49 protein-coding genes and 4 tRNA genes are annotated in these 57,671 nt (G+C 47.6%); 6 read left to right on the plus strand and 47 right to left on the minus strand.

What is annotated here, in order from left to right; all coding sequences use genetic code 11:
* Positions 1–42: 42 nt before the first annotated feature.
* The 17 genes from ACKX2L_RS00550 to ACKX2L_RS00630 form a co-directional block, all read right to left on the minus strand.
* On the minus strand, positions 43–1,446 hold the full coding sequence (locus ACKX2L_RS00550; RefSeq protein WP_497551212.1) for a Sapep family Mn(2+)-dependent dipeptidase: 1,404 nt from the start codon (positions 1,444–1,446) through the stop codon (positions 43–45).
* 145 nt (positions 1,447–1,591) lie between these two features.
* On the minus strand, positions 1,592–2,980 hold the full coding sequence (locus tag ACKX2L_RS00555) for a class I SAM-dependent rRNA methyltransferase (protein WP_497551211.1): 1,389 nt from the start codon (positions 2,978–2,980) through the stop codon (positions 1,592–1,594).
* Positions 2,981–3,156: 176 nt separating this feature from the next.
* Positions 3,157–4,554, minus strand: a complete 1,398-nt coding sequence (locus ACKX2L_RS00560) for a glycine--tRNA ligase (RefSeq protein WP_497551210.1) — start codon at positions 4,552–4,554, stop codon at positions 3,157–3,159.
* 64 nt (positions 4,555–4,618) lie between these two features.
* A complete protein-coding gene (locus ACKX2L_RS00565) occupies positions 4,619–5,344 on the minus strand; it encodes a hypothetical protein (protein ID WP_497551209.1) in 726 nt (241 codons plus the stop codon).
* Between the two features lie 150 nt (positions 5,345–5,494).
* Positions 5,495–6,229: a DNA repair protein RecO gene (gene recO, locus ACKX2L_RS00570; protein WP_497552411.1), complete on the minus strand. Its 735-nt coding sequence runs from the start codon at positions 6,227–6,229 to the stop codon at positions 5,495–5,497.
* A gap of 54 nt (positions 6,230–6,283) precedes the next feature.
* A complete protein-coding gene (era, locus tag ACKX2L_RS00575) occupies positions 6,284–7,195 on the minus strand; it encodes a GTPase Era (RefSeq protein ID WP_497552538.1) in 912 nt (303 codons plus the stop codon).
* A gap of 16 nt (positions 7,196–7,211) precedes the next feature.
* Positions 7,212–10,250, minus strand: a complete 3,039-nt coding sequence (locus ACKX2L_RS00580; RefSeq protein ID WP_497552412.1) for an insulinase family protein — start codon at positions 10,248–10,250, stop codon at positions 7,212–7,214.
* Between the two features lie 61 nt (positions 10,251–10,311).
* The gene (locus ACKX2L_RS00585; RefSeq protein ID WP_497552413.1) at positions 10,312–11,274 is read right to left on the minus strand and encodes a mechanosensitive ion channel family protein; all 963 of its coding nucleotides are present in this window, start codon (positions 11,272–11,274) and stop codon (positions 10,312–10,314) included.
* A 2-nt stretch (positions 11,275–11,276) separates the two neighbouring features.
* The gene (locus ACKX2L_RS00590; RefSeq protein WP_497552414.1) at positions 11,277–12,596 is read right to left on the minus strand and encodes a DUF1015 domain-containing protein; all 1,320 of its coding nucleotides are present in this window, start codon (positions 12,594–12,596) and stop codon (positions 11,277–11,279) included.
* A gap of 82 nt (positions 12,597–12,678) precedes the next feature.
* Positions 12,679–14,292, minus strand: a complete 1,614-nt coding sequence (locus ACKX2L_RS00595) for a diguanylate cyclase domain-containing protein (RefSeq protein WP_497552415.1) — start codon at positions 14,290–14,292, stop codon at positions 12,679–12,681.
* A 242-nt stretch (positions 14,293–14,534) separates the two neighbouring features.
* Positions 14,535–15,698 carry a 3-phosphoglycerate dehydrogenase family protein gene (locus ACKX2L_RS00600; protein WP_497551203.1) on the minus strand — a complete coding sequence of 388 codons (1,164 nt, stop codon included), beginning with the start codon at positions 15,696–15,698 and terminating at the stop codon, positions 14,535–14,537.
* Between the two features lie 57 nt (positions 15,699–15,755).
* Positions 15,756–16,844 carry a 3-phosphoserine/phosphohydroxythreonine transaminase gene (serC, locus tag ACKX2L_RS00605; protein WP_497552416.1) on the minus strand — a complete coding sequence of 363 codons (1,089 nt, stop codon included), beginning with the start codon at positions 16,842–16,844 and terminating at the stop codon, positions 15,756–15,758.
* Between the two features lie 51 nt (positions 16,845–16,895).
* Positions 16,896–18,575: a biosynthetic-type acetolactate synthase large subunit gene (ilvB, locus tag ACKX2L_RS00610; RefSeq protein WP_497552417.1), complete on the minus strand. Its 1,680-nt coding sequence runs from the start codon at positions 18,573–18,575 to the stop codon at positions 16,896–16,898.
* Between the two features lie 97 nt (positions 18,576–18,672).
* Complete coding sequence (gene ilvD / locus ACKX2L_RS00615) at positions 18,673–20,346, minus strand: dihydroxy-acid dehydratase (protein WP_497551200.1); 1,674 nt, start codon at positions 20,344–20,346, stop codon at positions 18,673–18,675.
* A 274-nt stretch (positions 20,347–20,620) separates the two neighbouring features.
* Positions 20,621–20,911 (minus strand): hypothetical protein, encoded by a 291-nt coding sequence (locus ACKX2L_RS00620; protein ID WP_497552418.1) that lies wholly within the window; start codon positions 20,909–20,911, stop codon positions 20,621–20,623.
* 99 nt (positions 20,912–21,010) lie between these two features.
* A complete protein-coding gene (locus ACKX2L_RS00625) occupies positions 21,011–21,823 on the minus strand; it encodes a hypothetical protein (RefSeq protein WP_497552419.1) in 813 nt (270 codons plus the stop codon).
* Between the two features lie 39 nt (positions 21,824–21,862).
* Positions 21,863–22,591: an adaptor protein MecA gene (locus ACKX2L_RS00630; RefSeq protein ID WP_497552420.1), complete on the minus strand. Its 729-nt coding sequence runs from the start codon at positions 22,589–22,591 to the stop codon at positions 21,863–21,865.
* A gap of 121 nt (positions 22,592–22,712) precedes the next feature.
* Here ACKX2L_RS00630 and ACKX2L_RS00635 point away from each other — a divergent pair.
* Positions 22,713–22,795: transfer RNA gene (locus ACKX2L_RS00635), tRNA-Leu, on the plus strand.
* A 173-nt stretch (positions 22,796–22,968) separates the two neighbouring features.
* Here the strand turns inward: ACKX2L_RS00635 and ACKX2L_RS00640 are convergent.
* The 10 genes from ACKX2L_RS00640 to ACKX2L_RS00685 form a co-directional block, all read right to left on the minus strand.
* Positions 22,969–24,921: an SPL family radical SAM protein gene (locus ACKX2L_RS00640; protein ID WP_497552421.1), complete on the minus strand. Its 1,953-nt coding sequence runs from the start codon at positions 24,919–24,921 to the stop codon at positions 22,969–22,971.
* A 16-nt stretch (positions 24,922–24,937) separates the two neighbouring features.
* On the minus strand, positions 24,938–25,564 hold the full coding sequence (locus ACKX2L_RS00645) for a manganese efflux pump MntP (RefSeq protein ID WP_497552422.1): 627 nt from the start codon (positions 25,562–25,564) through the stop codon (positions 24,938–24,940).
* Positions 25,565–25,597: 33 nt separating this feature from the next.
* Positions 25,598–26,329, minus strand: coding sequence for an SDR family NAD(P)-dependent oxidoreductase (locus ACKX2L_RS00650; protein WP_497552423.1), 732 nt, complete (start codon positions 26,327–26,329; stop codon positions 25,598–25,600).
* 319 nt (positions 26,330–26,648) lie between these two features.
* Positions 26,649–27,263: a hypothetical protein gene (locus ACKX2L_RS00655; protein WP_497552424.1), complete on the minus strand. Its 615-nt coding sequence runs from the start codon at positions 27,261–27,263 to the stop codon at positions 26,649–26,651.
* Positions 27,260–27,742, minus strand: coding sequence for a hypothetical protein (locus ACKX2L_RS00660; protein WP_497552425.1), 483 nt, complete (start codon positions 27,740–27,742; stop codon positions 27,260–27,262). The genes ACKX2L_RS00655 and ACKX2L_RS00660 overlap by 4 nt, the downstream gene beginning before the upstream one ends.
* A gap of 52 nt (positions 27,743–27,794) precedes the next feature.
* Positions 27,795–27,929 carry a hypothetical protein gene (locus ACKX2L_RS00665; protein ID WP_497551191.1) on the minus strand — a complete coding sequence of 45 codons (135 nt, stop codon included), beginning with the start codon at positions 27,927–27,929 and terminating at the stop codon, positions 27,795–27,797.
* Positions 27,930–28,060: 131 nt separating this feature from the next.
* Entirely contained in the window at positions 28,061–28,396 is a 336-nt protein-coding gene (locus tag ACKX2L_RS00670; protein ID WP_497552426.1) for a hypothetical protein, read from the minus strand.
* 13 nt (positions 28,397–28,409) lie between these two features.
* Positions 28,410–29,780, minus strand: a complete 1,371-nt coding sequence (locus ACKX2L_RS00675) for a hypothetical protein (RefSeq protein ID WP_497552427.1) — start codon at positions 29,778–29,780, stop codon at positions 28,410–28,412.
* Entirely contained in the window at positions 29,728–31,185 is a 1,458-nt protein-coding gene (locus ACKX2L_RS00680) for an ATPase, T2SS/T4P/T4SS family (RefSeq protein WP_497551188.1), read from the minus strand. The genes ACKX2L_RS00675 and ACKX2L_RS00680 overlap by 53 nt, the downstream gene beginning before the upstream one ends.
* A 19-nt stretch (positions 31,186–31,204) precedes the next feature.
* Positions 31,205–31,429 (minus strand): hypothetical protein, encoded by a 225-nt coding sequence (locus ACKX2L_RS00685; RefSeq protein ID WP_497551187.1) that lies wholly within the window; start codon positions 31,427–31,429, stop codon positions 31,205–31,207.
* Positions 31,430–31,683: 254 nt separating this feature from the next.
* Between ACKX2L_RS00685 and ACKX2L_RS00690 the strand changes: the two genes are divergently transcribed.
* Positions 31,684–32,208: a peptidylprolyl isomerase gene (locus tag ACKX2L_RS00690; RefSeq protein ID WP_497551186.1), complete on the plus strand. Its 525-nt coding sequence runs from the start codon at positions 31,684–31,686 to the stop codon at positions 32,206–32,208.
* Positions 32,209–32,327: 119 nt separating this feature from the next.
* Here ACKX2L_RS00690 and ACKX2L_RS00695 read toward each other — a convergent pair whose 3' ends face one another.
* The 10 genes from ACKX2L_RS00695 to ACKX2L_RS00740 form a co-directional block, all read right to left on the minus strand.
* Entirely contained in the window at positions 32,328–33,206 is an 879-nt protein-coding gene (locus ACKX2L_RS00695; RefSeq protein WP_497552428.1) for a P-loop NTPase, read from the minus strand.
* A 25-nt stretch (positions 33,207–33,231) separates the two neighbouring features.
* Positions 33,232–34,023: a type III pantothenate kinase gene (locus tag ACKX2L_RS00700; RefSeq protein WP_497552429.1), complete on the minus strand. Its 792-nt coding sequence runs from the start codon at positions 34,021–34,023 to the stop codon at positions 33,232–33,234.
* 36 nt (positions 34,024–34,059) lie between these two features.
* Positions 34,060–34,659, minus strand: coding sequence for an ECF transporter S component (locus ACKX2L_RS00705; protein ID WP_497552430.1), 600 nt, complete (start codon positions 34,657–34,659; stop codon positions 34,060–34,062).
* Between the two features lie 288 nt (positions 34,660–34,947).
* Entirely contained in the window at positions 34,948–36,048 is a 1,101-nt protein-coding gene (locus tag ACKX2L_RS00710) for a DUF5692 family protein (protein WP_497552431.1), read from the minus strand.
* 559 nt (positions 36,049–36,607) lie between these two features.
* Positions 36,608–37,663 (minus strand): electron transfer flavoprotein subunit alpha/FixB family protein, encoded by a 1,056-nt coding sequence (locus ACKX2L_RS00715; protein WP_497552432.1) that lies wholly within the window; start codon positions 37,661–37,663, stop codon positions 36,608–36,610.
* A gap of 17 nt (positions 37,664–37,680) precedes the next feature.
* On the minus strand, positions 37,681–38,475 hold the full coding sequence (locus ACKX2L_RS00720; protein ID WP_497551180.1) for an electron transfer flavoprotein subunit beta: 795 nt from the start codon (positions 38,473–38,475) through the stop codon (positions 37,681–37,683).
* Positions 38,476–38,491: 16 nt separating this feature from the next.
* On the minus strand, positions 38,492–39,667 hold the full coding sequence (locus ACKX2L_RS00725) for an acyl-CoA dehydrogenase family protein (protein WP_497551179.1): 1,176 nt from the start codon (positions 39,665–39,667) through the stop codon (positions 38,492–38,494).
* A gap of 105 nt (positions 39,668–39,772) precedes the next feature.
* On the minus strand, positions 39,773–40,648 hold the full coding sequence (locus ACKX2L_RS00730; RefSeq protein ID WP_497551178.1) for a 3-hydroxyacyl-CoA dehydrogenase family protein: 876 nt from the start codon (positions 40,646–40,648) through the stop codon (positions 39,773–39,775).
* A gap of 19 nt (positions 40,649–40,667) precedes the next feature.
* Positions 40,668–41,858: an acetyl-CoA C-acetyltransferase gene (locus tag ACKX2L_RS00735; protein ID WP_497552433.1), complete on the minus strand. Its 1,191-nt coding sequence runs from the start codon at positions 41,856–41,858 to the stop codon at positions 40,668–40,670.
* A gap of 178 nt (positions 41,859–42,036) precedes the next feature.
* Positions 42,037–43,383 carry a butyryl-CoA:acetate CoA-transferase gene (locus tag ACKX2L_RS00740; RefSeq protein WP_497552434.1) on the minus strand — a complete coding sequence of 449 codons (1,347 nt, stop codon included), beginning with the start codon at positions 43,381–43,383 and terminating at the stop codon, positions 42,037–42,039.
* 951 nt (positions 43,384–44,334) lie between these two features.
* Here ACKX2L_RS00740 and ACKX2L_RS00745 point away from each other — a divergent pair.
* Positions 44,335–45,045: a GTP pyrophosphokinase gene (locus ACKX2L_RS00745; protein ID WP_497551175.1), complete on the plus strand. Its 711-nt coding sequence runs from the start codon at positions 44,335–44,337 to the stop codon at positions 45,043–45,045.
* A 151-nt stretch (positions 45,046–45,196) separates the two neighbouring features.
* On the opposite strand, the gene ACKX2L_RS00750 is transcribed toward ACKX2L_RS00745, so the two are convergent.
* The 6 genes from ACKX2L_RS00750 to rlmH form a co-directional block, all read right to left on the minus strand.
* The gene (locus ACKX2L_RS00750; RefSeq protein WP_497552435.1) at positions 45,197–46,789 is read right to left on the minus strand and encodes a cell wall hydrolase; all 1,593 of its coding nucleotides are present in this window, start codon (positions 46,787–46,789) and stop codon (positions 45,197–45,199) included.
* 26 nt (positions 46,790–46,815) lie between these two features.
* A complete protein-coding gene (gene ilvN / locus ACKX2L_RS00755; RefSeq protein ID WP_497551259.1) occupies positions 46,816–47,328 on the minus strand; it encodes an acetolactate synthase small subunit in 513 nt (170 codons plus the stop codon).
* A gap of 77 nt (positions 47,329–47,405) precedes the next feature.
* Positions 47,406–49,121, minus strand: a complete 1,716-nt coding sequence (ilvB, locus tag ACKX2L_RS00760; RefSeq protein WP_497552436.1) for a biosynthetic-type acetolactate synthase large subunit — start codon at positions 49,119–49,121, stop codon at positions 47,406–47,408.
* A gap of 29 nt (positions 49,122–49,150) precedes the next feature.
* Positions 49,151–49,675 carry a dihydrofolate reductase gene (locus ACKX2L_RS00765; protein ID WP_497552437.1) on the minus strand — a complete coding sequence of 175 codons (525 nt, stop codon included), beginning with the start codon at positions 49,673–49,675 and terminating at the stop codon, positions 49,151–49,153.
* Positions 49,676–49,803: 128 nt separating this feature from the next.
* Positions 49,804–50,736 (minus strand): thymidylate synthase, encoded by a 933-nt coding sequence (thyA, locus tag ACKX2L_RS00770; RefSeq protein ID WP_497552438.1) that lies wholly within the window; start codon positions 50,734–50,736, stop codon positions 49,804–49,806.
* A gap of 167 nt (positions 50,737–50,903) precedes the next feature.
* Entirely contained in the window at positions 50,904–51,383 is a 480-nt protein-coding gene (rlmH, locus tag ACKX2L_RS00775; protein WP_497552439.1) for a 23S rRNA (pseudouridine(1915)-N(3))-methyltransferase RlmH, read from the minus strand.
* 151 nt (positions 51,384–51,534) lie between these two features.
* On the opposite strand from rlmH, the gene ACKX2L_RS00780 reads away from it, so the two are divergent.
* A complete protein-coding gene (locus ACKX2L_RS00780; protein WP_497552440.1) occupies positions 51,535–52,893 on the plus strand; it encodes an ArsB/NhaD family transporter in 1,359 nt (452 codons plus the stop codon).
* Positions 52,894–52,920: 27 nt separating this feature from the next.
* Complete coding sequence (locus ACKX2L_RS00785; RefSeq protein ID WP_497552441.1) at positions 52,921–53,544, plus strand: cytidylate kinase-like family protein; 624 nt, start codon at positions 52,921–52,923, stop codon at positions 53,542–53,544.
* 65 nt (positions 53,545–53,609) lie between these two features.
* Here the strand turns inward: ACKX2L_RS00785 and ACKX2L_RS00790 are convergent, their stop codons facing one another.
* Positions 53,610–55,391 (minus strand): alpha-amylase family glycosyl hydrolase, encoded by a 1,782-nt coding sequence (locus ACKX2L_RS00790; protein ID WP_497552442.1) that lies wholly within the window; start codon positions 55,389–55,391, stop codon positions 53,610–53,612.
* 139 nt (positions 55,392–55,530) lie between these two features.
* Here ACKX2L_RS00790 and ACKX2L_RS00795 point away from each other — a divergent pair, with 139 nt between their 5' ends.
* Positions 55,531–56,841, plus strand: coding sequence for a patatin-like phospholipase family protein (locus ACKX2L_RS00795; protein ID WP_497552443.1), 1,311 nt, complete (start codon positions 55,531–55,533; stop codon positions 56,839–56,841).
* Between the two features lie 448 nt (positions 56,842–57,289).
* On the opposite strand, the gene ACKX2L_RS00800 is transcribed toward ACKX2L_RS00795, so the two are convergent.
* The 3 genes from ACKX2L_RS00800 to ACKX2L_RS00810 all read right to left on the minus strand — a co-directional run bounded on the left by ACKX2L_RS00800 (position 57,290) and on the right by ACKX2L_RS00810 (position 57,569).
* A tRNA-Lys gene (locus tag ACKX2L_RS00800) sits at positions 57,290–57,362 on the minus strand.
* Between the two features lie 32 nt (positions 57,363–57,394).
* Positions 57,395–57,467: transfer RNA gene (locus ACKX2L_RS00805), tRNA-Gly, on the minus strand.
* Positions 57,468–57,496: 29 nt separating this feature from the next.
* A tRNA-Gly gene (locus ACKX2L_RS00810) sits at positions 57,497–57,569 on the minus strand.
* Between the last annotated feature and the right edge of the window lie 102 nt (positions 57,570–57,671).

Consider the following 57,671-nt stretch of genomic DNA (forward strand, 5'->3'; position numbering starts at 1 on the left):
ACCAAACGCAAAATACCAATACAAATGTTCTCTGTCATATTCTTACTTACAGAGCTGTTCAATCGCTTCTGCAAAGACCTTCGTTGCGATCACAAGATTCTCAATATCCATAAATTCATCTGCCCCATGCATATGGGTATCAACATCCGGAAGAACGGCTCCGAAAGCGACACCGTTTTTCAGATCATGAACATAGGTGCCACCACCGATGGCAAGGGCTTTCCCTTCCAGACCGGTCACATCGCTATATGCCTTGAGAAGGGTCTGCACGAAGGGGCTGTCAGCGCTTACGGCATGCGGCAGGACCATTCCCGGTGTCGACCAGTCGAAACCGGCCTTTTCAGCCATAGCCTCTGCCACTTTGACACAATTCTCTTCTCCGGCGCACAGAGGGGTCCGGGCATCAAAGGAGAATGACATCTCGTCTCTTGTGACATGATAGAGATCCAGAGTGCAGGTCACTGCGCCGGATGCTTCATCCGACATGGCAATGCCGATTCCAGAGCCATCCGTCACTCCATAAGGGAAGAGAACTTCTACCTCTTTCAAAAGCTTTGTCTCTTCACAACTTGCAAGCGGAAGACGGTTTGCCAGAAGGACTCCGGCAAGACCTGCATTTTTCCCGAGTTCCGGCGTCGATGCGTGGGCGGATTCTCCGATGATGGTGATGGTCTCTGTTTTGGCATCCACTTCACAGGAAACCTGGCAATCCTTCTCTACGGAAGCAATGGCCGCCTTGACCTCTTCTGCATCAAAATCGAGGCCCGAAAAGACAAGCTTTGCCTTCTGGGGAACAGCATTCAGAGCGATTCCGGCATCCAGAGAAACCAGGGCCGGCTTGGCAAGCGATCCGTCAAGCTTCTTAGAAAGTGTCCCGCGGAACTGGCCCTTTTCGATATTAATCAGAGGGAACTCAGCATCCGGAGAGAAGGTCATGGGAGCTTCCTTCTCGACTGCATAATACTTTGTGATATCGATGGATCCGGTTTCCTCATCGGAACCCATGATCAGGCGGACACCCTTTGTCAGCGGGGTCTTCGTTTCCTTCAGGGCACGCATGGCATAGAGGGCGCAGAGAAGGGGTCCCTTGTCATCGGAGGTTCCGCGTCCGTAAAGGCGGCCGTCCTTTTCAATCACATGGAAGGGTTCGGTGACGGTCCAGCCCTCTCCTGCCGGAACGACATCGGTGTGGCCCAGCATGTCCAGGGTGTGGGGCAGGCTGGGATCCAGATCGGCCGTGCCGACATAGTTGTCGTAATTCTTGGTTGCAAAGCCGTAGCCGGCTGCCATGTCGATGGCTGTATTCAGAGCCTTCTTGCACTCAGGTCCGAAGGGGGCGTCGCCTTCGGCATCTGCAAGAACCGAGGGGATGGAGCAGAGCTTCTTTACATCAGTAACGAGTTCGTCCTTATGACTGTCAATCCATTCTGTAACTTTCTGATTCATCTGATTTCTCCTTTTCCTACAGGCCGGATTCTTCGATTCCGGCCTGGTATTTTATTGATAAACCTTTGCTTCTCATTTTATGCTACCGGTGAAATTGAATCAACAAGACCGGCTTCTCTTTTCAAAGATTTTCACCGACTGATTCCTATTTCTCCTCCACGCAGCGGAAGATGAAAAATTTGAGATAATAGGAATTTTCATCTCCATTCAGAAGAATGGGATGGTCGGGGCCCTGGGTCCGGAATTCCACCTGTTGCAGTCTCTTGTGGGCGGACCGGGCAGCTTCGCGGATCATCTTTTCGAAGAGTTCCTGGGTCATGAAATGGGAGCAGGAACAGGTGCAGAGATAGCCTCCGTTCTTCACCAGCTTCAGGCCCCGGATGTTGATTTCCCGGTAACCGTTGATGGCATGCTTTGTCGCTTCCCTGGACTTGGTAAAGGCAGGCGGATCCAGAATGACGATATCGTACTGCTTTCCCTCCTCCTGAAGCTTGGGAAGGGCATCGAAGACATCGGCTGCTTTGAAATAGACCCGGTCGGAAAGGCCGTTTCTTCTGGCATTTTCACTGGCCTGCTCGACAGCAAATTCCGAGATGTCCAGGCCGGTCACCTGGTCTGCACCGGCAAATCCCGCATTCAAGGCAAAGGTCCCCATATGGGTAAAACAGTCGAGGACCCTGAGTTTATTTTTTTTTTCAGCCGAGTCAGAAGCTGTCTCTGGCTCCTTACTTCTGTCCCTGTCTGAGGCAGACACCTTTGACGGATTTCCCTTCAGCCGGCGGACCAGGTGCTGGAGAGCCATACGGTTTTCCTTCTGATCCAGGAAGAAGCCGGTCTTCTGGCCATCTCTCACATCGACATCATAATGGATGCCGTTTTCCGTAATGATCACATGATCATCCCTGGGATCCTCTGAGGTAAAGGAAGCCAGGCCATCCTCTCTCTCAAGAGGGTACCAGCCCTTTTTCGGAAAGAGGCCTTCCTTTTTCCTGACAGCCGCATCGGACCGCTCGAAGATGCCGCGGATCCGGATGCCATCCGCTTTCATGGCATCGACCAGACCGTTTAAAATGTCATCCTTCAGGGCATCGATGCCCAGGGCCAGAGACTGGAAGACTAAAAGGTCCTCATACTTGTCCACAACCAGGCCCGGGAGGAAATCGGCTTCTCCGAAAATCACCCGGCAGGATGAGGTATCGATCACAGCCTTGCGGTAGTCCCAGGCATCCCCTGCCCGTTCCTTCATGAAGTCCGCATCGATGGGATCCTTCCGGAAACGGGAAAGCATGCGGACGCGGATCTTGGACTTTTCATTATAGAAGCCGTAGCCCATAAAATAACCGTCGAAATCCAGAACCCGGACGATGCCGCCGTTCCGGAAAGAAGCCTCATCCGCTTTCTGTAATTCTCCGACCTCATTGTCATAGATCCAGGCACCGCCGGATTTAATGGTACGGCCCTCTCCTTTTTTTAAGATCAGGTCTCCCTGGATCTGATATCGGTCTTCGCTCTCTATCTTCTGATTTTCTTCCATGAATTCAAACTCCTGATTTCTTTAGCCTTTCGGATGAATCTGATTTGTGCTCTTCTGCCCAGGTCTATATTTCCACACCGAATTCTATGCCCCGGTCTGCATTCTGTCTTAGGAAAAATTCTCCAGAGAAAAAGAACCGGCTCGGGTTTCCCCGGGCCGGTATCCCTGATCAATCCTTAGAAGGTAAACTTGTCTGCAAAGTAAGCATCCAGCTCATCGATTGCGATCCGCTCCTGCTCCATGCTATCACGGTCACGAACGGTTACGCAGTGGTCATTCTCAGAATCAAAGTCATAGGTGATGCAGAAAGGTGTTCCAATCTCATCCTGACGACGATAGCGCTTACCGATATTTCCCCGGTCATCGTATTCGCAGTTGTATTTCTTGGCCAGCTTCTGGTAGATCTCTGTTGCCGGTTCTGCCAGCTTCTTCGACAGAGGCAGAATACCGATCTTGACCGGTGCAAGAGCCGGATGGAAATGAAGGACGGTGCGGATGTCCGGCTTCTCCTCGCTTCCGATATTCTCTTCGTCATAGGCTTCGCAAAGGAAGGCCAAAACCACACGGTCCGCTCCCAGTGACGGTTCAATGACATAAGGGAGATACTTCTCGTTCGTTGTCTCATCGAAATAGGTCAGATCCTGACCGGAAACTTCCTGGTGGCGGCCAAGATCGTAATCGGTACGATCTGCAATGCCCCAGAGCTCGCCCCAGCCGAAGGGGAAGGTATATTCGATATCAGTCGTTCCCTTGGAATAGAAAGCCAGCTCTTCCGGATCATGGTCACGGAGACGGATGTGGTCTTCCTTGATGCCGAGAGACAGAAGCCAATCACGGCAGAAGCCTCTCCAGTACTGGAACCATTCCAGATCTGTGCCGGGTTTACAGAAGAATTCCAGCTCCATCTGCTCGAATTCACGGGTACGGAAGGTGAAGTTACCCGGAGTGATCTCATTTCGGAAAGACTTACCGATCTGTCCGATTCCGAAAGGGATCTTCTTTCTGGAAGTCCTCTGTACATTCTTAAAGTTTACGAAAATACCCTGTGCCGTTTCCGGACGAAGATAGACCGTGTTCTTAGCATCCTCGGTTACGCCCTGGAAAGTCTTGAACATCAGGTTAAACTGACGGATGTCTGTAAAATTATGCTTGCCGCAGGAAGGACAGGGAACCTGGTGTTCTTCGATCCACTGCTCCATCTCTTCATTAGACCAGCCGTCTACGGAAGACTTGAGCTCGATACCGTTTTCGGAAGCGAAGTCTTCGATCAGCTTATCTGCCCGGAAACGCTCGTGGCATTCCTTACAATCCATCAAAGGATCGGAGAAACCACCGATATGACCGGATGCGACCCAGGTCTGGGAATTCATGAGGATGGCACAATCGACACCGACATTGTGAGGGCTTTCCTGAACAAATTTCTGCCACCAGGCCTTCTTCACATTATTCTTCAGCTCCACACCCAGATTTCCATAGTCCCAGGTATTGGCCAGACCGCCGTAGATCTCAGAGCCCGGATAGACAAATCCTCTGGACTTAGCAAGCGCTACGATCTTATCCATGGTTTTTTCCATTGTTTTTTCCTCTCCTATTTATAAAACTTGTTATTTGAAACAAATCGGTAAACAAAATTTGTGATTATTGATAGATGATACAGGTCAGAATATCCGAATCCGGTTCCTTATTTTCCGGAGAAATATCGACCGTATCTTCACTGACCAGATGAGTCGCCCGGTCACTCAGATAGCGAATTTTGCCCGGCAGCCTGACCCGAATATTTTCCTGAATCACGAGAACCTTATCACCTTTTTCTTCTGCCTTCTTCAAAGCCTCCTGACTTTTGAGCAGGGATCCTCTCTTGGTAACAGTTTCTACTTTTCGAAAATTATCTTCCAGAGGGAAACCCTTTTTCTCCACAGACCTTGCAGATCCCTGATAGAGAGAATAACCGCTATAGGTCTGATAGAACTTGATCGTCTTGAAGCAAGTCTCGACGTAGAGCTTTCCGTCCACATGAGAAAAACGTCTGACCCTTGCCGAACCGAAACCATGCTCCTTAAAGAAGGAATAGATACTGCTCCGGACGCCCTGCTTTACCTCAGTTTCACTTACTCCACGATTCTTCAGATCAACGACCTCTTCGAGACGGACACTTCCATCCCTTTGAATGGTCAAAGTAGAAACCGGGGATTTTGGACTGATCCGGATCACAGCGATCCGGATGAGAATGATCAAAAGAACGATGATAAGAGCCAGTCCTAAAAGCCAGTTTCGCCGCCGTCTTCTAAGCATCTGCATACGCACCTTGCTGACCGGCCGGCCCTTTCTCTTATTCACTTGTCTTACAGACTTATTTCCGGTCATGGTATTGTTCTATCGTTCCTGGCTCATTCTCTGGTTCACTCATTAAGTGAAAATTATACACTTTGCAGAGTTGGAATTCAATTATCTTCTGGCAAATGCAAATGATCTAAGGAGCCCTGCTAATAGAGCCAAGTCCAAATTGTGCTGAATTCAAGTTAAAAAGGCTTCGGAATGATAGGTCCTCTCCTTGTAGCGGTTCCGATAACGGCGAAGAAAGTCGCAGAAGACTTCTTCCGCTTCGGGTTTCAAGCGGAAGGCATAGAGTCTTGTGATCGGTGCTGTCGTCACATAACGCAGGGCATAGAGTACCGAATCGGAAACCGGTTCACAATCTCTCACATTCTGCCGCATTTCATCGGAAATGGCTCCCCTTTTGGAGATGGAGATGGAATGCAGATCTTCTGTAGAGCCCGAGATCACGCAGTGAAAGAAATCCGGATATTCACCATTGATCACTAGTGTTCGAAGTTCGTAGATCCGTCGGATCATGTCAAATGACATGGCTTTTTTCTCCAGCGCCTTCAGTGTAACAAATAAGAGGTTCACCCGGTCAGATTCATCATTTCCCTCTTGCCCGTAGAACTCGGCGATTTCTGCGAAATAAGAGCCGTAATAAATATTATCTACGGAAGTCAGCATGTCTGTGAAATAGCTCTGCACGTCACAGGCTGTCACAGTCCAGCTGTTCCGCCCCCGGTAAGCTTCAAACGCCCCGAAGGTAAAGGGGCTGCTTGCCGCCCCCAATGGATTGTTCTGTCTCCTGGCTCCCCTGGCAAAGGCAGAAATACAGCCCTCCTCCCGGGTCAGAAGTACGATCCGTCGGTCATTTTCTCCCATCGGCATAGAGGAGAGGACACAACCATGTAATATTGTACGATCGGACATTCTGTCCCTTCCTCCTGCCTTTCTTTATATAGTCAAAGCCAATCGCTTCGTTTCCTAGTCATCCTCTTCTTCGCTGTAGCCGAAATTCTTCAGCTGAGCCGGATTGTCCCTCCAGTTTTTCCGGACCTTGACCCAGAGCTTTAAGTCTACTTTCATATCCAGCATCTTCTCCAGCTCATAACGTGCATCGCTTCCGATCCGTTTCAGCATAGCGCCCTTTTTTCCGATAATGATTCCTTTATGGGATTCCCTCTCGCAGTAGATCGTAGCCTCGATATCCATGAGATGCCGGCCCTTCCTGGGGTGCATCTTCTCGATCGTAACGGCGATCCCATGAGGGATCTCATCCTGAAGGGCATAAAGGGACTTCTCCCGGATGATTTCCGCCGCGATCTCCCGCTCGGTCTGATCTGTGACAGTATCTGCATCATAGAAGGCAGGTCCGTAAGGAAGATAATGGAAGATCGTATCCAGAAGATCCTTGCAGCCCTGACCGCGGAAGGCAGAGATCGGGACGATCTCTGCGAAATTTCCGATCTTCCGATAAGCCTCAATAACCGGAAGAAGGGCCTCATGAGGCACCATATCGGCCTTGTTAATAACAAGGATCAGGGGCTTTTCTACTTTCGCCAGAGCCTCTGCAATTTTCTTATCCTCTTCCGGCACTTTGCTTTTCGGCTCTACCAGCCAGAGAATCAGATCGACATCCCCTAAGGTCTCCTTGACCTGTTTCATCATGTATTCGCCCAGGCGGTTTTTGGCTTTATGGATGCCCGGCGTATCAACGAAAACGATTTGGCCCTTTTCTTCATCGGTATAGACCGTCTTGATCCGGTTTCTGGTGGTCTGGGGCTTATTCGACGTAATGGCGATCTTCTGTCCGGTCAGCCGGTTCAGAAGGGTTGACTTTCCGACATTAGGCCGGCCGATCATGGTCACAAAACCGGATCGAAAGCTTGGATTTATCTCCATATGTTTCTCCTTATTCCGTCAGCCTGCGCAAGGTAGTAAAAAGTTCCCGGTCCTTGTCCAGCTTGCCTTCATTTCCGATCACACAGAGGACTCCTTGATCCAGTGCTGCAGCAACCGGCTCTGCCAGAGCACGGATATCCTCCGGTTTTGCTGTGAGGACCTGGTTTCGGATGGTCTGTATTTCCTCCAAAGGCACTTCCTCGATGTACATGCGCAGATCGCGTAAGCCCAGCATGGAAGGAGGCAGTGGGGTATCCATGGAAGAGATGGTACCGATCACATACTTTGTCATATCCCTCTCATCGGCATCGAAGGACCTGAGATAGTCCGGTGTCTCATCGAAGACCTGAATGGATTCCTTCAAATTCGGATCCCGGTAGGTCACAAAGGTCATGGATCCGTCTCGCTTCATATCGGACATACAGCCGTAGGCACCGCCCTTGACACGGATATTGACCCAGAAATAATCATAGCCCAGGATGACTTTCAAAATGTTCATGGCTCCCTGATAGGAGAAGCCGGCCTTCTGAAAGTCGCCGGCCCGGCAGACATACTGAATCTTGGCCGGGGTCTTGATCCCTTCGTTTAAAAGCTTTCCCTGATAAAGGTCAAAAGATGCTCCCTTGCCGGACGGAGCCTTTAATGTATGGAGCTTTTGGAAGAGCAGGTTGGGGTCCGCCTGTGACAGGTCCCTGACACCGGCAAGTTCCAGTGCCTTCTGGCTGATGGAGTAATCCCCTGCTGCCATAGCCGCTTTCCAGACAGGGATACAGCCTTCTGCTTCCTTTTTTAGATCTTCTCTTCCACTGACATGGCAGAAGAGATTTTCCGGCCGGAAGATCATTAAGATCAATTCCAAAGATTTCCTGCAGAAATCCTCATAATAAGAATCAAAATCCTTCTCAAAAGTCTTCAGATAATCATAATAGGTCAGTCCGTTCTGCGCATCGGCAAGGGCTGCTGCATCATTAAAGTAAGACTTGGCCCGAACAGCGGCTGCCAGATGTCCCTTACTCTGAATCAAAGTTTCGACCGAGGAGATTTCCTGCAGGAGGATCTCCCGAATCCGTTTCTTGTCCTCGAAATGAGAAGCAAAGATCATCTGATCGATCAGGTCCAGGAAATAGCGGGTATTGCCCTGACCGGCAATCATTTTGGCACCGACTTCTACCGTAAGTTCTGCCGACTGATCCTTTTCCTTTCTCCGATAGATGTTGGTACCGATATTCAGTCCGCCCAGATGCAGATTGATCTCATTCGACAGATCCTGATAGCTGTACTTGTCCGTATCTACCAGTCCCATGACCTTGGTCAAAAAGGACAGAACCGGCACATCCTTGGCATGCAGTCTGACATTCCGATAGACAAAGGTGAGATAAAGAATGCCATTCGTTTCAATATCACTGTGGAGAAGATCCGTAGCATCTGCCCGGCTCAGCTTGTAATAAAATGGTCTGGCTTCCTTTTTAAGATCCGACCGTTTCAAAAGGGGAATGGACTTTAATCCCTCTTCGCTTTCCGCTTCTGACTGATATTCCTTCAGATGACGGGTCTTTTGAATGATCGTATCGATCTCTTCCTTCGACAGGGAAGCCTTATATTGATTCAGCTCTTCCTGGAGCTTTTTATCTTCACGAACGGTAAGTCCGGCTTCCGGATCGACGACAACGAAGGAAGCATGCGGATTCGAAAGGAGATACTTTTGGATCAGCTCTTCGAAATAACCGCTTCCGATCTTTTTTCGAACGTCCTGATAAACCTTCAGACTGTGAAGGACTGTGAATGGCTGGTCATCGTCATAGAGCCAGGTATCGAACAGGTTCAAGCCGTAGATCAGGCCCTTGGGAAAACCGCCGAAATCAGCTTCGCGGAAACGGAATTCCGAATTATTAAGAGAAGCTTCCAGAGACTTTGGATCCACGCCGTTTTTCACCTGATCTTCCAGGACCTTCTTTACAATGGTCAAAAACTGAGCCTTTTTGTCCGGATCCGATCCCTTGACCGTAATGGAAAAAGTCGGCTGGAGGGTCCCGCTGTCAAAACCTCCGGTTACATCCTTGCCGATGCCATTGGCGAGAAGTTCCTTCTGCAGAGGCGCACCGGGAGCAGACAAAAGGGCATATTCCAGGGCATCGAAAGCTGTGATCAATTCCTGATCCAGAGCATTTCCGATCACATAATTTAAAGAGAGATAGGTCTGACCGGACAGATCCTGACCCTCGGAAACCGGATAGTGCATCGTGAGTTCATGAATCTTGTCAAAGGGCTTCTGCAGATCAATATGGGAATCCACATCAATTCTGTCATAGTGAGAGAGATACTCCCGATCCAGATAGTTCAGTCTCTCTTCGAAATCCATGTCTCCATAGAGATAGATATAAGAATTGACCGGATGATAGAAACGCCTGTGGAAATCCAGATAGGCCTCCCTTGTCAGTGTCGGAATGACCTTTGGATCTCCGCCGGACTCGATACCGTAAGTCGTATCCGGGAAGAGAGAATTCATGATCTGCCGTTCCAGGACATCATCCGGATTGGAAAAAGCGCCCTTCATTTCATTATAAACAACACCATTCAGTTTCAAATCGCCGTCCGGCTGATCCAGTTCGTAATGCCAGCCCTCTTGAGCGAAAATCTCCGGCTTGTCATAGATATTGGGATGAAACACGGCATCCATATAAACATCCATCAGATTGGCAAAATCCTGATCATTGGTGGATGCCACCGGATAGACCGTCTTGTCCGGATAAGTCATAGCATTGAGAAAGGTATTGAGAGAACCCTTCACCAGTTCCACAAAAGGATCCTTTAAGGGATACTTCTCGGAGCCGCATAGGACCGTATGCTCGATGATATGAGCGACACCGGTCGAATCCTTGGGCGGTGTCCGAAAGCCGATATAGAAGACCTTATTCTCGTCTTCGTTAGCAATCAGAGCCAGTCTTGCGCCGGATTTTTTATGGCGTAAGACATAGCCTTTCGAGTGAATATCCGAGAGATCCTCCTCCCGAATGCATTCATAAGTATCTGGAATGTTAAATGACTTCATAAAATTTCCTGTTCCTTTTTCTTACTTGATACAAACTGTCCTTCGCAGAAAAGCTTAGGACTCATTCTGCCCGACTATGCACATCCAGCTGAGGATAAGGGATCGAGATCCCGGCCTCATCCAGAGCATATTTCATATTCTCCAGCATACGGAAGCGGACCTCCCAGTAGTCTTCGGTCTTTGTTTGGAAACGTAGACCAAGCACAACACTGGATTCTCCCAGTTCTTTGACAAAGACAGAAGGGGTCGAATCCGGCAGCCGTTTCTTCTCTTTCATGGCCAGGGTAAAAAGGACATCCTTTGCTGTCCGGATGTCGTCATCATAAGAGATGCCAACCTCCAGATCCAGGAGTCTCGACATGGCATGCGTCACATTTGTCAGAGAGGCATTGGCCAGAACGCCGTTCGGGATCACAATCGTCTTATTGTCCAGGGAATGAAGCTTGGTATAAAAGATTGAGATTTCCGCCACCGTCCCCTCATTCTTATGGGTATCCTCCACAATATAATCGCCAACCACAAAGGGCTTTAAGAGAAGGATCAGTACACCGCCGGCAAAATTCGACAGGGCTCCCTGGAGAGCCAGGCCGGCCGTCACACCCATGGATGCAACGACTGCCGCAAGCGATGTGGCTTCGATTCCAAAGACACGAAGGATCAAAGCGATCAGAGCCAGATAACAGATGACCTTGACGCAGGCATCCACAAACTGACGAATGCCTGTCTCGATCTGATGCCGTTCCAGGGCCTTTCGAACCAGTTTTCGGATGAATTTTGTCACCTTCATTCCGATAAACCAGACCAGAAGAGCCAGAAGAACCAGAGTGGCAAAGGAAATCACATGGGGAATCTGGTCCTCCAGCCACTGCTGGAAAACTCCCGTCGAGAGAGAACTGCTTGTCTTCTCTGCCTGCCTGGCCAGATCTGTGACCTGCTTGGTGGAATCCTTGGCAGTAAGACTTGTATCCTTTCCTTTGGATAAAAACAAGCCTGCCGCCTTGGAGAGAAGAAACTGTGTATTCATGATCAATCCTCCAGAGAATGAATGAAGAGACCACTTAAGAGCTTTGGTTCAAACCAGGTGGACTTGGGCGGCATCCTTCTGCCAAGGTCTGCAACCTGCATCAGTTCCGAAAGGCTGGTCGGATACATGGCGATGGCCGCGAGACAGTCCTTTTCGCAGCGATTCTCCAGTTCTTCCAGACCATGAATGCCTCCGACATAATCAATCTTCGGATCGGTCCTCGGATTCTCGATGCCCAGGATCTCCCGGCAGACATATTTCTGAAGGAGAGCTACATCCAGGCCTTCCACCGGATCATTCGACCGGACGTCCTCATGGAACTTGCAGAGATACCAGCGGCCGCCGACATAAAGAGAAAAGCTGCCCTTCTCCTTGGGACGGACGGTATTTTCCAGGAACTCATGGTGTTTCTGATCCATGGCGGCCTTAGGATCCGAAGCCTCCATCTGCTTCATACCGCCGAGTTCCAGGACCGGCTGGATATCGCAATGAAAGAGAAGGCTGGCTAAGAATTCATCCCTGTCCAGGTCGTTTAAGGACCGGAAAACCCGATTATAGTCCAGAGATTTGACCTCATCCTCCGAGAAAATAACGGAGAGGAAGTAGTTGAATTCTTCATTCCCGGTATAATGCGGGTTATATTTCCTTCTCTTCTCACAGACCTTGACCGCAGCAGCTGCCCGGTGATGGCCATCGCAAATGTAGAGCGAGCCCAGCTCCCGGTACAAAGCCTTCAATTGATCAATCGTCGTCGGATCCGTAATAGCAAACCCACGCTGGCGCACCTTTTGGTCAGTCGTAAAGTCAAAAAGAAGCTGTTCCTTCGTCTTCTGCGCTTCCAGGAGAGTTTTCAATTCCTGACTCTTTTTATTGACGAGAAAAACCGGTCCGGTCTGGGCATTGACAATATCGATATGGAGGACACGGTCATTTTCCTTGGCTTCCAGAGTATCCTCATGGCGCTTGATGATACCATTTTCATAATCGTCAACAGAAGTCAGAGCCACAAGGCCTGTCTGGACCCTTCCCTGCATGGTCAGTTCATAGAGATAGAGGCCGGGCTTTTGGTCCCTCTGATAATCGCCCTCATGAACCTCTTCCCAGAAGAGATCGTGAGCCTTCTGATAGACGTCTGCCTGATAAGGGTCCATTCCCTCCGGAAAATTGACCTCAGCCCGATCGATCCGGAGGAAAGAAAGGGGCCGGTCCTTGGTTCTCTCCCTGGCCTCTTCTGTGGAATAGACATCATAGGGTAAGGATGCGATCTCAGAAGAGAGATTCGCTGCGGGACGGATCGCACAAAATGGTCTGATGACTGCCATAAATAAATAACCTTCTTTCTATCATTCATATGTTTCCCGTGAATGCTTCATTCGCGGATTCTCATTCTTTTTTCTGACCGAATCATAAAGTCTCTCCGGCATGAGGCATGCGGATCAAGGTCTCCTTGGAAAGAATCCGAATCTGATCGCCGCCGGAGCGTTTCATCTGATACATGGCCGCATCCGCCTGGGAGGCAAAATCCCAGACACGGTTCTCCTTGACCGGTACAGAAAAGCTGATCCCCTGGGAAACAGTTGCCTGGGGCAGGCCGGATAAACGCAAATTGTCGTAGATATCCTGCCGAAGTTTCTCTGCTGTTTCCCGGATTCCTTCATAATCCAGGCCAGTATAGAGAATGGTAAACTCATCCCCTCCATAGCGGAAGACCTGGACCTGATCAGAGACCATTTTTCGAAGCGAATCCGCAACCACTTTTAAGACCTGATCTCCTGCCCGGTGGCCATAAGTATCATTGACCTGTTTAAAATGATCGATATCCATCATTTCAATTGCAAAATTTTCCTGCTTCTCAAGGCTTTGCTGAAGCAGGCGATCTGCCATCTCATTATAGCGGGCCCGATTGGGGATGCCTGTCAAAGCATCCGTATTCGCCCGCTTTTCCAAAAGGATATTCTGCTCCATCGACTGATCCAGAGACTTCTGCATCTCCATGAGAAGACTGATGGTATGATTCTGGATCCTGGTTCTTTCCGTCATGAAATGACAATAACGGCGAAACTGAGTCAATTCCTCATCCCGATCCCCGAGAGACTCTGCCATACGAATGCGATATCCGGCCAGCCGGGCCTGGCAATCCGGGAAATCGTCCTTGTTGAGGCCCTGGTCCATGTGATTCAGAACGATCTTCATTTCCGGAAATTTCCCCTTGGATTCCAGATAATTCAGAAAGGAGATGGTTGGCCAGAAATAATCGATCGGATATTCTATCTTGAGATAAGACGCGAGCGCCTTCTGTTCAAAGCTTTCCACATTTTCTTGTTTCCCCAGAAAGGCGGAAAAAAGAAGCAGTACCATGTATTGTTCAAAACAATCCTTTTCTTCCGGACATGCCTGGATCTCCCGATTCAGACGTTTCAGATATGCCCGGGCTTCTCCTTCATTTCCAAGGTTAATCTCCAGAAGAACAAGTCCCCTGTAAATCACCGGCAGGAGTCCCTGATAATTCGAACTTTTGGCATAAAGCCTTTCGCAATAGATCAGGCTCTGAAGGTACATCTTCCTTGCATCCAGAAGATTTCCGGTTCGATCACAGAGCTCGGCACAATTCGCATAAAGCATGGTAGCCAGATGATCATAGTCCGGATGATCTCTTAAAATTGCGATTCCTCTGATATAACTCTGAAAGGCTGCGGAATTATCGCCCTGATGGGAGAAAATAATGCCAAGAAGGTTATAGCACTGTCCCAAATGATCATAATCCCCGGCATCATTCAATGATTTCATAGCCTCATGGATATGTGCGATACTGTTCTCACTATCCATCAGCATATAGTAAGCATCCCCGGTCCAAAAATGGGCCAGGCCGATCATTCCGACATTCTTCTCCTCCTCTGCCCGGGCCAGCATGGAACGGGCCAGAGAAAGGACTCTCTCCGGATCCTGAAAACGAACGTGGCGGATTTCTTCTGTTTTTATTTGATACCAATCCTTGTCAGAAATTCTGTTGTCTGTCATCCTTATATTCTTCTCGCTGACTAGTCAAATATTTCTTTTTTCTACATACTTCTTTTATGATACGGCGAAATGAAAATCTCTGCAATTACAAAACGTAAAAAAAGAAAACGGGCCAGAAACTGATCTGACCCGTCCTTTGTCTGTCTTCATCCGGTTCCTTGCATGCCATAAGATACCAAAAATCAAAAGCATCTCTACACAGAAAGCTTTCTGAATGCCTTCTTTTTTGTATCCTTCACTTCTTACTTGATGACACGCACTTTATAGACTTCATCAATCGCATTCAAAGCCTGAATGGTCTCTTCCTTCAATTCACCGTCATAGTCCAGAAGGGAATAAGCGAAATCGCCCTTGCCCTTATTTGTCATGTCCGTGATATTTAAGCCGGCATCTCCAAGGATCGAAGTGTATTTCGCAATGACGCCCTTGGTGTTGTGATGGAGAAGAGCAAGCCGACCGTCTGCTGTGCAGATACCCATATTGCAGTCCGGATAATTAACGGAATGGGTGATATTTCCATTCTCCATATAATCCATGATCTCCTTTACGGCCATGACTGCACAGTTCTCTTCCGACTCATCCGTAGATGCGCCAAGATGCGGGGTCGCGATGACGCCCTCCTTGCCGGCCGTCAGCGGATTGGGGAAATCCGTGACATACTTACGGATCTTTCCGGCGGCGATCCCGTCCATGACTGCTGCTTCATCATAGATCACGTCTCTGGAATAATTGAGAAGGATCACGCCCTTCTTCATGCTCTCGATGGCTTCCCGATTGATCATGCCCCGTGTCGAATCCAGAAGAGGAATGTGGACCGTGATGAAATCTGCTTCCGCATAGAGACGGGCAGGGTTGGTCTCATGATGGACCTCTCTGGACAGGTTCCAGGCAGCATTGACGGAAATATAAGGATCATAGCCATAGACTTCCATACCGAGACTTACAGCTGCATTGGCGACCATCTGTCCGATGGCGCCAAGGCCGATCACGCCCAGTTTCTTTCCGGAAAGCTCGGTTCCCTTGAACTGCTTCTTAGCTTTCTCCATATTCTTACTGATGTCAGGGTCAGAGGCATTTTCCCTGGACCAGTTGACACCACCGACGACATCCCTGGAAGCCAGGATCATGCCGGCGATAACGAGCTCCTTGACGCCGTTTGCATTGGCACCGGGTGTATTGAAGACTACAACACCTTGCTTTGCATAGGCTTCCAGAGGAATATTATTGACTCCGGCGCCGGCTCTTGCTACAGCAACGGTCTTTTGATCCAATGTAATGTCATGCATCTTGGCGGAACGAACCAGAACGCAGTCTGCATCAGTGATCTCTTCGGTTTTCTGGTAATTGGTATTAAAGTGATCCAAGCCGGTCTGGCTTAATGGATTCAGACAATGGTATTTATACATTTTCTTTTTCCTTCCCTAATTCTTGATCCATCGATTGGGCTTTTCTCTTACTGATTTCTATTTCAAGTTCTTCTTTTCAAAGTCTTCCATGAAGTTGACCAGAGCCTCGACGCCTTCCTTCGGCATGGCATTATAGATAGAAGCCCGCATACCGCCGACGGTTCTGTGTCCCTTCAGATTTTCAAGGCCTGCGGCCTTGGCTTCTGCAACGAATTTGGCATCCATGTCCTTGTCGCCTGTGACAAAAGGAACATTCATAAGAGACCGGCTGTCCTTCTCAACCGTTCCTTTGAAAAGCTTGGACTGATCCAGATAATCATAGAGGATCTTGGCCTTCTCTTCGTTTCTGGTCTTCATGGCAGCCAGTCCGCCCTGCTTCTTCAGCCACTTGAATACCAGGCCGCAGATATAGATGGCCCAGCAGTTCGGGGTATTAAAGAGAGAATCCTTGTCCGCCTGAGTCTTCCACTTTAACATGGTCGGTGTGCCCGGATAGACATCGTCTGTGATCAAGTCATCCCGGATGATATCAATGACCAGTCCGGCAGGGCCTACATTTTTCTGAATGCCGCCGTAGATCACTGCATAGTCCTTCACATTGACCGGTTCGCTTAAGAACATGGAAGAAACATCTGCTACCAGGTCCACACCCTTGGTGTTGGGAAGCTTTGGATAGCGGGTGCCGTAGATGGTATTGTTCTGGCAGATATAAATATAGTCCATGTCGTCCGTGATCGGCAGATCGCTGCAATCCGGGATATAGCTGTAGGTCTTGTCCTCAGAAGAAGCCAGGGCAATGGCATCACCGTAACGCTTAGCCTCGCCGTAAGCCTTCTTGGCCCACTGACCGGTGATGATGTAACCGGCCTTCTTATGCTTTGTCATAAGATTCATAGGGATGGCGGAGAACTGCTGCCAGGCGCCTCCCTGAAGGAAAAGCACCTTGTAATTGTCCGGGATTTCCATCAGGTCACGGATATCTTTTTCAGCGGTTTCAATGATATCAGCGAACATTTGAGATCGGTGTGACATCTCCATAACGGACATACCATAGCCCTTGTAGTCAAGCAAGTCTCTCTGTGCTTCTTCGAGCACTTCGAGAGGTAATACTGCGGGTCCTGCGGAAAAGTTGTACACTCTCTTCATTGTTCTTGTTTCCTTTCTTTATACTCATGATCAGAAATCTGATCCGGTTCCCTACTGAATATTCTCATCCTCACCACTGAAACAGTCGCGGATCGGCGCACCCGGCGCCACCATCGGCCAGACCTTATCATCGGAGCCGATGATACAATCGATAACCGTCGGTTTCTTCTCTTTCAAGGCACGATCAAAGGCTTCTTTGAATTCCTCCCGGCTCTTGGCCCTATAAGCCTTACAGCCCATGGCCTCTGCCAGACGGACATAATCAACGCCATCATCCAGGATGGTTGCGGAATAGCGCTTGCCATAGAAGAGATCCTGCCACTGGCGGACCATGCCAAGCACATGATTATTCATAATGATCTCGATCAGAGGAAGATGATTCCTCGAAGCCGTTGCCAGCTCATTCATATTCATCCGGAAACATCCGTCTCCGGCGAAATTCACAACCGTCTTGTCCGGATTTCCGATCTGTGCACCAATCGCGGCGCCCAGGCCGTAGCCCATCGTTCCAAGCCCTCCGGAAGTCAGGAACTGATGCGGTCTATGGAACTTGTAATACTGGGCCGTCCACATCTGGTGCTGACCGACCTCCGTCACAACGATCGCATCGCCCTGTGTTTTTTGATAAACATAGTCCACAGCAAATGGGCCTGTCAGCCCCTCCTTTGCTATAGTCATAGGAAATTTCTCTTTCAAGCCCTGAATCTTTTCATTCCATTCCTCATGATGGAGTTCCGGAAGCATCTGATTCAATCGCTTTAAGACCTCCTTCAGATCGCCGAGGATCTCCTGATCCACTAAAAGATTCTTATTGATCTCCGCCGCATCGACATCGACCTGGAGAATCTTCGCATCCATGGCAAATTTCTTCGGATTTCCAAGAACCCGGTCAGAGAAACGTGTACCAAGGGCAATGAGAAGGTCACAATCTGAGACGCCCAGATTCGAAGTCTTGGTCCCGTGCATGCCAAGCATGCCGGTATAATGCCGGTCTCTGCCGTCGAAGGCACCCTTTCCCATCAAAGAATCAGCGACCGGCGCATCCACCTTCCGAACGAATTCAGCCAGTTCCGGGGAGGCATCCGAAATCACTGCACCGCCTCCAACGAAAATATAGGGCTTCTTAGAAGCCTCAATCATCTGCACTGCTGCCTGAAGATCCTCTTCCCGAATCTTGTCGGTCTTCCTTTCTGCCGGCTTTACTTGTTTCTTCTCATAATCACAGACAGCCGCCGTGACATCCTTCGGAATATCCACCAGGACCGGACCGGGCCGGCCGGATTTTGCAATACGGAAGGCCCTCCGGATGGTATCTGCAAGGCGATTCACATCCTTTACAATAAAATTGTGCTTGGTGATCGGCATGGTAATACCGGCGATATCCACTTCCTGAAAAGAATCCTTGCCCAGAAGGCTGACTCCGACATTACAGGTAATGGCGACAATGGGGACAGAATCCATATAAGCCGTAGCAATACCGGTCACAAGGTTTGTGGCTCCGGGGCCGCTGGTCGCAAAACAGACACCGACTTTTCCGGTAGAGCGGGCATAACCGTCTGCCGCATGGGATGCACCCTGCTCATGACTGGTCAGGATATGACGGATCTCATCCTGATGCTTATATAATTCATCATATACATTCAGGATCGCACCGCCCGGATAACCGAAAACGGTATCAACTCCTTGTTCTTTCAGGCATTCGATGACGATCTGTGCGCCTGTAAGCTGCATAAACTCTCCTCTTTCCTTTTCTTTCCTGTATTTTTCGTATTCCTGACAGAAATACCATTTCGTATTTCAAATGTTCTGATCACAGCTCCAAAGCCATTTACTCAGCCTTCGGAATTTCGAGAATAGCTCCCCGGTTTCCGGAAGTTACCATAGCCTGATAGCGTGCCAGATATCCCGTCGTCACCTTTGGCTGATGGGGCTTCCATGCTGCCTTACGACGACTCAGTTCCTCGTCGGAGACATCCAGCTTGATCGACAGATTGTCGATATCGATCTCGATCGTATCGCCTTCTTCGACCAGGGCGATCGGTCCGCCGACTGCAGCTTCCGGTGAGACATGACCGATCGATGCGCCACGGCTGGCGCCGGAGAAACGGCCATCTGTGATCAAGGCAACCGAATCGCCAAGGCCCATACCGGCGATCGCGCTGGTCGGATTCAGCATTTCTCTCATTCCAGGGCCGCCCTTAGGTCCTTCATAACGAATGACAACGACATCGCCGGGATGGATATCACCACCCTTGATGGCCTTGATGGCATCCTCTTCGCAATCGAAAACTCTGGCCGGTCCTGTGTGCTTCATCATTTCGGGAACAACAGCCGAACGCTTGACAACAGATCCGTCCGGAGCGAGATTTCCCTTCAGAACGGCAAGTCCGCCGGTCTTCATATAAGGATTGTCTACCGGACGAATGACTTCGGGGTTTAAATTTACAGCAGTAGAAATTGCCTGGCCGATCGTCTGACCGGTAACCGTCAGACAGTCCGTATGAAGCAGGCCGATATCCGCCAATTCCTTCATAACGGCATAGACGCCGCCGGCCTCATTCAGATCCTCCATATAAGTCGGACCGGCAGGAGCCAGATGGCAGAGATTCGGGGTCTTCTCCGAAATCGGATTTGCAAAACTGATATCAAAATCAAAACCGATCTCATGGGCGATGGCCGGCAGATGCAACATGGAATTGGTCGAGCAGCCCAGTGCCATATCCACCGTCAATGCATTTAAGATCGCATCCTTTGTCATGATCTGTCTTGCTGTAATTCCCTTACGGAAGAGGTCCATCACCGCATATCCGGCCTTCTTTGCCAGACGAAGTCTTGCAGAGTATACAGCCGGTATGGTTCCGTTCCCACGAAGACCCATACCCATGGCCTCGGTCAGGCAGTTCATGGAGTTTGCCGTGTACATGCCGGAGCAGGAGCCACAGCTCGGGCACACATTTTCTTCGTAATTACGAACCTCCTCTACAGACATCTTGCCGGCTGCATTGGCTCCGACAGCCTCGAACATGGAAGACAGGGATCTCTTCTTGCCATTGACATGGCCGGCCAACATAGGGCCTCCGGAAACGAAGACCGTCGGCAGATCGAGCCGGGCAGCCGCCATCAGAAGTCCCGGAACATTCTTATCACAGTTCGGGATCATAACCAGAGCATCGAACTGGTGGGCAATGGCCAGAGCCTCGGTCGAATCTGCGATCAAATCTCTCGTAATAAGAGAATACTTCATACCGATATGTCCCATGGCAATCCCATCGCAGACCGCAATGGCAGGAACAACGACCGGCATACCACCGGCCTCTGCAACGCCCATCTTGACGGCTTCCGTAATCTTATCCAGGTTCATATGACCCGGTATAATTTCATTAAAGGAGCTTACGATCCCTACGATTGGTTTCTTCATTTCTTCTGCGGTCCAGCCGAGAGCATTTAAAAGGCTTCTGGCCGGTGCCTGCTGCATTCCTGATTTCATATGATCTGATTTCATATGGGTCCTCCTTTGAGGTTATTGATTCAAATGACAAGTAATCTTTTTATGAAATATTCTTCAAGTTATAATTGAATGATATTCACTTAATAATGATAATCATTTACTACAGGCAATTCAATAGAAATTTTAACTTTTATACGTTGAATTGTTGCCGTATATTTTATCACAAATAGTCAAATGTGGGTCAATATTCTGATTTGTATGCCGATTTATACAATACCATTTCTTTTCCAAATAAAAAAAAGCCGGCAAGCGCCGGCAGTTGATCCAATCAGGCACCCACCCGATTGACGATTAGTCTCTTTCGATATCTTTCTTCCAGATCTGACAAAGCTCTCTTCGCCTGATACCAGTCATTCCGGTTGACGGAAATCACACATACCTCTTTATATCCCTTACTCCAGTTCCGAAGGAAAAATGGAATATAAAGCCAGTTCAAAGAATAAGAAATGGAATGCTCCATCAAATGCCGGCAGGTATTCTTGCCTGCCAGATCATTATAGGTCTTACAAAGGATCACATCATAATCCATGTTTTTCCCATAGGTCAGCTTGTTTTTCATCTCTAGGCGTCTCCCCAATATCTGGTAATTGATAAACTTTATTCTACCAGTTCTTGCGATTGCAGAAAAGATGAAATTTCAAGTTTTTCCTTATTTCCCTTATTTGTTTTTCATGATGAATTTTATGAATTCCACTGCCTTCTTCTGATCCTTAGTCTTATTGCAGACACCCAGAATGGCAGCTGACTTCTGATAGGCCTTATATTTGGAAAGATAGGCCGAATCGTTGACAAGGATTCCAACCGGAACGGGGTCTTTCATCGCAGTCGGATCCGGAAGGATGTATGTAGATAAAGCCTCCTTTCCTTCTGCCTCTGCCAGAGAGATATCCTCCTCTCCCTTTCCCATGTTGTCCCCGGAATAGTCCTCGTCTTCATTTCCAATGGAATCCCGGTCGGCATAATAGATTTTTCCGGACAGGGCCTTTAATTCCTCATCTGAAAGGACTTTCCTTAAATCAAGAAAAGCTCCGCCCGACATATATTTCTCATAATTCCATGCATCCATAATAGCTACATCACAAGTCCCTGCTGACATGGAAGCCAGAATCGCACTCTGCACTGCAAGGTCGGTACTGTTAAAGCTGCTGCCTGGAGTCTGATAGCGGCTATTGTCAATATCCACGGTCTGATTCGAGTTCAAATCAAAAAGCTTGTTCAAATCCTTCGTCAGATCATCTCTCATTGGGGAAAGCGTATTCTCTTCTGCGGTGTGCTCTACATTTAAGAAGGTCACGCCAAAAACCTCATCCTTTTTGCTCATAAAAAAGTGAATGAGGTAGATCAAAACAAGTATGACCAAAAGAAAAATCAGGAAGGGCACTTTGTAATAGGTCCAGAAATAATCCAGCTGAGCCCTGATGCCCTTCCCTTTCATTTTGTCTCTCTGTACTTTAATTTCGTCCGATATCATGAATTACCGCCAAGAAAACAGTGTCATCGTTTCCGATATTTACTTCAATGCCAGAAGGTCTTTCACTGCCGTACCCTTCCGTAATACGATCCCATGTTCCACAATCTCAAGAATGCCGGGAACATCAGCATAAAGGCTGTTTGCATGCTCAACGACCCGTAATGCTATTCCGGCCAGCTGTTTTCGATTCCTCTTGAGACGAATCTCCAGAAAATACATGCCCTGATAATAGTAGAGTGTAGACTTCTCATCTTTCAGTTCGGGAAGTTGAGAAGCCAGCTCAATACAGTCTTCCAGGCTGTCTAACTGCGCCCAGAGCGGTAGATCCAGAATGTCATCCGGGTTTTCTTCCAGGCTGCCATCGGAAGAATCCAAATGAATCATCGTAGGATCAGCATTGGCTGTCGAAGGATTCGTGCCGGCGGCTTGCTTGGAACTTTTCTGATTCTGGGAAGCAGAGGCTTCGGCCTGTAAAGTCGCCAGATGATTCTTCATTTCCGCGATCACATTCCGAATGGCGCTATCCTCATCATCCGAGATCATGAGAGAAATATCTCCGCTTGGCATCATGGTGAGCTGCACATTCAAAACATTTCCATTGGTACGGAAATCGACGGCATAGCGTGCTTCCTGCAAGATATATCGGAGGAAATCCTCGGCCTTTTCCCGATTATCCATAAGGTCATCGATCTGCAGACCCTTGGCATTCATCTCTTCCTGCGAAATAATACAACGGATGGAGTTATCGCTTATTTTTTGAAAACGCATAGGAAATACCTCCCTTCTTTCGAGTCTTTTCTAACTATTATTATAGAAGATTCATGGATGATTGCAAGTTTGACGAAGCCCTTGCAATGCATGTACAGATATGGTAGACTATTTTAGTCGCGCAGGAGTGGCGGAATGGCAGACGCAGAAGACTCAAAATCTTCCGGTGGCAACACCTTGTGGGTTCAAGTCCCATCTCCTGTACTGGAGAGTAATACCATCCTTTCAAGGTTTCTTCCTTGAAAGGGTGGTATTTTATTTTTCTTTCGCTAACACCATCCTTTCAAGGCTTATCCCTTGGAAGGATGGTATTTTATTTTTCATTCCATCCTGTTTGAAATCCCGGGGCTCTCCAAGGATGGTCTGTCTTCTTAAAATCAGCTTTCTTTCTCTTCCCACAGGAAGATCCGGCTTCTCGGGACATATTCCAGAAGCTTCTGCATCATGAAGTCTTCCATTTCCTTCACAATACCTTCCGGATATTGATAATAACCCTCTCTCTTCACAAAAGGAAACTGAACTGCAGGAGACTCCGGAAGGACATGGCGCATCTGCTTTAAATAGGAATCCGAGATACGAAAACTTCCGACACTAAAGTCCCGGATTTTCGTAAGATCCATCTCCTCTTGTATCTTTTCAAACATTCTTTTGTAAATTTCTTTCCAATTGGAAACATATATCATCGGATCAAAACAAAGCCGTGTTCCAAATCCGGCCTTCATTGCTTCTCTGGCCAGAGCCAGGCGATTCTCCATGCTTCCGGTCTGATGTTCATAGCTCTCGCGGATCTCTTCCGGCGAAATCGTCACTGCGAAAATGACCCGATCGCAGGGTGGAAGCTTGGATATCAGATCCGATCTGCCGGACTTGGTTCGGATCTCAATCATAAGATCCGGATGAGTGATCGTAAATTCCGTCCATTTCCTTACATAGGAAGTCAGGTTCTCCACTGCCACAAGATCTGTATCATAAGACACAGACAGATAGACCGGATGCTTTTGTAATAATTCCTCCAATTCCTTAAAAATATCTGCCAGATTTACGAATATGACCGGAAGTCCTGACGGATAGAGTCCCTTCAGATAGCAATAATCACAGTCAAAGAGACAGTTCATAATGCAGGACGTATAATAAAAATACCGATTCCCAAAGTCCTGGCAAACCTTTGCCCCGGGATAAATAAGCTGCCCCTTCTTCTCAGCAAGGATCAGGCTTCTATTAGCATGCTGTCCGACAGTATTCTGGCGACGACGATTAAAAAGATCCTTATAATGGCGGATCGGAAGAAGGGTCTTGGGGTTTGGAATCCGATCCAGAATTTCCCTTGTTTCCTTTCGGTCCCAGATTCCTTCTTCGATGTAAACGAGCCAGGGAGTATTTTGTCCTGGAATCTCTCTTTTCTTATGATCCTGTGTTTTGTCATGAAAAGCCGGTAAAGCCATGGACAGAAGATCCCTGCGAATCCGTTCCAGGGCCTTGCTCCCGGCCTTCTTATCTCTGCAGGGAAGCAGGCCTTCCTCCAGCAAAATTCTCCTTTCTTCTGAAAATGAAAATCCGATTTCTCCACCATAGATCAAAAGTTGCTGCAGTTCGTTTTCCATAGCAACAGATGCGTGCAGCTCCTCTGCTGTGAAGGGCGCATCTTCCATAAGGAGAGAAGGGCTTCTGTCTGACTTTTCATGTATGGTCTTCAGAATTCCCCTTAAGAAGGACAAAAGTTCCGGCAAATGTCTCTCGGACATTTGTTCCAGATCTTTTGCAGTGAGATTTTCACTTTCCTTCCCATCGTCCGATACAAATTTCAGAATATGAATCTGATCCGGACCCAGACAGGTCGAAGCTGCTTCAAAAAAAGCTGCGGCTTCCATATCATGAAGACAGGCAGAATATCCCTGGCCTTTTAAAGTAAAAAAAGGATCCGGCTGCAAAGCATCACTTGCCTGGTAAATCCGGCTTCCTGTCATAAGAAAGGCCAGAGGAAAGGCCCGGTCAAACAGATCCGGATAAAACAGCCTGCCGGAATCCAGATTCTTCAGGCCGGCGACCAGATAGAGAGAATGGTTTTCCCGGATCCCCTCCGGATCCTCCACTGCTGCACTTCCGTATAGGATACATTCGTTTTCTTCGCTTCGGTCGATATTTCCAAGGCAGAAACCGGCAGAAAAAGCCGCTTTGACCGGCCCTGTTCCCATGACCGTAAGAAGGATCGGATCTTTTCCCTCCCGGCTTCGAAACTGGCGAATAGAGCCTTCCTGATCCACTTGCATAAGATCCAGCGCCCGGATCAGAGGACGTGCTTCGGCATATAAGGCTGTAAAAAGATAAAGCATAAATGATCCTTAGAAATTAGAAAAAAGAAGAGATAAAGATCTCAAGACCGATGGCGATCAAAATAAGGCCGCCCAATATATCCGCAAAGCGATCCAAATGATCCCCGAAAATCTTACCAAGCTTCACTCCGGCCACACAGATCAAAAAGGTTACCAGGGCAATGATAAGGCAGGATAAAAAAGCCGGCCCTGCATCTAAATGTGCAATTGTAAAACCGACGGACAAGGCATCGATGGAAGTCGCTACTCCCTGGACCAGAATGGTCTGGAAAGGGATCCGTTCGTCTTCCGTAAGGCACAAACATTGTTTCTCTGTCGATGAATCAGACCGGATCTCATTTTCTGACTTCTGATCTCTGCTGCAATGAATTTTCTTCCAGCCATCATGCAGCATCTTACCGCCAATCCAAAGAAGCAGAATCAGAGCAATCCATGGAATAAATTTCTGGAAAGTGCGGAATTTCGATGCAATCAGATGAACACAGGCCCAACCGATCATTGGCATAGCAAACTGGAAGAAGGCATAGACCGAGGCCATTTTCAAATGCCGGCTTCGATTCATATGGGGCTCTTTCAATCCATTGGCGATACAGACGGAAAAAGCATCCATAGCCAAACCGATACCAAGAGCTATACTATTCATGAATAAAAGAAGCATTTCCAATCCCTCTGTATTTCATTTCCTTATCTTTTTCTTTTGAATCCTATGATATTGCGGGCGGATCATCATTTCCTGCACAACTCTTCCTCTTGGCAGTTTCAAGAGATAAAGAAGACCGTCTGCAATATCCTCCGGATCCAGACTGCAGCCAAACTCCGTGTCTGCAGAAAAGTCCGCATTTCGATAGAGATTGGTATCTGTCATGTCCGGTAAAATACTGGAAACACGAATTCCGCATTTCCTGCACTCTGCAAAAAGGCTACGGCTGAAACTGAGAAGTCCTGCCTTAGAAGCGCCGTAGGCTGCTCCATAGGTATTCTCCATAGAAAGTGATGTCACACTTGCAATCTGAATAATATCGCCCTTTTTTCGCTTCTTCATCGATGGAAGAACCAGGCGTGTCAGAATCATGGGAATCTCCAGATTCAGGCGAATCATCTCCCGGATCTGGTCCGGACGGATATTCTCATGGAGACCATAATAGGCAGCCCCCGCATTATTGATAAGGATATCAATATCATGTCCATCTGCCAGAACCTCAGACTGTATGATTTCTTCCGCATGCGGGGAAAGAAGATCAAGGGATATGGCATGAAATCGAGGATCCTTTTTTATGATCCCAAGATCATGTGAGAACTCCCTTCCCACCCCGTAAACCTCATATCCCTCTTCCAGAAGCCTTTTCGCCATAGCTCTTCCGATACCGGAACTTGCGCCGGTCAATAAGACCTTTTCGGGAACTTCCATTCCATCTTGCCTTTCTTTTGTAAAATATAATTTTATAATTATATCATATTTTACGACAAGGAAAAGATAGGCCGAAAATATTATATGCACAATTTTCCAATTGCCAGATATGGTCTATTCACAGATCGTGGATAAGTTCGATTGCTTTTATTTACAAAAGATCCAGCGAGATTTTACCCACAATTTGTTAACAACTTGTGGATAACTTTTCGGCCATATCTTGCGAAAGTGTTGATTTCGGCCCTGTTTTCGCCAGCTTATACATATAAATTCAGAATATTGTGGTTTGTCTGGTCTTTTTCTGAAAGAGAAAACCAGCTCAAAGGCTCGGCCGGAAACGCGCCCAGAATTCCATATTTTCACTGACACGGCGATCCTCTTTCAGTTTTTCCCCGCTGGCATCATACCATCCCTCAAAAACTTTCCCTTCCATACTCGGATCCTTCGGCCGGATCAGTTTCGAATCTTCTTGTAAGAGATAGCTCCGAAATGCCGCTTTTTGACCCGGCAAATAAAAATCGACCTGATAAAAGCTATCCTTGGCATCCGCTTCTAAAATTGCCGTTGCCTCTGCCGTGACCTTGCCTCTTTGCCCATTCATATGGCGATAGCTTTCCTCTGCCCGGCAGGACAAAATGCCCTTGTCGGAATCTGCCTCCAGGACTTTCACCTTCAAGGAAAAGCTTTGATCCTTCTCTTCTCTCTCCTCTTCTTTCAGTCGTTTCTTCAAACGTTCCTTCACTTCTCTTTCCATGCTCTCTGAAGAAACCGCTGTCCCCGACCTTTCAACGGATCGCAGACTCTCACAAACAGAAAATGTCAGTGCATGCTCCAATTCCTTCTCCCTTTGCTGACGGGAGGTAAGAATCAAAAGGGCCAATAGAATAAGACCGGTAAGAAAGGCCATCCCAAGTCCAATCATCATATTTTTCATGCCGTAACTCCTAAATAAACTTCCACGGCACCAGATCTACCGTCTTTCTCACTCAGAAAAACACGGGCCCGATAAACACCTGCTGCTGAGAAAAGGATCCGCCCATCTGATTGAATGCATTGTTTGCTCAGATCCACGCCTTGAAAATTCCAGATTTTAAGAAAGCGAACCCCAAATGACGGTGGATATCCTCTTGTGGTCCTTATGATTTCACCACTCTCATATGGATGATCGATCACAAGATCTCCCTGCACATGGATATCCGGAAGGCTTTTCCCGGATGTTCCCTGCATCGCCGTTAAGGACAGATCCTCGTCTGATTCGCTCGAGTTGTCGATATAATCGCCCGCCAATCCCTTCTGAAAAAGGGGATGCAGGGCTCCCTTTCTATTGACGATCGCTCCAATCCATATAAGGATTGCCAAAGCAGAAAGGACTGCAAGAATTGCAATCCCATAATGTTCTAAAATCGTTCGCATATCTCCCCTCCCTTCCTGTCGCCTTACGCTATTGTCCTTATTTCTTCCTGCCCTATAGAAAACGACTGCACCAATTTTCCAGAAAATGAGCCAATTCCGGCTTTGCTAAGAAAATCAGTCCGATGATTGCTGCAGTCCCTGCCACTCCAATGATCATTCCTCCGTATGATTGTAAAAGACTCTTCATATCGAGATCTCCCGGATCAAAACGATCCAGCCTGCGAAAAGGCCCCCTCCGAGAAGCAAGAATACCAGTGCCAAGCCATACTCTTCTAAAATTTCTTTCATCTGATTTCCCCCTCTTTTTACAATGTTTCCCTAACCCAGGTCCTCTTCGATCACCCGTTCTTCCCGAAAGGACAGGATCGGCACAGTAAAGTCATAGCGAAGCCTCAGCTTCCCATAGACCGGGCGATCCCGGTCTTTCGGCTGTACCGTTTCCATGCTCAGTCGATAGCCCTTCTGCCTGGCCTCTTTCTTACAGGTTTCTATCACAGTCGGTGCATAATTACTGTTCGAGATCTGTTTCGCACTGGCACTTAAAAAGGTGTCTGCATCTCTGGCATTCATACCGGCATGCACAAGGCTAAGACCCAGGAAAGAAATCAGAAGAAGGAAAAAAACACCCAGAAATCCTTTGATCAAATTGTCCATAAATCCCCCTGTCTTAAAGATTGCCCATTTTCAGAAGATATGCTGAAAACATCAGGATCATATCCGCTAACATCAAAAGGCCGCCCGTTAACTGAGGCGAGAGAAAAAGTAAGAACATACCGGCCATGACATCTTCATTGCCCAATTTAGCAGAACGATCCTGCAACACCTGATTTCTCTGGATCAGCTCCCGGATTTGACCGGCTGCTTCCCCGCCTTTTCCTTCTGACAGAGAATAGAGCATTTTCATGGCGGAGCGGACCTCAGGAAGGGTATAATCTTTCAGAAAATTTAAATATGGATGTATCGATACCGGATCTTGTTCCAGATCACGGATCAACTGATCCAAATCACTCTTCAGAACCGCCGGAGCATCCGGAAAGCTTGTTAAAATAGCAACTTGAACATTCTCTGTCTGTAAGAGCAGGGAGACTTGCATCAGCCAACTGGGAAAATCCTTTTCGATTTGTCTGGTCACTCGTTTTCTCGCAGCCTTTGCTCCCAGTCTGGAAATCGGATTCTTTGGATTGCAGCGATGGAGATAGTTTTTCGACTCCAGGATATCCCGTGTCCTGACTCTATCCGTTATGGCATCATCCTGAGAAAATTTTCGATCCGCCAGATAGAAAATCAGAAGATCCAGACAAAGCACAATAGCTGTTATACCCTGGAGGATCGGCTGCTTACTCACATCCAGATCAAGCTTTATTTCCAGGAAATGCACCATAGCGCATAAAACCAGGCTCGTCAGGATCGACATAATGACCTTACTTCTTGCATGCCTTTTTTCCTTTAAGAGGGAATAGTTCCGGTCGGCCCACATTTGCCGGGAAGATAAGAGTAATTGAATCGAAGTAGTAAAATTACCCCCATTCTTCTCGACATCCAGGGCGAACTTATGAATATTCCGAAGGCTGTCATTCGGATATTCCCGTTCCAGAAGCCGCAAAGCCTTCTTTTCCACATTTCCCTCATCGAAGGTCTCTGTAATATAAGAAACCGCCTCATCCAGAAGATCCTTCATCAGGCCGTCCTCGAAGAGATCTCTGACCTCTTCGAGCGTGGTCAGTACCTTACCGTTTTTCTGGAAGGAATAGAGGAACTGCTCCATATAGGTATTGAGATCCGAAAAACGCTTCTGATTGTACTGATTTCTCAAAGTGTTCCGGATAAAAAACGGCAGCATCAGAAAAGTAACTGCCAGAACAATGATTTGTGAGACCAGATTCAGAGAAAACACACGTCCAAGAAGAAGCATGAGGATCGTAATAATGAAATATAAACCCAGCGTTTTTTTGACAGAAAAGACATAGCCATACTTCTCCAGTTCTTCATGAGATGGCATCGGCGCTATTTCCTGACTTCTGATAACTTCTTCTGCCATGGCAGGTCCCTCCTTCCGCTGCAATTCCTAATTCTTTTGATATTTCTGCAAGATAGGTCCGGATCTCCTTTTCTTTCGCTGCTCTGTCTTTTTCTGCTTTGTCTCTTTCTGATTCGTCTCTTTCTGATCCGTCTTGTTCTAATCCGTCTCTTTCTGATCTGTCGCTTTCTGAGCTATCTCTTTCTGAGCTGTCTCTTTCTGATCCGTTTCTTTCTAATCTGTCCCTTTCTAATCTGTCCTTTTTCCCGGCTTCTTCCAGCTCACTTCTGACATCTTCTTTCCGTACGGTCTCTGCTTCTTTTAAAGTTTTCTCGAGGATCTCCTCCTCATATCGATATGGACCTTTTTTCTTTCCATCTTCAGAAAAGAGATCTTCGACCCCGCTTTCAAGGAAACGCTGTTTTAATGCCTCTGTCAGCTGAAAAGGAAGTTCCTCTCCCTTGTCCTCTACCATAAGAATGGAGTTTTTCCCATCTTCTCTTAAGAAAAAGCAGACCTGATCGATCATTCTCCGTACGGATACAAAGCCGCTTTCATCCTTGACTTCCTTTCTCTTCAAGAGAATGCCGACATCCAGAAAACTGTATGCATCATTCCGTATCCGCTCTGATTCGCTGCCTGCCCCGGCCATATTTACAATACGGTCCGGTATATTCCTGACATCATCCGTATGAAGGGTCGTCATACCGCGAACACCGGTCGAAAGACCCTCCAGGAGATAACGCACTTCCACAGATCTGGCCTCTGACAGAAACATCCAGGTGGGATTCAGCCTCAAACAGGTTTTGATGGCTTGTGTGTAGTCCATGGATGGATTGATTTTCATTTCGATGCAATCCTTATTGGGATTGACCTTTCCATAATGCCACTCCGGATTATCCTCGATTGTGATCACCCGGTCCCGGGCCGGTATATAGCGGGAGAAAAATTTCGCACACTCCGTCTTTCCGACACCCGGATTCCCGGCAAAGACCAGGTTCATTCTGGCCCTCACACAATTTCGCAGGAAATTCAGCATACGTTTTGTCACATATCCCGTGGCTACAGCGCTTTCTTCAGTCAGGCGCACGGAAGGGAGGGATTTTCGAATACAAAAACACCTCTTCCCACATACGCTCTCATGGACAATCGTGATCCGTAAAGTATCTGTCTCTGCTTCGAGAACCGGTGACATCTTATGAAAAGGCTTACTGACGGCATTGGAGATTCTTTTGGTAAACTGATCCACAAAGTCCGCATTCAGCTCTACCGTGCTCATCCTTCGAATATTACTGCAGTCCGTCAGCCAGACAGCACTTCCGTTGTAGTCAATATCCGTGATCTCCTGATCCTGAATAAAGGGATAGAGGAGGCCAAAATAGGCCTCCTGTTCCTCTGGGCGGATCCTAATGTTTTCACTGCCCATACCGATTCACCCCGTTTTGTCAGAACGAAAGGCCTGGTATACATTTTCCCAGGCCTGCTCCGGGCAGAACCACTCCATTCGCAGACTTTGCCTTATTTGCCATCGAATCGATCATGCCTTTGAAAGCCTGGCCGATGACCCCGTCTGTCCCATTTCCTACCAGCGCCTTCACAATGATGATCAAAGCAATAATGGCAACAATTGTGATCAGTGCCGGTCCATACTCTTTAATGATTTCCTGCATAATATAACCCCTTTCCAATGAACCCCATTTTTCTTCTTTCGACGTCGACAAGGATCATTCTATCCGCTTCCCATGGAAACAACCATTAAGGCAAAATAAAATTTGCCCGAAAAAAGAAAAATAATTTCAAAATGATAAAGCAGATATTAAAAGAAAATGAAATCTTTGGAAATCCTATACAAAAATGGATCATTTTCGTTATCATAGAAGCATAGAAGAAATGGTCTATATTTCTATAGAAAGAGGGAATGAAAATGGCACAGAATCCAATTGTGACAATTACGATGGAAAATGGTGATGTAATGAAGGCGGAGCTCTATCCGGAAATTGCTCCGAATACGGTAAATAACTTCATTTCGCTGGTAAGAAAAGGCTTCTATGATGGCACCGGTTTCCATCGCGTTATCAAAGGCTTTATGCTGCAGGGCGGTGATCCGGAAGGGACCGGTATGGGCGGCCCCGGATATTCGATCCGAGGCGAGTTCACTTCCAATGGATTTCAGAATGATCTGAAGCATACGGCAGGCGTTCTTTCCATGGCAAGAACCATGATGCCGGACTCTGCAGGCTCACAGTTTTTCATCATGCATAAGGATGCGCCTCATCTCGACGGCGAATATGCTGCCTTCGGTAAGATCACCGAGGGGATGGATGTGGTAAACCGTATCGCCGAGGTTCAGACCGATTGGTCCGATAAGCCCATGGAGCCCCAGGTCATGAAATCTGTAACCGTAGAGACCTTTGGTACAGATTATCCGGAACCGGAGAAAATGGACTAAAAACGCCTCGTGAAAATGGACTAAAAAAAGCCTTGTGAAAATGGACTAAAAAAAACGCTTCGTGCAAAAAAACTTTTGCACGAAGCGTTTTTTCTAAAGTCTTATTTCCTATGCTCCACTTACTGCAGGGCTTCCAGAGTACGTACGGCCTGATCCAGATAGGTATTATCATTCTCGTAGATCTTACCGGCGTCCGCCAGTTCTGCATTCTTCGGATCCAGAGGAATCTGACCAAGAACCGGCAATCCGAATTCCCTTGCAACTTCTTCGATATGACTCTTACCGAAGAGCTGGATCTTCTTGCCGCAATCCGGACACTGGATGTAGCTATAATTTTCTACAAGACCGAGCACCGGGATCTTCATCATTTCAGCCATGTTGATGGCCTTTTTAACGATCATGGAAACCAGATCCTGAGGACTTGTCACAATGATAATGCCGTCCACCGGAAGGGACTGGAAAACGGTCAGGGGAACATCTCCGGTTCCGGGAGGCATATCCACAAACATATAGTCGACATTGCCCCACATGATATCGGTCCAGAACTGCTTGACCGTACCTGCAATGACAGGTCCTCTCCAGACAACCGGCTGCTCGTCATTTTCGAGGATCAGATTCATGGAAACAATCTTGGTTCCATCCTCTGCTTCCACCGGATAAGCGCCGTCTTCGCTGCCAAGTAAAGGTCCTTTGACGCCGAACATCTTCGGAATGGATGGTCCGGTGATGTCTGCATCCATAATAGCGGTCTTATAGCCTTCCCGACCCAGCTTATTGGCAAGAGAAGCGGTTACAAAGGATTTGCCGACACCGCCCTTTCCGCTGACGATACCAATCACATGCTTCACATTGGAATGAGGATTTGCCTGTTCGGCAAACATAGGGCCATTCCCGGACAGGTCCGGTTTACGTTCTTCTTTTTTCCCCGCTGCCGGTGCCGTTCTCTTCACTCTGGCTGCACGCTCCTCCGGCGTTAAATGATGTTTTTCTTCTGGCATTCTGCCACCTCCTCTTGGCTCTCAATTATTCTGAGATCCTTTTTTGAATCTTACTGTTTTTCTTCCAGATAATCCCCAGCCCCTTCAATAAAAGTTTCGAATCAAAGATGATTTCATGCCGACAGTAAGGGCAGACCACACGGCCCAGCCCACCGGTCGAAACAATACTTGACGGCTTCCCGATCTCCCGTTCAAACTGGTCCAGGATCCCATCGATGGATCCTGCATTTCCATAGATCAAACCGGACTTCATCGCATCCGCCGTTTCTTTTCCGATGGCCTTTTTCGGCGGCTGGATCTCAATCGACGGAAGCAGACTGGTGCCCTTGGTCAAGGCGTTCAGTGATGTTCCGATACCCGGAAGAATGGCGCCTCCGATATAGGAGCCTTCTTTATTGACCACTGTAATGGTAGTTGCCGTTCCCATGTCAATTATAACACAAGGCAGGGGATATTCCGACTTCGCTGCAACAGCCGTTGCGATCAGATCTGCAGCCAGAGTCCCCGGATCATCCAGCTCAATTTTAATACCGGACTTCAGTCCCGGTCCCACTACCAGGGGTTCCAGTCCTGTAATCAGCCTGACCGACTGCTTCATCATCTCAGTCACCGGCGGAACGACAGAAGAAATAATGGCACCGTCAAATTTATTTTCGTCGACTCCGGACAGATCCAGGATCTCTTTCATTTTAACCGCATAACCATATTCCGTCTCTTTCAGATCCGTCGGAATCCGAAGGACCGGTTTCGCATGATTGGTTTCATCCAAACAGCCGAAAGTAATATGGGTATTCCCTACATCAATGGCAAGAATCATATTTCTTACTCCTACTTCAGATTTCTGATACGATCATCACTTATTCAGTCTTGCCCCATTGGCCTTTTTCAGAGCAAATAGAATAATGGGAGAAATAACGACCGTTGTGATAAGTTCGGTGATAAAGTTTGTAATAATCATAGCCATAAGGGTAAGGAATACTGCTCCTGTCCCATGAATCTTATAGCTTTTCTCCATCAGACCGGTAAATACGAAGGTTACCATCAGAGCATAAAAACCGGTATTCATAATAGGTGCAAGAGCTGCTGCCAGAATCGTTGCGAGCTTTGCATTTTTCTTTCGAACAGCCTTATAAATCAGCCCCGGAATGAAACCTGCCAAAATACCCTTGACCAGACATGTAATCACCGTTGCCGGCGCATTGAACTGCATCATTAACATGGATGCCGGATCCAGACCGCCAAGAATCATCCCAATGACAACGAAGCCGAATACACCGCCAAGAAAAGCACCGACAGCCGGGCCATAGGTCACAGCACCCACTACGATGGGAACCAAGACCAAAGAAATTGCGACCGGTCCGACACGAAGTCCGGAACCGAACAACTGGATCACGATCACAAGTGCCGTCAATAATGCCGTACCTACAAGTTTCTGAATTTTTGTGTAACTCATCATTTCCTCCTGCTACTGTTTCAGTCAAAGGCATTTCTTTATATTGGAAAATGCCTTCTGAATATAGTGCGACCTGTCCGGCCACATGAAACCCGGGCATTGCGAAAATTATAACACAAATCCAACAGAAAAAAGAGCCCCTGTTTCGATTTTCAAAAACAAGGGCTCTCTTGATAAGACCATTTCAACGAAGCCAGCTGAAATAGGAGCCCCTGTTTCGATTTTCAAAACAAGGGCTCTCTTTATGAGACCATTTCAACAAAGCGATCCGGTCTATATTTCACTCCATCAAGCTCTTCTAGCCATTGCCTGCTCGAAGTCACGTGTGCCGGCGAAGATCTCATTCTTATACGGATTCTTCTTCTGTTCAACGGAACGCTTGATAATCACAGAGATGCAGATGACATTGGCAGCCAGAGCGGCCAGAGCCCAGACGCCCTGCATGGTTGGATTGGCCTTGATTCCAAGGTCAGCAATTGCCTTTGCAGCATCCCCATGGTTCCGGTAAACCTCAATTGCCTTGGTGTAGAGATCCAGGGCGGACTTTCCATCAGCACCCTTGTAGAGTACCGGAAGAACGGAGAATCTCCTGGAAAGCTGGAAGAGAGGCACTACCTGAGCAAACATGCACCATACAGCCAGGGTATTGGCGCGGTTCTGGATCCAGCCGCCCTTGTTCCAAAGTGCATTTGCAAAGGTCGGAGCCAGAAGCAAAGCAACTCCGCAATACCAGGTGTGAGTCGGCAGATTGCAGTAAGTGTACTCGAAGTTCCATACATCATAAGCAACAATGAACCAAACGGTCATATCCGGCCAAAGCATGTCTTTATTCTTCTTGGAAGAATAGATGCCCCACCAGCCGGTCATACAGAAAATGTTGATCAGACCGGCGATCGCATTGACAATATTCCACCAGCCGCCATAGAGGAAAACACCTTCGTTGGATGCCCACCAGCCGCCTGCCATGCCGCCTGCAGCGAAACCACGGAAAGCAGACTCAAGGTCAGAGCCGACTGCGATCAGAATATTGATCCCAACGATCACGAAAGGCCAGGGTTTGAACCATTCTTTCTTACCGATGCCCCACTGATACTTAAGCATAAGAAAACCTACGCATCCGATATCTGCAGCATACAGCTTAGCATAGTGGAACCAACCGTTCATGTACATATAGGTCTGGGAATTTAATGCCCAGGAAGCACCGAAAGACGCTCCGATATGAACTGCAATAAAGTAAACGGTAAGAATGGCTGGAATAATTCCGAAAACAAGGATTCCGCCAAATTTGGTACGGCGACCGATCTCATTCATAAGGATCAGACCGGCAAAAACCAGAACCCATCCCAGGATCTGGGTCATGCCTGTCTCGCCATAAAGCTGAAACAACATAATTCTCCTCCTTTAAATATAATGAGTGCTTTCAACGAAATCGATTTTACTCGTTATATTTTTCACGAACAATATACATGTATGCATAATTGTATACAGTTTTGGAGAGTAAGCTAGGGGGTAAGCTATCCGATCCCGCTTTTCAGTTCCTTCTATCTATGCTTCGTTCTACTCTGGTAATACCACATTCCATGATATGTACCAAGATACTGTATTTATGGCATTATTTATCTGTTATAATTGGTAATATCCAATATAATAATTCATTGATTTCTATGGGAGATCGGTCTTGTTATTACTCCATGTTATTCCTTTTTCTATCTCTCAATTGTCGTATATTATTTGTATACTATTTGTATATTTTTGCATATTTACACGTGCTTGACATACATAGTTGAGTGGGATCTGGGATTGTGGGGCAGGTGTAAGGCATGTGTATGGCATGTGTGGGGCGGGGCAAAATAGACGAAAGGGCAAAAAAACAGGGGCGTGTAAAACACGCCCCTGTCTTCATATAAATAGCTTTCTTTTAGAAGCCTTCCTAAGACTTCTGCCTTCTTTAGACTTCTGCCTTCTTAGCCAGCTCAGCCTTGATATCTGCAGTCAGTTTCGGAACAATCTTATTCAGATCGCCGACAATTCCGATATCTGCAACATCCATGATCGGTGCAGATTCATCTTTGTTGATTGCAATGATGAGGTCGGATTCTTCCATACCTGCGACATGCTGGATCGCACCGGAAATACCGATTGCAAAGTAGATCTTCGGACGAACGGTCTTACCGGTCTGGCCAACCTGAAGGTCTTTCGGCATCCAGCCATTATCTACAACGGCACGAGAGCAGGAAACTTCGCCGCCAAGAACATCTGCAAGATCACGTAAGATCTTGAAATTCTCAGCAGAACCTACTCCACGTCCACCGGATACCAGGATCTTAGCCTTCTGGATATCAACGGTCTCAGTAACCTTCTTAACAACCTTTTCGATCTCTACATAGCGGTCGTTCGGCTTGAAGTCATGCTTCCAGTCAACACGCTCTGCTTTTGCGCCCTTGACCGGTGTGATCTTCTGCATAACGCCGGGACGTACGGTAGACATCTGAGGACGATTGTCCGGGCAGGCAATGGTAGCGATGGTGTTTCCACCGAATGCAGGACGAGTCATAAGGAGCTGCTTATGTTTCTGCTCCTGACCTTCCTTTGCTTCCAGAGGGAAGTCACCGATCTCAAGCTTGGTGCAGTCTGCAGTCAGACCGGTTGCAACTCTTGCGGATACGGTAGGTCCAAGGTCACGTCCGATTGCTGTTGCGCCAACCAGAACGATTTCCGGCTTGAAGTCATTGATGATACCGGCAAGTGCCTCAGCATACGGCTCGGTACGATATTCCTTCAATTCCGGATCATCAGCTACGATGACACGGTCAGCACCATACTCTGCCAGCTGATCAACCATGGCATCGGTCATGCCGGAGCCGATCAGAACTGCTGTTACTTTTTCATCCAAATCTTTTGCCAGGTCTTTTGCCTTACCAAGTAACTCGAAAGCGATGTTATCGATATGGTTATCTACCTGCTGTGCAAAGATAAATACACCCTTATATTCTTCTAAATTCATCTCATTCACCGCCTTCATTAAATATAATGCTGCTCAACAAGTGCGTCGCAGATGGTCTTTGCGCCCTGATCCGGATCCAGATCCTTATATACGGTTCCGGCACCCTTACGAACCTTATCGGATGCCTTTGCGATCTTGGTCGGAGAACCGGCAAGACCCATATCTTCATCCTTCAGAGTCTTAAGATCATCACGTCCCCAGACAGTGATCTCTGCATCACATGCATCCCAGATTCCCTTAGGAGTCATGTAACGAGGAGTATTGAGTTCGGAAAGTGCAGTAATCAGGCAAGGCATCTTTGCTTTCAGAACATGATAACGATCATCGTACTGACGCTCAACCTCTACGGTATGCTCAGCCTCATTGACCTTGATCTTCTGTGCATAGGAGATTACAGGAATTCCAAGATGCTCAGCGATCTGAGGACCAACCTGTGCGGTATCACCATCGATTGCCTGACGTCCGGTAATGATCAGATCATAATCACCGAAGTTACGGATACCTGCTGCAATGGTAGAAGAAGTTGCCCAGGTATCAGCGCCGCCGAGCTTACGGTCAGTCATAAGGATTGCCTTGTCAGCGCCCATGGCCAGTGCTTCACGAAGAACGGCATCTGCCTTGGGAAGACCCATGGTCATAACAGTAACTTCTGCACCGGTCTCGTCTTTGATTCTTAAAGCAGCTTCCAGACCTGCCTTATCATCCGGATTCATGATGGCAAGCATAGCGCCACGATCCAGTGTTCCGTCCGGTTTAAATTTAACACCGCCGGCTGTATCAGGAACCTGTTTGATACAAACAATAATCTTCACGGTAAATTCCTCCTACTTATTTCAACAGCTTGCCGGAGATAACCATCCGCATTACTTCGGAAGTACCTTCGTAGATTTCTGTAATCTTGGCATCTCTCATCATACGCTCTACATCGTATTCACGAATGTAACCGTAACCACCATGAAGCTGTACTGCCTCAGAAGTTACCTCTACAGCGATTCTTGCAGCGAATAACTTGGCAATGGCTGCTTCTTCACTATAGGTCGATGCAGTTGCAAATCCGACAGCATCCTTTGCTGCAGCTGCCCTATAAACCAGAAGCTGTGCTGCGTCGCACTTTGCCTTCATATCAGCCAGCTGGAACTGGGTGTTCTGGAAAGCTGCGATGGAACGGCCAAACTGCTTTCTTTCCTTTACATAAGCAACGGTATTCTCCAGAGCACCTTCTGCAAGGCCAAGAGCCTGAGTGGCGATACCGATACGACCACCATCCAATGTATGCATAGCGATAGGGAAGCCCTTGCCACGAGGTCCGAGCTGGTTCTCAGCCGGGATCTTGCAGTCCTGGAAGATCAGCTCGTAGGTAGCTGATCCACGAATGCCCATCTTATGCTCCTTGGTTCCGAAGGAGAATCCAGGAGTACCCTTCTCTACTATGAAAGCGGTGAACTTCTTCGAAGGTCTGCCCTTACGATCCGGAACGATATCGGTATAAGCGATGATGATATAGACATCAGCGACTTCACCGTTGGTGATGAAGCACTTGGAGCCATTCAGAGTCCAGTACTTTCCATCCTCGGAAAGAACTGCCTTGGTCTGTACGCCCTGGGCATCAGTACCTGCGCCCGGCTCGGTCAGACCGAAGGCACCCAGCCATTCACCGGATGCAAGCTTGGGGATGTACTTCTTCTTCTGGTCTTCATTTCCCCATGTCATAATGGGATCGATGCAGAGTGAAGTATGTGCAGAAAGAGCAACTGCTGTAGTTCCGCAGACCTTGGCGATCTCTTCCAGGCAGAGAACATAAGTCAGCTCGTCACAACCCTGGCCGCCATATTCTCTCGGAGCAGTAATTCCCATGAAACCGCATTTTGCAAGCTTCTTAAAAGTTTCTGCAGGGAACTTCTCTTCCTCATCAGTCTCCTGTGCAAGAGGCTTTACCTCGTTCTGTGCGAAATCACGGAACAGGTCTCTCGCCATTGCATGTTTTTTATCTAACGTGAAATCCATGTTATGAACCTCCAAAATTCCTTTCTTTGTAGCAGGGGAAGGCAAAAAGGAATGACAGACGCGCCTCTGAAAGCGCACGCCTGTCCCCCTGATACTATGTACGAATTAAAGCTTGTCTACAGGAACCTTCTTACCATCAGCATAGCTGTAGAATCCGATTCCGGTCTTAACGCCAAGCTTCTTGCCGCGTACCATCTTACGAAGAAGAGGAGATGCGGCATACTTGCTGTCGTGGGTCTCAGCGAAGATAACATCCATGATAGCCAGGATGATATCGAGACCGATGTAGTCGCCGAGTTCCAGAGGTCCCATCGGGTGATTGCAGCCGAGCTTCATAGCGGTATCAATTCCCTCGATGTCAGAAACACCTGCTGCATATACGCAGATTGCCTCATTGATCATAGGTACGAGGATACGGTTTACAACGAAACCTGCTGCCTCATTGACCTGTACCGGAGTCTTGCCAAGCTTTACGGCGATTTCCTTAACCTTGTCAACAACTTCGTCCGGAGTATTAGCACCCTTGATAACCTCAACCAGCTTCATAACAGGAGCCGGGTTGAAGAAATGCATACCGATGACAGGCTTAGACAGGCCAGAGCCGATCTCTGTGATGGACAGAGAAGAAGTATTGGATGCGAAAATGCAGTCCGGATTCTTTACGATCTCATCCTGAAGTGCCTTGAAGCAGTCCTTCTTGATCTGCATATTCTCAAGAGCAGCCTCAACAACGAGGTCCGGATCAACAGCGATGGTATTCAGACCGGTTACAATCTTAGCCAGAAGAGCATCTGCGGCAGCCTGCTCCATCTTACCCTTGGCAACTCTTTTATCAAGCTGCTTCTTGATCTTAGCCTTACCGCCTTCAGCGAACTCTTCCTTGATATCGCAGAGATAAACCTTCTCAACATCAGCGCACTGAGCAAAAGCCTGTGCAATACCGGATCCCATAGTACCGGCACCGATAACAGCAACCTTCATTAGAATCTTCCTCCTTCAATTAATCTTCATAACGAGTAACAGAGCAAGCTGCACCCATACCACCGCCGATGCAAAGGGTTGCAAGTCCGCGATGAGCCTTTCTCTTCTGCATCTCATAAAGCAGAGTTACAAGGATACGGCATCCACTGCATCCTACCGGATGTCCAAGAGCGATTGCACCGCCGTGGACATTCAGTTTTGCAGGATCAAAGCCAAGATCCTTGGCAACTGCAAGAGACTGGGTAGCGAATGCTTCGTTAGCTTCATAGAGATCAAAGTCATCAATGGTAAGTCCGGTCTTCTTCAGAAGATTTCTGGTAGCGACGATCGGTCCGACACCCATGATGGAAGGATCTACACCGCCAAGTGCTCCAGCTTCCCAGTAAGCCATCGGCTTAACACCGAGTTCCTTAGCCTTTTCTTCAGTCATAACAACAACGGCTGCGGCACCATCATTGATTCCGGATGCGTTACCTGCTGTAACAACGCCATCCTTCTTAAAGCAAGGCTTCAGCTTTGCAAGGCCTTCCTTTGTAGTACCAGGACGAGGTCCCTCATCGGTATCAACAACAGTGACCTTACCCTTACGGCCATGAACTTCGAAAGGAACGATCTCATCCTTGAACTTGCCGTCTTCGATTGCCTTGCAAGCCTTCTGCTGAGACTCAGCTGCGAATGCATCGAGCTCTTCTCTGGTCAGACCGTACTTCTCAGCAACGTTCTCTGCTGTGATTCCCATGTGATAGTCATTGAATGCATCTGTCAGAGCATCTTTGATCATGGAATCCTGAAGCTGGGCATGACCCATACGATAGCCATAACGTCCTTCCGGAATGAGGTAAGGGGCCTTACTCATGGATTCCATACCACCTGCAATAGCAATCTCGCTCTCGCCTGCAAGGATCTGAGTTGCAGCCATATTAACAGCTTCCAGACCAGAACCGCAGAGAATATTCAATGTCATTGCCGGAGTCTCAACAGGGATGCCTGCATTGACAGCGGACTGACGAGCAACGTTCTGACCCTGACCAGCCTGCAGTACGCAGCCCATATAAACCATGTCAACCTTGTCTGCAGGAACACCGGATCTCTTCAGAGCTTCCTTGATGACAGCAGTACCGAGATCAACTACAGGTACAGAAGCGAACTGGCCGCCCATCTTTCCGATGGCTGTACGGCATGCACCAGCGATAACGATTTTCTTGCCCATTTCTTTTACCTCCTAGGTTTTCATGAACATACTATTATCTACTTCTTTATAATTCAGGCACGCTCTTAAGTTAGAAATGTAGAGCGTTGCACCTAAATCCATGGAAAATATATTGGCCGGGAATCGATGGTTTAGGATGAAATCCAAAACTTTCTTCCCACCCGGCAAGATCCGGCTCTTATCTCTTATTGGAATTTCGCCAGATATGCATCTTCTCGGCTGCCTGGATCAATTCCTCCCGGCAATCCGGATGTGCAATGTTGATGAGGCCTTCTGCCCTCTGCCAGGAGGTCAAGCCCTTCAGATTTACCATACCGTACTCGGTAACAATGTACATGGTATTGGTTCTGGTATCAGTCGTCTGACTTCCCTCTTCCAGTGTCGGCCGGATCCGGCTTTCAAGCTTCCCTGTCTTCTTATTCTTATAAGTCGAAGACAGGCAGATAAAGGATTTACCGCCATAGGACAAGTAAGCTCCAAGAACGAAATCCTGCTGGCCGCCGGAGCCGGAGATATTACGAACTCCTGCGCTCTCGGCATTGACCTGTCCGGAGAGATCGACATCAACTGCATTATTGATAGAGATGAAATTGTCTAATTGTGAAATGACATAAGGATCATTGACATAGCTTACGACTCGTCCGCAGCATTCCGGGTTATGATCCAGATAGTCATACAACTTTTTGGAGCCTGCCGCGAAAGCATAGGTCTGAAGGCCTCGGTCTATATTCTTCAGACTGCCGTCAATCTTCCCGGCCTCGACCATATCGATATAGGAATCAACATACATCTCGGTATGAACTCCAAGGTGCTTCAGGTCGGATTTTGCAATCATCTGGCCGATAGCATTCGGCATACCGCCGATTCCAAGCTGAAGGGTTGCGCCGTCCGGGATCTCCGGAACAACCAGCTTTGCAACAGCTTCGTCAATTGCTGAAGCAGGGCCGCCGGCTGGAACTTCATCGATTGGTTCATTCTCACCTTCAATGATCATATCGACGTCATCGATGTGAACGTAGGATTCCCTATGACCCAGGCAGACCGGCATGTTCTCATTCACTTCAACGATGACTTTCTTCGCCCGCTTTACAACTGCAAACATATGGCTTGCATTGGGTCCGAAGTTAAAGTAGCCATAGGAATCCATCGGGGATACCTGCATAACTGCAACATCCAAAGGATCCTTGCTCTCCAGATAAAGCTTCGGGAGTTCGGAATAGCGAAGCGGTGTCATGTAGCAGAAACCCTTGCTCTGGGCATGGCGTTCTACCGGATTCATGAACCAGCTATTCCATGTGAAATGTTCGGCTGCATTTTCTACTTTGAAAATTTCCGGCTCGTGGAGAAGAATTCCACCTCTGCACTTGATATCATGCAGTTCGGGCATTCTTTTGGCTAAGGCTTTATCGAAAGCTTTGTTGGTGCCTACACACCAACCATAGTCGACCCAGTCGCCATCCTTCACTACTGCTGCAGCCTGATCTGCTGTAACCAACTTTTGCTGATATTCTTTTTCGTAATCCATTTTCCTTCTCACCCGAAAGCTTCTATTGCTTATTCTCGTAATAACTGCTTATTCTCGTAATAACGATGCTGTCAGTATTTTGTTATTTTTTTAACAAACATAGTCAAAAAAATATAGGGTCCTTACTACTAGGTTGGAGTCCGTTCTCCTTCTGAAACCTGTTTCATTCGCCCGACATAAGGCATTATAGCATTGTACATAAATCAATTCAATAGCTTTTCGTTATTTTTTTAACAAGGCGTGGCGTAAATCGTAAGTGGCGTAAATCGTAATAAGCAATGCTTATGATTTTTACGATAGTTCCAACCCTTATTCCAGAGCTATTTATCGTAATGGGAAGGATTTGTCCAATTTACGATAGTCCCAACCCTTATTCCAGAGCCAGGTATCGTAATGGGAAGGATTTGTCCAATTTACGATAGTTCCAACCCTTATTCCAGAGCCATTTATCGTAATGGGAATCATTTCTTCAAAATCCGATAGGGAATCCTTATATCTACTATCGGATTTTTGCAAACCGATTCCCTATATGATAAAGTACGCTAAATGAGGCCTAAATTTCCTATCCCAATATCCGATTTTTGATTTATTCCCCTCCCTACGATATTCGCAGGAGTCGAGTCAGTCCTTCAAGTCCATATGGATTATGCAAATTGATTTTATCATAGCCCAGTATATCTTTGACATCCGAACTGCCTTTCAATCAAGAATTTGATCCTGGAAATTGCTCTGGCAGCAGTTTTTACGTCTCTTGCCGGATGTGGTATGATATAGCAACAATCGATCGCATTTGTTCGAAAACAGATGCAATTCTTTGAGCAGAAAAGAGCAAAAATTGATGACAGTAATTGTCGATGGGAGCATCTGGTTCATGGCAGCATCTGGTTCATGGCAACGTCTGGTTTATGGCAGTATCTGGTTTATGATTGTATTTAGGAATAAGGGATTAAGATGAATCAACTTGAAAATATAAAACAATTCCAGCAAGGTATTATTCCTGCCGACTGGATCAAACACATCAATTTGGACGGTATTCTTGGAAATCTGGATGAACAAACTCTTCCCTTCCGCCAAATGATCGCCAATTATCAATGTGCGGTCTATGAGGTGGAAACAAAATTCAAAGTCTTAAATGAACGGCTTGGTATGAAGTACGATGGCAACCCGATCGAATCGATCAAAAGCCGTGTCAAGTCTATGGAATCCATCATGAAAAAGGTACAGAAAAAAGGTCTTCCACTAAGTGTAGAATCCATAGAAGAAAACATCCGAGACATAGCAGGTATCCGCATCATTTGTTCTTTTGAGGAGGATGTTTTCCGCATCGCCAAGTACTTTCTGGCCCAGGATGATATTACTCTGATCGAAAAGAAAGACTATATCAACAGTCCAAAGCCCAACGGTTACCGTTCTCTCCACCTGATCGTCCAGGTCCCGATCTTTACGGAATTTGGAAGGAAGGATGTCTTTGTCGAGGTCCAAATTCGGACCATCGCCATGGATTTCTGGGCTTCGCTTGAGCATAAGCTCCGCTATAAGAAAAATCTCTCCGGTGATCAGTTGAAAGCCCTGGAAAAAGAGCTTTCCATCTGTGCCGAAGAGTGTGCTGATCTTGATCGAAGAATGGAGTATGTACGGTCGGAGATCGTACCGGAGTCGTAAAAAAACCAGTCTCGATGACCTTCGTTCATCGGGATCTGGCTCGATTTCATTAGCTGAAGCTAATGAAATCGAGCCATTATTTTTCTGGCGTCGCAGAAACCGAACAAGTTCGGTTTCTGCTCCTGACCCGATGCCATATGGCATCGGGTCATTATACATTCACATTAAAAAATACATGGCCTCCGAGCTGGAAGTAGTCGCGGACTTTGCTCTTACTGAACCAGGCCTGTTGACTATAGGCTTTCGGTGTCATGAAGAAGAGCTGGTTCATGGGACCGGAGCCTGTCGTATAGCGGCTTCCTCGCAGGGCCGCTGCCGCAGCATTTTTGGCATTTGAAGAAACTTCAGTATCATAGTGATAGAGATAATATTCCAATTCAGTTTCTCCGACATAATCCTTTTTCGATGTTACTCCCCTTGTCTTCCGAACCGGTTCAAACTGATTTTTTGCATAAACCACCGAAGTAATGCTGTTCTGACTGGCAAATCCATACTTTTTGATATAGACCCGGTTCATAATGACGCTCGCAACGGCAAGCATTCCATTATAACCCTGGTTTCCGGCCTCTGCCTGACAGATGGCTCCCAGAAGCTTTACTTCCTGGGCACCGGCATTATAGACTCTTCCTGCAGATGATGCAACTTTCGAAATATTCTCGACCTGAGACCTGGCTTCTTCAGTCTTACTTTTCTGCTCTTCTAATTCCCTTCTATTGGCTTCCGCTTCCGCTCTGGCCTGTTCTTCTGCTGCTTTTTTTGCCGCTACTTCTGCCTCATTTGCAGCCTGCTCCGCAGCGATCCGTTCTGCTTCTTTCTGCTTTGTGATTTGATCCAGTCTGGCCTGTTCGTCCTGTTTCTGTTTCAGCGCATTTTCCTGCGCCTCTAAATTGGCCTCTGCAGCATCTTTTTCCTTTTTCTGTTCTGCCAGGGCTGCATTTACCTGATTCGCCTGAGCCTTGGCCGTATCCTGTTCAATCTTCTGAACCTCAGCTTTATATTCTTTGATCTGTCGGTCGATCTCATCGAGATTCGCAGAAGCCAGACCGGCCTCCTCGGCCTTGGAATCAATTTCCTGATTGGTACTCGAAAGAAGATTGCCAAGCTCCTCCTGTTTCTTGGCCAGGGTCTCTTTTGCATTCTCTGCCTCTTCTTTCTGTTTTTCCAGTTCCGAAGACTTCGAAGCGATCGCGTCTTTTAATTTCGAATAAGATTCCAAGAGACTCTTATTATAAGCCGAGATCGAGGAAGCATATTCCATCCGGTTCAGAAATTCCGCCAGAGATCCGCTTTCTAAAATGTAGACCAATACATTCTTTCCCGTCTCATTCTCATAAGAAATGGCAATTTGTTCTTTGATCTTGTCATGCAGCTCATTCTCTTTGTTCTCGGCTTCTGTCAGATCTTCCGAGAGTTTTTGAATATCCTGACCGGTCTCAGCCACCTTATCCTGGGCAGATTGAATCTGGCCTCTGACAGAAGAAATCTGATCTGTGATCGAAGTCTTGTTCTTCTCCAGATCTTGTTTCTCATTCATAAGCTTGTTCAGATTCTCATTAGCTTCCGCCTTCTTTGACTCGGCATCTTTCTGTTTTTTCAAAAGTTCCTGTCTTCTCTCTTCTGCCACGGAAGACTTGCTTTTTGCCTGACTGTAAAGGGGCGTAAAGAAGACTCCTCCTGTCAGAGAAATTGACAGGAGAAGAGACATGACTTGAATTCTCTTATTCTTCTTGCAATGCTTATTCATGGTACTTCCTTCTTTTCTGTCCGGTCTCATCTGCAGCTGGTCGATACCGACTCCACTGCTACAGCTCCGCCCCGGGTAACTTCAATTTTGTGGAATTCCTTCTTTAAGAGAGAAACCAGATCGTCATTTCGTCTCGGAGTCAACGTTGATTCCAGCAAAATACTGTCTGCGCCAATATCAACCGGGTTTACATTTCCCGAAGAGGTATTGAAGACCTGGGCGATACGAAAGACTTCCTGTTTTCCGTTTTCGTCCAGCCCGAAGACCTTGGCATAGAGGATCTCATTCATATGGATCGGCTGATCCGTGAGATCAATCACCTTGATCACTTCCACCATGGTATTGAGCTGCTTTTTGATCTGCTCGAAAGTGATGTCATCGCACATGGCCGAGATCGTCATACGAGATGTATCCGGCCGCTCGGTCGTTCCAACCGTCAGGCTCTGCAGATTATAGGATTTTCCGGAAAAAAGGCCGGACACCTTGGCAAGGACACCGACGGAATTCTCTACATACAGCGCGATCCAGCGTTCTTTCAATGTATGATCTACTTTCAAAATCTTCCTCCTTTTTGATCAGAGAATCATATCGCTCATGGCGCCGCCATTCTTCACCATCAGAGAATCATATCACTCATGGCGCCGCCATTCTTCACCATAGGAAGTACCAGTTCGGCGCTTGAGATCATAAATTCGATCAGGAAAGGGCCATCCTCATTCTTTGCCGCTTCAAAAGCCGGGAGGACCTCCTCTTCCTTGGATACGCGAAGGCCTTTCACGCCATAGCTGTCTGCCCATTTGATAAAATCCGGAACATAGGGCGGGCACTTGTCATTGGGTCCCTTGCAATTGGACGGGCAATTATCTCTCTTCCGCAGGCAGGTAATGCAATAACGCTTGCCATAATAGAGTTCCTGCTGCTGACGGACCATACCGAGATACTGATTGTTAAAGAGGCAGACGATCACCGGCAGACGGTTTGTCACAAGAGTCGCCATTTCCTGCATATTCATCTGGAAACCGCCGTCTCCGGTCACACAGAGGACCGGCAGGTCCGGGCATCCGGCCTTGGCACCGATCGCTGCCGGAAAACCGAATCCCATGGTTCCAAGTCCACCGGATGTGATCAGTTTCTTATCGGCATTGACTTCCAGAAACTGACTGGTCCACATTTGATGCTGACCGACATCGGTCGTAACGATTGCTTTCGGAAAGACCTGATTCATGGTCTGAATGATCTTCTCCGGTGTCAGGCCCTGGTTCTTCTTCATAGTCAGGGGATGTTCTGTGTCCCATTCTCTGATTCTCTGAAACCAGGTCTCAGTATCCATCGGCTCAGCCCACTCATTCAGTTTGGACAGGGCAAGTCCGGCATCCGCAACGATTGGGACATCCACGACCACATTTCTGGAAATGGAAGATGTGTCGATATCGACATGAATAATTTTTGCCTTAGGCGCAAATTCATTCAGATCTCCGGTGATCCTGTCATTGAAGCGGGTTCCGATGGAAAACAGTACATCACAATTGGACACTGCCATATTGGCAGCATATTTTCCATGGAGTCCCAGATCTCCGATAAAATGCGGATCGTTCGTAGGGATGGCTCCCCGTCCCATGACCGTTGTCACAACAGGTAAATGCATGGTTTCTACGAAACGAAGAAGTTCTTGATTGGCGCCACTGATATTGACCCCGCCGCCGGCAAGAAGCATGGGCTGTCTGGCGGACCGAAGCAGCTGATAAGCCTTCTTCAGCTGACCGATATGAACGGAAGTATTGGGTTTGTAACCGCGGATATCCACATGAGCCGGGTATTCAGAAGGGCCCATGGCAGTCTGGATATCCTTCGGAATATCCACAAGGACCGGACCCGGCTTTCCTGTGGTTGCAATGTAGAAGGCCATCTTTATGATGGGACCCAGGTCTTCTCTTTTTCTTACGGTAACACCGAATTTTACGATCGACCGGGTCATTCCGACAATGTCAACTTCCTGGAAGGCATCATTACCGATCAGATCCTGAGGGACCTGGCCGGTGAAAACAACCAGCGGTGTACTATCATAATGAGCATCCGCAATCGCAGTAATGGTGTTGGTAGCGCCGGGACCGCTCGTAACCAGGGCAACACCGCAGCAATTCCTGGCACGGGCATAGCCTTGGGCCTCATGGACCACAGCCTGTTCATGACGGCCCAGGATCACACGGATCTTGTCCGTCTTATAAAGCTCATCCGTAAGTTCGTTTATCATGCCTCCGGGATAAGCAAAAAGAGTATCCACTCCTTCCGCTTCCAGCGCTTTGACAAATAATTTTCGTCCCTTGATATTCAATGCAGCACTCTCCCTCTGATCATCTTTTCTTATTTTGAAAGCTCCGGCCGCTTCAAATTGCCGGTCCGCTCGTAAGTCGTAAAATGATAGATCAGATCATAATAGGTCTGTTCTTCGCTGACCTCGACACAGTCCCAGTCCGGATCCTGATCCAGATTCGGAAAATAAGCATCTGCCTCATAAGAAAAGTCAACCTTGGTGACATAAGCCTTATCGCAATAGGGAAGAAGATCCTTGTAGACCTTCTGCCCGCCGATGACATAGACCTGATCCGGATCGAATCCATTGTCTTCGATCACTCGAAACAGATCCTCAACCGACCTCGCCATCAGGGCATGACGAACGGTATATCTCGGATTCCTTGAGAGAACAATAGTCGTCCGATTGGGCAGGGGTACCTGACCGGGAAAAGATTCCAGGGTATGACGGCCACAGACCACGACCTGATTTTCTGTGTGCTCCCGGAAAAACTTCAGATCATTCGGGATCCTGACCAAGAGAGAGTTATGAAGGCCAATCCCCCAGTTCTTATCAACATTTACAATCATTTTCATATCGAGTTCTTCCTTTTCTTTTTCTTTATTCTAAATATAGACCACAATATCCATTCCAGTATCAGACCGCGATCTTATGATTCTTCATTCGATTCTTCATTCGAAGATCCAAAGCATGCATAGCTGAATCACACAGCAATCGGAATATTCCTGATCTGAGGCCCGGTCACGTAATCATCCAGGCGGACATCCTCACGTGTGAAATCATAGAAATCATGGACATCCGGATTCAGCCAGAATTTCGGTGCCGGATGGGTCTCCCGTGAGATCAGTTCCTCAATCAAAGGAACATGCCGATCATAAATATGCGCATCAGCAATCACATGAACCATCTCGCCCGGCAGCATGTCACAAACCTGAGCCAGCATATAAATAAGAATGGCATATTGGCAGACATTCCAGTTATTGGCTGCCAGAACGTCCTGAGATCTCTGGTTTAAAATTGCATTCAGTACATGGCGGCCGCTTTCGGGATCCACCGTCACATTGAAGGTCATGGAATAGGCGCAAGGATAGAGGTTCATCTCTGACAGATCGGCATGATTATAGATATTGGTCATGATCCGCCGGCTGAAAGGATGGGTCTTTAAATCATAGATGACCCGGTCCACCTGATCCATATAATATACTTTGCCCTCTTGATCCTCTTGACTTGTGGCATGATCCTGCCAATGGTCCCCGAAAGCCTGTATCAGGTCTTCTTCCTTTACATCCCGATAGGGGTGTTTCTGAGCCATCTGATAGCCATAGGCCTTTCCGATGGAACCGTCAGGATCTGCCCATTCATCCCAGATATGAGAATGAAGATCATGAATATTGTTGGACTTTTGCTGCCAGATCCAAAGCATCTCATCTGTACAGGACTTGATTGCCGTTTTCCGAAGAGTCAAAGCCGGAAACTCTTCTCTTAAGTTATAGCGATTTACCACTCCGAATTTCTTGATCGTATAAGCCAGACTTCCGTCCTCCCAGTGAGGGCGGACCTTCTCGCCTTCTGTGGATGTACCGTTGTCAATGATATCCCGGCACATTTTGATAAAAAGGTCATCTGCTTTACTCATGTTATTTTCCTTTTCGTTTTCTACTGTATCAAAGTCGTTATCAAGTTATTATAACCTATCGAGAGGAATTATGTCACCTGTTATTGACGGGCCTTATTATATACAGGGAGTGAAATCAAAGCCCTATTAAAGCCCTATCAAAGCCCTATCATAGTCCTATCAAAGCCCTATTTATGATAAGGCTCTCCGTTGATGATCCGATAGCTTCGGTAGATCTGTTCCAGAAGAATCACCCGCATCAATTGATGGGGAAAGGTCATCTTTGAAAAACTCAGTTTTTCATCAGCCCGGCCTAAGACCTGCGGCGAAAGGCCAAGGGAACCGCCAATGACAAAAACGATATGGCTGTTACCGGACAAGCCGAGCTTTTCTATCTTTCCCGCAAGGTCCGTAGACGACAGGGCCTGACCTTCAATCGCCAGAGCGATCACATAAGCATTGTCGGGGATCTTCTTTAAGAGCCGGTTTCCTTCTTTTTCCTTGATTTCCTTTTCCAAGGCCAGGGAGGCATTTTCCGGAGTCTTCTCATCCGCTACTTCCTGAATATCCAGCTTAACATAACGACTCAGTCGTTTCGCATATTCCTGAATCGCATCCCGATAGAATTTTTCCTTTACTTTGCCGACGCAGGCTACGGTGATTCGCATAAAGCACCTTTCTTTTTCTTGTTAGGGAATCTGTTTCAAAAAACTGCTCCCATACAATAGCTGTTCCTTGTTCACCTTCCATGAAATTTGTGCTCTATTGACAGGAAAATAGTTTAAAATAATAGTAACACAAAAAAAGGGGGTATATGTCATGTTAGCTCAGATTACCGCACTGGTGATCTTTCTCGTTATGTTTGTATTGATCATACTGGACAAATGGGAACACTACATCATCACTTTAGTAAGCGGTGCACTTACCTTGCTTCTCGTTTTCGGCATCATGATGCACAATGGGGGAGCGATCGTAAGGACCTTAAATCTATCCGCTTTCTTCCAGCCGGGTTTCTGGCACGTCACTTCGGAAGGTGCTGCCACATCAGCAGGGATCAACTGGTCCACCATCATTTTCATCGGTGGCATGATGATCATGGTCGGAGGGATGGCCCGGGTCGGTTTCTTCCAATGGCTTTGTATGCAGCTTGCCAAGGCAGTAAATTATAAACCACTTCGGATCTTTGTTGTATTCATGATCATGTCTTTCGGACTCTCCATGTTCATTGATTCCATTACTGTCATTCTCTTTCTGGCAGCCGTGACGCTGGAGCTGGCGGGACTTCTGTCCTTTGATCCAGTCCCTATGATCATTTCCGAAATCTTCTGTGCCAATCTCGGAGGCTCTGCTACCATGTGCGGAGATCCGCCAAATATCATCATCGGAACCTCTCTCGGTTTCACTTTCTTTGACTTCCTGTCGAATACCGGCCTGATTGCTGTGATCTCTCTTCTTTTGGTCATCCTCTTCTTCTATCTGGTTTTCCGAAAGGAGATCCTTTCTTCTGTCAAGACCACACCGGAAGATTATGCCAAGCTTCCCAGTCCTGCCTCTGCCATTACGGATCGAAAGGGTTTTGTGATCAGCGCCCTGATTTTCGCTCTGGCGGTCGTTCTTCTCATCACGCACGGAAGTACGGGTCTGACGGTTGCCTTCATCGGTGTTCTGATTGCGGCCCTGACCCTTCTGGCAGCACCGGGGCATAAAAAAGAGATCTTAAAGACCGTTGATTTCAGAACCCTTCTTTTCTTCATCGGCCTCTTCATCGTCGTCAGCGGCCTGGAGGAAACCGGAATTCTGAAACTCGTAGCGGATTTCATTGCCAAAGTGTCCGGCGGAAATGTCTATATCATGACCGCCATTATCATCTGGATCTCCGGCTTTGCCAGCGCCTTTATCGACAACATTCCTTTCTCTGCAACCATGATCCCTGTCATCAAGGCTCTGGCTGCATCTCAGGGCGTTCCGGTCGCCACCCTGGCCTGGGCCCTGTCCATTGGAACTGATATCGGCGGATCGGCAACTCCGATCGGTGCCTCTGCAAATGTCGTCGGTACATCAGCTGCCACAAACGCCGGCCATCCGATCAGCTGGGGAACGTATTGCAAAAAGGCGGCACCGGCAACCATTCTCGTACTTGCCTTCAGTACGGTCTTCATTTTCCTGAGATATCTGTAACTCATGCTGTAAGAAAGGGGGATTACCATGGGAAAACAAATCTTAATTGCGCTCAGCAGGACCTACGGATCCGGCGGTCATGAAATCGGTCAGCTTCTTGCAGACCGCCTGGGCATTGACCTTTTGGACCGGGAACTTTTGGATCACATGGAGAGAGATACGGGGCTCAAAGCAGAAAAAATAAAGCCTTATGACGAAAAGCCCAGAAACTTCCTGCTTTCCCGCACTGTCCGCGGTCTGAACCAAAACCATACGAACTCACCGGAAGAGATCCTGGCCCAGAAGCAATTCGACTATATCCGAAAGAAGGCAGCCTCCGGCGACTCCTTTATTCTGGTCGGCCGATGTGGAAATGAGATCCTGAAAGACTATCCCAACCTGGTCCGGATCTTCATCATCGGCAGTAAAGAGGCCCGGATTCAACGGATCATGCGAATTCGAAATATGGACCGTGCCACAGCCTGGGTCACAATCCGCCGCCATGACCGAAGCAGAAGGATCTATAACAATGCCCACTCGGAATTCAAGTGGGAGGATCCGGAATCCTATGATCTGATGCTTTCTTCTACACCTCTTGGATCTACGAAAAAGTGCATGGAAGTGCTTTATGACTATCTGAAGCTCCGCGGTGTCCTTTCAGAGGAAAGTTAAAGATAAAGATAGGGAGATCTTTGTTCCGGCAGCTTCGCTGCCGGCGTATCTCCCTTTTTTATTTATTAGCGAAAGCTCTTGACCCAATTCACCAGGGAGTCATGCCAGATATTGTCTGTCACTGTCTTCTTCATTTCCGGCGTAACCGGGCCGTTCTTCGCCATTTTGGCCAGGACAGCAGCCTGGAGTTCTTCTACGGTCATTTCTTCATAAGGCTTCTCGGGAACGGCCGGAAGAACCGTATTCTTTTCTTCCGCCGGCTCTGCCGCCTTTTCCTGTCCCGAAGAGGTCTCCTCTCCCGCTTCGATTGCTTCTTCTGCTACGGTCCTTTCTTCTCCCGCTTCGATTGCCTCCTCTGCTACGGTCCTTTCTTCTCCCGCTTCGATTGTTCCCTCTGCTACGGTCCTTTCTTCTCCCGCTTCGATTGTTCCCTCTGCTACGGTTCTTTCTTCTCCTCTTTCTAAGTTTGTCGTTTCTTCCTCTCGACTTTCTTCTGTCCCGCTATCTTCCTTCCAGATTTCTCCGCTGTTGCCGGGAAGATCGATCGCAAATTTCCCATTCTCCGCCTGAATGCTCCTCCCGGACAGACAGCCGTATAGCCTGGTCATGCCGCAGGCATCTAGGTCCATATGGGCTTCTCCATCATCATTGTTCACCGTGACAAGCACTTTGCTTCCCTGATCTAAGAAGCGAAGAAAGGCATATTGCCGGTTGGTAAGAAAAACCTGCCGGTAGTTTCCGTAAGAAAGGGCAGGAAGGCTATGCCTTATATTTCCCAATGACTGAATCAGCCTGGTCAGGGGATTCGTCTTAAAATCATCCCGGTGATCCGAAAGATCCAGGGCCGGGCGAAGGGCAGGGTCGCCGTCTTCCTTTCGTCCCCGGATTCCGAATTCCGAACCATAATAAATGGAAGGAACTCCAGGCATGGTATAGAGAAGGACATAGGCCGGGAAGAGATGCGCTTGATTATCGAGGAGGGATGCGATCCGGGAAACATCATGGTTGTCCAGGAAATTATAGAGACCGAAAGCCATGGGATTCTGACCTGCCAGATCATAGATCCTCTGCACATTGTAAGCCAGCTCAAAATAATTATGGGAGTTATGTGCCGAATAGATCGGCTTATGGAGCTGGTAATTGGTCACGGCATGGAGAATGTCCGGTCCGGTAAAACGGGTATAATCCCCATGGATCACTTCGCCCATCAGCCAGAAATCCTTTTTCACTTCATTCGCTGTCCGCCGAAGCGCTTTCAGAAAATCAATATTCATGTCTTCCGCTGCATCCAGCCGAATGCCATCGATGTCAAAAGTCCTGACCCAATAGCGGATCACATCGGAGAAATAGGAAACGACTTCCGGATTCGTCTGATTCAGCTGAGGCAAAAGATCAACACCGTGCCAGCTGTTATAGGAGAAGCCGTCATGGAAGGAATTGTCGCCGGAGAAATTCAGATCGCGATAAAAGCCACAATAGGCAGACTTTTCCCTTTTCTCCCTGATATCGCGAAAAGCAAAGAAGTCTCTCCCTGTATGGTTAAAGACTCCGTCAAATATAACCCGAATCTTATTTCTATGGGCTTCTTCTACAAAATGCTTTAAATCGTCGGTATCTCCTAACCTGCTATCAACGGTCTTATAATCCGTGGTATCATAGCCGTGACTTCCGGACTGAAAGCAGGGACCGAGATAGATGCAGTCCACATTCAGCTTTTTTATGTGCAGGATCCAGTCATCCAATGCTTTCAAACGGTGAACCACCGGACCATAGTTATTCTCTGCCGGAGCATTTAAAAGTCCAAGGGGATAGATCTGATAAAATACTGCCTCATGATACCAAGCCATAAGAAACCACCTTTCCAATGAATCCTGATCTTTTGTCGGTTTCTGAAACAGACGCTCTGTGGTTGTCTATAGAGATTTTCCATCAGCTCTGTTAAAATAATCTTAACACATAACACAAGTAGTAAGGGAGATAAGAGTCATGGCAATTCCGATCAAAGCAGTGACACCAGGTGAACTTGCCGAAAGCGCGAAGAAAAAACTGCCGGAACTGGCGGAAAGTGCAAAAGAAAAACTGCCGGAACTGGCGGAAAGTGCAAAAGAAAAACTGCCGGAGCTGGCGGAAAGTGCCAAAGAAAAACTGCCGGAGCTGGCGGAAAGCGCAAAAGAAAAACTGCCGGAACTGGCGGAAAGCGCAAAAGAAAAACTGCCAAATCTTGCAGAAAGTGCAAAAGAAAAACTACCGGAGCTGGCGGAAGATCTGAAAAATAAGATTTCTTCTCTCCCGGAGGCAGGCGACCTCCCGGATGCTCTAAGTCAGGCTTTGGAAAAAATTCCAAAACCATCGATTCCATCTCTTCCTGCTGGCAAGAACGAAAAGAGTGACAACAGCACTCCTGTTTATTCCAAACTGGATCAAATTCCGAACGGCAGAGCTTCTGATACCATCACAGAAGGCTGCCTGGTTCTGGAAGGGGGTGCTTTCCGAGGTCTTTATACCCAGGGCGTTCTGGACGCTCTGATGGAAGCCGGCATCAACTTTCAGACCACGATTGGTATCTCCGCAGGTGCTCTCTCGGGATTGGCCTATGTTTCCGGGCAGATCGGCTGGAGTGCCCGTCTGAATCTGAAATACCGGCACGATTCCAACTATATTGGGATCGATGCTATGAAAAAGGATCACGGCATCACAGGATTCTCCTTTATCTTCCAGGAAGCGCAGAGCGAAGACCCTCTGGATGTCGAGCGCTTTATGGACAACCGCAGGCGTTTCCTCTGCGTCGCCACAAATATGAAAAGTGGTCAGCCGGATTTCTTTGAAAAGGGCAAATGCAGGCATATTCTAAGGGCTGTGCAGGCCAGTGCAACGGTGCCCTACGTTTCCCGGCCGGTCGTGATTAATCACACGCCTTATCTGGATGGCGGTGTCGTCCTGAACATTCCCTATCACTGGGCCAAGCGTGAAGGCTTTCATAAGATCCTTGTGGTGAAAACCAGAGATCATGCCTATCGTAAGGAAATCAAAGTCCACGATCGGCTGAACTATCTCTTCTATCACAATTATCCCAATCTTCTGAAGGAGATGCGGTATTCCGAGGCGCGCTACGACTGCCTCTTAGATGAGATCGACACAGATGAAGCATCCGGCGCGATCTTTGTCATGGCGCCGGAAAAGCCCGTGGAAATCAGCCGTTTCGAAGGTGATCTGGAAAAACTCGGCGATCTCTACTGGGAAGGATATCATGAGATGCAGGCCCGGCTGCCGGAGCTTGTAGCCTATCTCAAGAAATAAAACAAGTGTTTCTGGCTTCTCAACCTTGGTGTGATCATTTTATCGTATCAGCAATGGAAGTTGAAATTAACGATAGTGAAGCCTCTGATTTTGATCCTTATTATCGTAACAGCAATAGAATTTGAAATTTACGATAGTGGAACTTCATTTTCCCTATCGTAAATTAGAAAATAGATTTCTATTACGATATTTGCCCCAAAATCAGCCCTTTCACTATCGCAAATCAGAAAATAGATTTCTATTACGATATTTGTTCCAAAATCAGCCATAGATAAAAGGGTAAACTATCGTATTTCACAAATATATCATAATTAGATATGGACCTTGGGATCAATCCTTGGGATAAACCCTTAGACTCAACCCTTGGGATCAACGATGAAGAGTCAAATAGAAACCAAGAAAGAAACAACAAAAAAGCCGCCCTCAGGCGACTTCATTTTCATTCAAATGCGCGATCAGGGGTTCGAACCCTGGACACCCTGATTAAGAGTCAGGTGCTCTGCCAGCTGAGCTAATCGCGCTTATGTAAGGATATCGTGTTTTTTTACACGAGAGCGCGAAACGGGGCTCGAACCCGCGACCCCGACCTTGGCAAGGTCGTGCTCTACCAACTGAGCCATTCGCGCTTATTCATGATATTGTGTTTTCACACAAGAGCGCGAAACGGGGCTCGAACCCGCGACCCCGACCTTGGCAAGGTCGTGCTCTACCAACTGAGCCATTCGCGCTTAATGTCTGTGTTCTTCACACGCGACTTGATTATAATACCGCAAGTCACTTGTCTTGTCAAACGATTTTCTAATCATTCTTTGTATTAAGGCAGGTACAAT

Origin of the sequence: Porcibacter vitabionis, from assembly GCF_046263795.1 — a bacterium.
Classification (GTDB): domain Bacteria; phylum Bacillota; class Clostridia; order Lachnospirales; family Lachnospiraceae; genus Lachnocurva.

Coding starts and splice junctions, on each gene's coding strand:
- ACKX2L_RS00550 (WP_497551212.1), bottom strand. CDS start 1,446: ATGAATCAGAAAGTTACAGAATGGATTGACAGTCATAAGGACGAACTC.
- ACKX2L_RS00555 (WP_497551211.1), bottom strand. CDS start 2,980: ATGGAAGAAAATCAGAAGATAGAGAGCGAAGACCGATATCAGATCCAG.
- ACKX2L_RS00560 (WP_497551210.1), bottom strand. CDS start 4,554: ATGGAAAAAACCATGGATAAGATCGTAGCGCTTGCTAAGTCCAGAGGA.
- ACKX2L_RS00565 (WP_497551209.1), bottom strand. CDS start 5,344: ATGACCGGAAATAAGTCTGTAAGACAAGTGAATAAGAGAAAGGGCCGG.
- recO (WP_497552411.1), bottom strand. CDS start 6,229: ATGTCCGATCGTACAATATTACATGGTTGTGTCCTCTCCTCTATGCCG.
- ACKX2L_RS00580 (WP_497552412.1), bottom strand. CDS start 10,250: ATGAAGTCATTTAACATTCCAGATACTTATGAATGCATTCGGGAGGAG.
- ACKX2L_RS00585 (WP_497552413.1), bottom strand. CDS start 11,274: ATGAATACACAGTTTCTTCTCTCCAAGGCGGCAGGCTTGTTTTTATCC.
- ACKX2L_RS00590 (WP_497552414.1), bottom strand. CDS start 12,596: ATGGCAGTCATCAGACCATTTTGTGCGATCCGTCCCGCAGCGAATCTC.
- ACKX2L_RS00595 (WP_497552415.1), bottom strand. CDS start 14,292: ATGACAGACAACAGAATTTCTGACAAGGATTGGTATCAAATAAAAACA.
- ACKX2L_RS00600 (WP_497551203.1), bottom strand. CDS start 15,698: ATGTATAAATACCATTGTCTGAATCCATTAAGCCAGACCGGCTTGGAT.
- serC (WP_497552416.1), bottom strand. CDS start 16,844: ATGAAGAGAGTGTACAACTTTTCCGCAGGACCCGCAGTATTACCTCTC.
- ilvB (WP_497552417.1), bottom strand. CDS start 18,575: ATGCAGCTTACAGGCGCACAGATCGTCATCGAATGCCTGAAAGAACAA.
- ilvD (WP_497551200.1), bottom strand. CDS start 20,346: ATGAAATCAGATCATATGAAATCAGGAATGCAGCAGGCACCGGCCAGA.
- ACKX2L_RS00620 (WP_497552418.1), bottom strand. CDS start 20,911: ATGAAAAACAAGCTGACCTATGGGAAAAACATGGATTATGATGTGATC.
- ACKX2L_RS00625 (WP_497552419.1), bottom strand. CDS start 21,823: ATGATATCGGACGAAATTAAAGTACAGAGAGACAAAATGAAAGGGAAG.
- ACKX2L_RS00630 (WP_497552420.1), bottom strand. CDS start 22,591: ATGCGTTTTCAAAAAATAAGCGATAACTCCATCCGTTGTATTATTTCG.
- ACKX2L_RS00640 (WP_497552421.1), bottom strand. CDS start 24,921: ATGCTTTATCTTTTTACAGCCTTATATGCCGAAGCACGTCCTCTGATC.
- ACKX2L_RS00645 (WP_497552422.1), bottom strand. CDS start 25,564: ATGAATAGTATAGCTCTTGGTATCGGTTTGGCTATGGATGCTTTTTCC.
- ACKX2L_RS00650 (WP_497552423.1), bottom strand. CDS start 26,329: ATGGAAGTTCCCGAAAAGGTCTTATTGACCGGCGCAAGTTCCGGTATC.
- ACKX2L_RS00655 (WP_497552424.1), bottom strand. CDS start 27,263: ATGAAAAATATGATGATTGGACTTGGGATGGCCTTTCTTACCGGTCTT.
- ACKX2L_RS00660 (WP_497552425.1), bottom strand. CDS start 27,742: ATGCGAACGATTTTAGAACATTATGGGATTGCAATTCTTGCAGTCCTT.
- ACKX2L_RS00665 (WP_497551191.1), bottom strand. CDS start 27,929: ATGAAGAGTCTTTTACAATCATACGGAGGAATGATCATTGGAGTGGCA.
- ACKX2L_RS00670 (WP_497552426.1), bottom strand. CDS start 28,396: ATGGACAATTTGATCAAAGGATTTCTGGGTGTTTTTTTCCTTCTTCTG.
- ACKX2L_RS00675 (WP_497552427.1), bottom strand. CDS start 29,780: ATGGCAGAAGAAGTTATCAGAAGTCAGGAAATAGCGCCGATGCCATCT.
- ACKX2L_RS00680 (WP_497551188.1), bottom strand. CDS start 31,185: ATGGGCAGTGAAAACATTAGGATCCGCCCAGAGGAACAGGAGGCCTAT.
- ACKX2L_RS00685 (WP_497551187.1), bottom strand. CDS start 31,429: ATGCAGGAAATCATTAAAGAGTATGGACCGGCACTGATCACAATTGTT.
- ACKX2L_RS00690 (WP_497551186.1), top strand. CDS start 31,684: ATGGCACAGAATCCAATTGTGACAATTACGATGGAAAATGGTGATGTA.
- ACKX2L_RS00695 (WP_497552428.1), bottom strand. CDS start 33,206: ATGCCAGAAGAAAAACATCATTTAACGCCGGAGGAGCGTGCAGCCAGA.
- ACKX2L_RS00700 (WP_497552429.1), bottom strand. CDS start 34,023: ATGATTCTTGCCATTGATGTAGGGAATACCCATATTACTTTCGGCTGT.
- ACKX2L_RS00705 (WP_497552430.1), bottom strand. CDS start 34,659: ATGAGTTACACAAAAATTCAGAAACTTGTAGGTACGGCATTATTGACG.
- ACKX2L_RS00710 (WP_497552431.1), bottom strand. CDS start 36,048: ATGTTGTTTCAGCTTTATGGCGAGACAGGCATGACCCAGATCCTGGGA.
- ACKX2L_RS00715 (WP_497552432.1), bottom strand. CDS start 37,663: ATGAATTTAGAAGAATATAAGGGTGTATTTATCTTTGCACAGCAGGTA.
- ACKX2L_RS00725 (WP_497551179.1), bottom strand. CDS start 39,667: ATGGATTTCACGTTAGATAAAAAACATGCAATGGCGAGAGACCTGTTC.
- ACKX2L_RS00730 (WP_497551178.1), bottom strand. CDS start 40,648: ATGAAGGTTGCTGTTATCGGTGCCGGTACTATGGGATCCGGTATTGCA.
- ACKX2L_RS00735 (WP_497552433.1), bottom strand. CDS start 41,858: ATGGGCAAGAAAATCGTTATCGCTGGTGCATGCCGTACAGCCATCGGA.
- ACKX2L_RS00740 (WP_497552434.1), bottom strand. CDS start 43,383: ATGGATTACGAAAAAGAATATCAGCAAAAGTTGGTTACAGCAGATCAG.
- ACKX2L_RS00745 (WP_497551175.1), top strand. CDS start 44,335: ATGAATCAACTTGAAAATATAAAACAATTCCAGCAAGGTATTATTCCT.
- ACKX2L_RS00750 (WP_497552435.1), bottom strand. CDS start 46,789: ATGAATAAGCATTGCAAGAAGAATAAGAGAATTCAAGTCATGTCTCTT.
- ACKX2L_RS00765 (WP_497552437.1), bottom strand. CDS start 49,675: ATGAAAATGATTGTAAATGTTGATAAGAACTGGGGGATTGGCCTTCAT.
- thyA (WP_497552438.1), bottom strand. CDS start 50,736: ATGAGTAAAGCAGATGACCTTTTTATCAAAATGTGCCGGGATATCATT.
- rlmH (WP_497552439.1), bottom strand. CDS start 51,383: ATGCGAATCACCGTAGCCTGCGTCGGCAAAGTAAAGGAAAAATTCTAT.
- ACKX2L_RS00780 (WP_497552440.1), top strand. CDS start 51,535: ATGTTAGCTCAGATTACCGCACTGGTGATCTTTCTCGTTATGTTTGTA.
- ACKX2L_RS00785 (WP_497552441.1), top strand. CDS start 52,921: ATGGGAAAACAAATCTTAATTGCGCTCAGCAGGACCTACGGATCCGGC.
- ACKX2L_RS00790 (WP_497552442.1), bottom strand. CDS start 55,391: ATGGCTTGGTATCATGAGGCAGTATTTTATCAGATCTATCCCCTTGGA.
- ACKX2L_RS00795 (WP_497552443.1), top strand. CDS start 55,531: ATGGCAATTCCGATCAAAGCAGTGACACCAGGTGAACTTGCCGAAAGC.